At 46.5% G+C, this 57,671-nt stretch carries 53 protein-coding genes, 5 tRNA genes and 1 riboswitch (2 of these 59 running past the window's edge); of the genes, 33 read left to right on the plus strand and 25 right to left on the minus strand.

What is annotated here, in order from left to right; all coding sequences use genetic code 11:
* The 4 genes from sixA to AC1RJL_RS17745 all read right to left on the minus strand — a co-directional run.
* On the minus strand, positions 1–382 hold the 5' portion of the coding sequence (sixA, locus tag AC1RJL_RS17730) for a phosphohistidine phosphatase SixA (RefSeq protein ID WP_492916450.1). The gene continues 95 nt to the left of window position 1, outside the view; the window shows 382 of its 477 coding nt (coding positions 1–382); the start codon lies at positions 380–382; its stop codon lies off the left edge, out of view.
* Positions 383–772 carry a DUF4389 domain-containing protein gene (locus AC1RJL_RS17735; RefSeq protein ID WP_492916452.1) on the minus strand — a complete coding sequence of 130 codons (390 nt, stop codon included), beginning with the start codon at positions 770–772 and terminating at the stop codon, positions 383–385.
* Positions 772–1,791, minus strand: a complete 1,020-nt coding sequence (locus AC1RJL_RS17740) for an NAD(P)H-dependent glycerol-3-phosphate dehydrogenase (protein ID WP_492916454.1) — start codon at positions 1,789–1,791, stop codon at positions 772–774. The genes AC1RJL_RS17735 and AC1RJL_RS17740 overlap by 1 nt, the downstream gene beginning before the upstream one ends.
* Before the next feature lie 507 nt (positions 1,792–2,298).
* Complete coding sequence (locus tag AC1RJL_RS17745; protein ID WP_492916457.1) at positions 2,299–2,799, minus strand: flavin reductase family protein; 501 nt, start codon at positions 2,797–2,799, stop codon at positions 2,299–2,301.
* A 399-nt stretch (positions 2,800–3,198) separates the two neighbouring features.
* Here AC1RJL_RS17745 and AC1RJL_RS17750 point away from each other — a divergent pair.
* From AC1RJL_RS17750 to AC1RJL_RS17760, 3 genes are all read left to right on the plus strand, one after another.
* Positions 3,199–3,275: transfer RNA gene (locus AC1RJL_RS17750), tRNA-Pro, on the plus strand.
* Positions 3,276–3,311: 36 nt separating this feature from the next.
* Positions 3,312–3,388: transfer RNA gene (locus AC1RJL_RS17755), tRNA-Arg, on the plus strand.
* 94 nt (positions 3,389–3,482) lie between these two features.
* Positions 3,483–3,558, plus strand: a tRNA-His gene (locus AC1RJL_RS17760).
* A 30-nt stretch (positions 3,559–3,588) separates the two neighbouring features.
* Here the strand turns inward: AC1RJL_RS17760 and AC1RJL_RS17765 are convergent.
* Positions 3,589–3,717, minus strand: a complete 129-nt coding sequence (locus AC1RJL_RS17765; protein WP_492916459.1) for a hypothetical protein — start codon at positions 3,715–3,717, stop codon at positions 3,589–3,591.
* Positions 3,718–4,111: 394 nt separating this feature from the next.
* Here AC1RJL_RS17765 and AC1RJL_RS17770 point away from each other — a divergent pair, with 394 nt between their 5' ends.
* The 11 genes from AC1RJL_RS17770 (at position 4,112) to AC1RJL_RS17820 (ending at position 11,814) form a co-directional block, all read left to right on the plus strand.
* Complete coding sequence (locus AC1RJL_RS17770; RefSeq protein WP_492916461.1) at positions 4,112–4,360, plus strand: type II toxin-antitoxin system Phd/YefM family antitoxin; 249 nt, start codon at positions 4,112–4,114, stop codon at positions 4,358–4,360.
* Entirely contained in the window at positions 4,350–4,634 is a 285-nt protein-coding gene (locus AC1RJL_RS17775; RefSeq protein WP_492916612.1) for a type II toxin-antitoxin system RelE family toxin, read from the plus strand. The genes AC1RJL_RS17770 and AC1RJL_RS17775 overlap by 11 nt, the downstream gene beginning before the upstream one ends.
* Before the next feature lie 782 nt (positions 4,635–5,416).
* Positions 5,417–6,262: a bifunctional methylenetetrahydrofolate dehydrogenase/methenyltetrahydrofolate cyclohydrolase FolD gene (gene folD, locus AC1RJL_RS17780; protein ID WP_492916463.1), complete on the plus strand. Its 846-nt coding sequence runs from the start codon at positions 5,417–5,419 to the stop codon at positions 6,260–6,262.
* 83 nt (positions 6,263–6,345) lie between these two features.
* Entirely contained in the window at positions 6,346–6,660 is a 315-nt protein-coding gene (locus AC1RJL_RS17785) for a hypothetical protein (RefSeq protein WP_492916465.1), read from the plus strand.
* A gap of 94 nt (positions 6,661–6,754) precedes the next feature.
* Positions 6,755–7,516 (plus strand): tRNA pseudouridine(65) synthase TruC, encoded by a 762-nt coding sequence (gene truC / locus AC1RJL_RS17790; RefSeq protein ID WP_492916467.1) that lies wholly within the window; start codon positions 6,755–6,757, stop codon positions 7,514–7,516.
* The gene (gene rsuA, locus AC1RJL_RS17795) at positions 7,516–8,211 is read left to right on the plus strand and encodes a 16S rRNA pseudouridine(516) synthase RsuA (RefSeq protein ID WP_492916469.1); all 696 of its coding nucleotides are present in this window, start codon (positions 7,516–7,518) and stop codon (positions 8,209–8,211) included. Before truC ends, rsuA begins: the two co-directional genes overlap by 1 nt.
* Positions 8,208–9,275: a class I SAM-dependent methyltransferase gene (locus AC1RJL_RS17800; RefSeq protein ID WP_492916471.1), complete on the plus strand. Its 1,068-nt coding sequence runs from the start codon at positions 8,208–8,210 to the stop codon at positions 9,273–9,275. The genes rsuA and AC1RJL_RS17800 overlap by 4 nt, the downstream gene beginning before the upstream one ends.
* Positions 9,276–9,481: 206 nt before the next feature.
* Positions 9,482–9,557, plus strand: a tRNA-Asn gene (locus AC1RJL_RS17805).
* 118 nt (positions 9,558–9,675) lie between these two features.
* On the plus strand, positions 9,676–9,957 hold the full coding sequence (gene ppnP, locus AC1RJL_RS17810; RefSeq protein ID WP_492916473.1) for a pyrimidine/purine nucleoside phosphorylase: 282 nt from the start codon (positions 9,676–9,678) through the stop codon (positions 9,955–9,957).
* 198 nt (positions 9,958–10,155) lie between these two features.
* Positions 10,156–11,646 (plus strand): tryptophan halogenase family protein, encoded by a 1,491-nt coding sequence (locus AC1RJL_RS17815; protein ID WP_492916475.1) that lies wholly within the window; start codon positions 10,156–10,158, stop codon positions 11,644–11,646.
* Between the two features lie 92 nt (positions 11,647–11,738).
* A tRNA-Asn gene (locus AC1RJL_RS17820) sits at positions 11,739–11,814 on the plus strand.
* Between the two features lie 62 nt (positions 11,815–11,876).
* Here AC1RJL_RS17820 and AC1RJL_RS17825 read toward each other — a convergent pair.
* The gene (locus tag AC1RJL_RS17825) at positions 11,877–12,575 is read right to left on the minus strand and encodes a TIGR01621 family pseudouridine synthase (protein ID WP_492916477.1); all 699 of its coding nucleotides are present in this window, start codon (positions 12,573–12,575) and stop codon (positions 11,877–11,879) included.
* Positions 12,576–12,976: 401 nt separating this feature from the next.
* Between AC1RJL_RS17825 and AC1RJL_RS17830 the strand changes: the two genes are divergently transcribed.
* The 7 genes from AC1RJL_RS17830 (at position 12,977) to rhlE (ending at position 21,669) form a co-directional block, all read left to right on the plus strand.
* Complete coding sequence (locus AC1RJL_RS17830) at positions 12,977–13,594, plus strand: acyltransferase (protein ID WP_492916479.1); 618 nt, start codon at positions 12,977–12,979, stop codon at positions 13,592–13,594.
* An 88-nt stretch (positions 13,595–13,682) separates the two neighbouring features.
* The gene (locus AC1RJL_RS17835) at positions 13,683–14,705 is read left to right on the plus strand and encodes an extracellular solute-binding protein (RefSeq protein WP_492916481.1); all 1,023 of its coding nucleotides are present in this window, start codon (positions 13,683–13,685) and stop codon (positions 14,703–14,705) included.
* A 2-nt stretch (positions 14,706–14,707) separates the two neighbouring features.
* Positions 14,708–16,456: a diguanylate cyclase domain-containing protein gene (locus tag AC1RJL_RS17840; protein ID WP_492916483.1), complete on the plus strand. Its 1,749-nt coding sequence runs from the start codon at positions 14,708–14,710 to the stop codon at positions 16,454–16,456.
* Between the two features lie 14 nt (positions 16,457–16,470).
* Positions 16,471–18,012, plus strand: a complete 1,542-nt coding sequence (locus AC1RJL_RS17845) for an FMN-binding glutamate synthase family protein (protein WP_492916485.1) — start codon at positions 16,471–16,473, stop codon at positions 18,010–18,012.
* A gap of 25 nt (positions 18,013–18,037) precedes the next feature.
* Complete coding sequence (locus AC1RJL_RS17850) at positions 18,038–18,583, plus strand: DUF3806 domain-containing protein (protein ID WP_492916487.1); 546 nt, start codon at positions 18,038–18,040, stop codon at positions 18,581–18,583.
* Between the two features lie 184 nt (positions 18,584–18,767).
* On the plus strand, positions 18,768–20,003 hold the full coding sequence (locus tag AC1RJL_RS17855) for a multidrug effflux MFS transporter (RefSeq protein ID WP_492916489.1): 1,236 nt from the start codon (positions 18,768–18,770) through the stop codon (positions 20,001–20,003).
* A 256-nt stretch (positions 20,004–20,259) separates the two neighbouring features.
* A complete protein-coding gene (gene rhlE / locus AC1RJL_RS17860) occupies positions 20,260–21,669 on the plus strand; it encodes an ATP-dependent RNA helicase RhlE (RefSeq protein ID WP_492916491.1) in 1,410 nt (469 codons plus the stop codon).
* Positions 21,670–21,743: 74 nt separating this feature from the next.
* Here the strand turns inward: rhlE and AC1RJL_RS17865 are convergent, their stop codons facing one another.
* From AC1RJL_RS17865 to adk, 5 genes are all read right to left on the minus strand, one after another.
* Entirely contained in the window at positions 21,744–22,754 is a 1,011-nt protein-coding gene (locus AC1RJL_RS17865; protein WP_492916493.1) for a tryptophan--tRNA ligase, read from the minus strand.
* A 142-nt stretch (positions 22,755–22,896) separates the two neighbouring features.
* On the minus strand, positions 22,897–23,925 hold the full coding sequence (locus tag AC1RJL_RS17870) for a cyclic nucleotide-binding domain-containing protein (RefSeq protein ID WP_492916495.1): 1,029 nt from the start codon (positions 23,923–23,925) through the stop codon (positions 22,897–22,899).
* Between the two features lie 284 nt (positions 23,926–24,209).
* Entirely contained in the window at positions 24,210–25,544 is a 1,335-nt protein-coding gene (locus tag AC1RJL_RS17875; RefSeq protein WP_492916497.1) for a M18 family aminopeptidase, read from the minus strand.
* A gap of 16 nt (positions 25,545–25,560) precedes the next feature.
* Entirely contained in the window at positions 25,561–26,286 is a 726-nt protein-coding gene (gene tsaB / locus AC1RJL_RS17880; RefSeq protein ID WP_492916499.1) for a tRNA (adenosine(37)-N6)-threonylcarbamoyltransferase complex dimerization subunit type 1 TsaB, read from the minus strand.
* Positions 26,287–26,379: 93 nt separating this feature from the next.
* Positions 26,380–27,033 carry an adenylate kinase gene (adk, locus tag AC1RJL_RS17885; RefSeq protein ID WP_492916501.1) on the minus strand — a complete coding sequence of 218 codons (654 nt, stop codon included), beginning with the start codon at positions 27,031–27,033 and terminating at the stop codon, positions 26,380–26,382.
* Between the two features lie 285 nt (positions 27,034–27,318).
* Here adk and AC1RJL_RS17890 point away from each other — a divergent pair, with 285 nt between their 5' ends.
* Positions 27,319–27,789 carry an Lrp/AsnC family transcriptional regulator gene (locus tag AC1RJL_RS17890; RefSeq protein WP_492916503.1) on the plus strand — a complete coding sequence of 157 codons (471 nt, stop codon included), beginning with the start codon at positions 27,319–27,321 and terminating at the stop codon, positions 27,787–27,789.
* 74 nt (positions 27,790–27,863) lie between these two features.
* Here AC1RJL_RS17890 and AC1RJL_RS17895 read toward each other — a convergent pair whose 3' ends face one another.
* The 3 genes from AC1RJL_RS17895 to AC1RJL_RS17905 all read right to left on the minus strand — a co-directional run bounded on the left by AC1RJL_RS17895 (position 27,864) and on the right by AC1RJL_RS17905 (position 32,875).
* Positions 27,864–29,504: a methyl-accepting chemotaxis protein gene (locus tag AC1RJL_RS17895; protein WP_492916506.1), complete on the minus strand. Its 1,641-nt coding sequence runs from the start codon at positions 29,502–29,504 to the stop codon at positions 27,864–27,866.
* Positions 29,505–29,636: 132 nt separating this feature from the next.
* Positions 29,637–31,100 carry an NAD-dependent succinate-semialdehyde dehydrogenase gene (locus tag AC1RJL_RS17900; protein ID WP_492916508.1) on the minus strand — a complete coding sequence of 488 codons (1,464 nt, stop codon included), beginning with the start codon at positions 31,098–31,100 and terminating at the stop codon, positions 29,637–29,639.
* Positions 31,101–31,147: 47 nt separating this feature from the next.
* The gene (locus AC1RJL_RS17905; protein WP_492916511.1) at positions 31,148–32,875 is read right to left on the minus strand and encodes a potassium/proton antiporter; all 1,728 of its coding nucleotides are present in this window, start codon (positions 32,873–32,875) and stop codon (positions 31,148–31,150) included.
* A gap of 203 nt (positions 32,876–33,078) precedes the next feature.
* On the opposite strand from AC1RJL_RS17905, the gene AC1RJL_RS17910 reads away from it, so the two are divergent.
* Both AC1RJL_RS17910 and AC1RJL_RS17915 read left to right on the plus strand, forming a co-directional pair.
* On the plus strand, positions 33,079–35,076 hold the full coding sequence (locus tag AC1RJL_RS17910; protein WP_492916512.1) for a VacB/RNase II family 3'-5' exoribonuclease: 1,998 nt from the start codon (positions 33,079–33,081) through the stop codon (positions 35,074–35,076).
* Between the two features lie 35 nt (positions 35,077–35,111).
* Positions 35,112–35,579, plus strand: a complete 468-nt coding sequence (locus tag AC1RJL_RS17915) for an EVE domain-containing protein (RefSeq protein ID WP_492916514.1) — start codon at positions 35,112–35,114, stop codon at positions 35,577–35,579.
* A gap of 103 nt (positions 35,580–35,682) precedes the next feature.
* On the opposite strand, the gene AC1RJL_RS17920 is transcribed toward AC1RJL_RS17915, so the two are convergent.
* On the minus strand, positions 35,683–36,723 hold the full coding sequence (locus tag AC1RJL_RS17920) for a succinylglutamate desuccinylase/aspartoacylase family protein (protein WP_492916516.1): 1,041 nt from the start codon (positions 36,721–36,723) through the stop codon (positions 35,683–35,685).
* A gap of 31 nt (positions 36,724–36,754) precedes the next feature.
* Here AC1RJL_RS17920 and AC1RJL_RS17925 point away from each other — a divergent pair, with 31 nt between their 5' ends.
* Entirely contained in the window at positions 36,755–37,156 is a 402-nt protein-coding gene (locus AC1RJL_RS17925) for a hypothetical protein (RefSeq protein WP_492916518.1), read from the plus strand.
* Between the two features lie 215 nt (positions 37,157–37,371).
* Here the strand turns inward: AC1RJL_RS17925 and guaA are convergent, their stop codons facing one another.
* Both guaA and guaB read right to left on the minus strand, forming a co-directional pair.
* A complete protein-coding gene (gene guaA, locus AC1RJL_RS17930) occupies positions 37,372–38,949 on the minus strand; it encodes a glutamine-hydrolyzing GMP synthase (RefSeq protein ID WP_492916521.1) in 1,578 nt (525 codons plus the stop codon).
* A gap of 118 nt (positions 38,950–39,067) precedes the next feature.
* Positions 39,068–40,546, minus strand: coding sequence for an IMP dehydrogenase (guaB, locus tag AC1RJL_RS17935; RefSeq protein ID WP_492916523.1), 1,479 nt, complete (start codon positions 40,544–40,546; stop codon positions 39,068–39,070).
* A gap of 145 nt (positions 40,547–40,691) precedes the next feature.
* On the opposite strand from guaB, the gene xseA reads away from it, so the two are divergent.
* The 4 genes from xseA to AC1RJL_RS17955 all read left to right on the plus strand — a co-directional run bounded on the left by xseA (position 40,692) and on the right by AC1RJL_RS17955 (position 44,369).
* Positions 40,692–42,047, plus strand: coding sequence for an exodeoxyribonuclease VII large subunit (gene xseA, locus AC1RJL_RS17940; RefSeq protein ID WP_492916525.1), 1,356 nt, complete (start codon positions 40,692–40,694; stop codon positions 42,045–42,047).
* Between the two features lie 44 nt (positions 42,048–42,091).
* Positions 42,092–42,209: riboswitch (TPP riboswitch) on the plus strand.
* Positions 42,210–42,250: 41 nt separating this feature from the next.
* Complete coding sequence (locus AC1RJL_RS17945) at positions 42,251–43,351, plus strand: FAD-dependent oxidoreductase (RefSeq protein ID WP_492916527.1); 1,101 nt, start codon at positions 42,251–42,253, stop codon at positions 43,349–43,351.
* A gap of 6 nt (positions 43,352–43,357) precedes the next feature.
* Positions 43,358–43,564 (plus strand): sulfur carrier protein ThiS, encoded by a 207-nt coding sequence (gene thiS, locus AC1RJL_RS17950; RefSeq protein ID WP_492916529.1) that lies wholly within the window; start codon positions 43,358–43,360, stop codon positions 43,562–43,564.
* Position 43,565: 1 nt separating this feature from the next.
* A complete protein-coding gene (locus AC1RJL_RS17955) occupies positions 43,566–44,369 on the plus strand; it encodes a thiazole synthase (RefSeq protein WP_492916531.1) in 804 nt (267 codons plus the stop codon).
* A gap of 16 nt (positions 44,370–44,385) precedes the next feature.
* Here AC1RJL_RS17955 and AC1RJL_RS17960 read toward each other — a convergent pair whose 3' ends face one another.
* Positions 44,386–45,768 carry an HD-GYP domain-containing protein gene (locus tag AC1RJL_RS17960; RefSeq protein ID WP_492916533.1) on the minus strand — a complete coding sequence of 461 codons (1,383 nt, stop codon included), beginning with the start codon at positions 45,766–45,768 and terminating at the stop codon, positions 44,386–44,388.
* Positions 45,769–45,822: 54 nt separating this feature from the next.
* The gene (locus tag AC1RJL_RS17965) at positions 45,823–46,716 is read right to left on the minus strand and encodes an AEC family transporter (RefSeq protein ID WP_492916535.1); all 894 of its coding nucleotides are present in this window, start codon (positions 46,714–46,716) and stop codon (positions 45,823–45,825) included.
* Between the two features lie 326 nt (positions 46,717–47,042).
* Here AC1RJL_RS17965 and AC1RJL_RS17970 point away from each other — a divergent pair, with 326 nt between their 5' ends.
* The 4 genes from AC1RJL_RS17970 to AC1RJL_RS17985 all read left to right on the plus strand — a co-directional run bounded on the left by AC1RJL_RS17970 (position 47,043) and on the right by AC1RJL_RS17985 (position 51,338).
* Positions 47,043–47,234 (plus strand): hypothetical protein, encoded by a 192-nt coding sequence (locus tag AC1RJL_RS17970; RefSeq protein ID WP_492916537.1) that lies wholly within the window; start codon positions 47,043–47,045, stop codon positions 47,232–47,234.
* Positions 47,235–47,431: 197 nt separating this feature from the next.
* Positions 47,432–48,334, plus strand: coding sequence for an SDR family oxidoreductase (locus tag AC1RJL_RS17975; RefSeq protein ID WP_492916539.1), 903 nt, complete (start codon positions 47,432–47,434; stop codon positions 48,332–48,334).
* A 123-nt stretch (positions 48,335–48,457) separates the two neighbouring features.
* The gene (locus AC1RJL_RS17980) at positions 48,458–50,902 is read left to right on the plus strand and encodes a catalase (RefSeq protein WP_492916541.1); all 2,445 of its coding nucleotides are present in this window, start codon (positions 48,458–48,460) and stop codon (positions 50,900–50,902) included.
* 106 nt (positions 50,903–51,008) lie between these two features.
* Positions 51,009–51,338, plus strand: a complete 330-nt coding sequence (locus AC1RJL_RS17985) for a DUF2934 domain-containing protein (RefSeq protein WP_492916543.1) — start codon at positions 51,009–51,011, stop codon at positions 51,336–51,338.
* Here AC1RJL_RS17985 and AC1RJL_RS17990 read toward each other — a convergent pair.
* From AC1RJL_RS17990 to AC1RJL_RS18015, 6 genes are all read right to left on the minus strand, one after another.
* On the minus strand, positions 51,335–52,045 hold the full coding sequence (locus AC1RJL_RS17990) for a polysaccharide deacetylase family protein (RefSeq protein ID WP_492916545.1): 711 nt from the start codon (positions 52,043–52,045) through the stop codon (positions 51,335–51,337). The genes AC1RJL_RS17985 and AC1RJL_RS17990 overlap by 4 nt on opposite strands.
* Entirely contained in the window at positions 52,020–52,598 is a 579-nt protein-coding gene (locus tag AC1RJL_RS17995) for a YkoP family protein (RefSeq protein WP_492916547.1), read from the minus strand. The genes AC1RJL_RS17990 and AC1RJL_RS17995 overlap by 26 nt, the downstream gene beginning before the upstream one ends.
* A complete protein-coding gene (locus AC1RJL_RS18000) occupies positions 52,595–53,944 on the minus strand; it encodes an MGDG synthase family glycosyltransferase (protein WP_492916549.1) in 1,350 nt (449 codons plus the stop codon). Before AC1RJL_RS18000 ends, AC1RJL_RS17995 begins: the two co-directional genes overlap by 4 nt.
* A gap of 194 nt (positions 53,945–54,138) precedes the next feature.
* On the minus strand, positions 54,139–55,119 hold the full coding sequence (locus AC1RJL_RS18005) for a Csu type fimbrial protein (protein WP_492916551.1): 981 nt from the start codon (positions 55,117–55,119) through the stop codon (positions 54,139–54,141).
* Positions 55,116–57,413: a fimbria/pilus outer membrane usher protein gene (locus AC1RJL_RS18010; RefSeq protein ID WP_492916553.1), complete on the minus strand. Its 2,298-nt coding sequence runs from the start codon at positions 57,411–57,413 to the stop codon at positions 55,116–55,118. Before AC1RJL_RS18010 ends, AC1RJL_RS18005 begins: the two co-directional genes overlap by 4 nt.
* Positions 57,400–57,671 carry the final stretch of a fimbrial biogenesis chaperone gene (locus AC1RJL_RS18015; RefSeq protein WP_492916555.1) on the minus strand. 496 nt of this gene lie beyond the right edge of the window, so the window shows 272 of its 768 coding nt (coding positions 497–768); the start codon falls outside the window, past its right edge; its stop codon occupies positions 57,400–57,402. Before AC1RJL_RS18015 ends, AC1RJL_RS18010 begins: the two co-directional genes overlap by 14 nt.

Raw genomic sequence — 57,671 nt, forward strand, 5'->3', positions numbered from 1 at the left:
CGTTCGGTTTGTTGCACAATTTATTGACCAACAAACCCACTAACGGTTGATGACTCACCAACAAAATTGATTGATTGGAAGCTTGCAACTGTTTTGTATTGAGTGCCTCCAACCACTCCATTAGTGCAAGCGGATTGGCCTCTGGCACAAGGAGATCGGTTGTCTGGATGCTTAGCTGCGGAAAATAACCTGCGGCAATTATTGCGGTTTGTTGTGCACGAACCAATGGGCTCGCCCAGATCGCGGAGACCGAAGCCATATCAGCCACACGGGCCTGCACAACTTTATCGGTATCACTCCGCCCTTTACTGGTAAGTTGACGCGCATCATCCGTCGTTATTTGCGCTTCAGCTTGCCCATGCCGCAAAATAAAAATTGTCATTTAATTTGCAGCTTCATCTGGAGTATCAGTTACGCGATTAGCAGACTCTCTCACTGCAGATTCTTTTGCTGCTGCCTCTTTTGCGACTGGCGCTTCTTGCGCAGATACGCCGGTGTCGGCTGGCCAGTCAGCAAATGGAAATGGTTTTTCTTCGCTGCTGTAGCATAAAAATTTTAAAACATCGTAGATATAAGTGGACAGCGAATGACCGAAGCGGCGCAAATGCTGATTGTCTTCACCGGTAATCAACGAAAAGAAAAATTGCACAATAACCAATATCCACATAACCAAACTGGCAAGCTGCAACACTGCGGCAAATAGCAGCATAAAAATCAACCGCAACCAATGCTTACTGGATGTGAGATTGGATTTTAATTGTTCATTGTCCATTAGTTACCCCTTAAATATTCAACATCATCAGCTTGTTCACCCACCATCAAACCACGCGCTACATCAGCAATCGCCTTTTGTTGGAAGAGAACGGCGTAAAGTCCCGAAACCAATGGCATATACACTTGCAGTTCATCGGCTTTCTGTTTCACTTGGCGCAGCGTATTAACACCTTCAGCTACTTGTCCCAAAGAGGCAACAATATCATCGAGTTTTTTACCCTGCCCCAAGGCGAAGCCTACACGATAATTGCGACTTAAATCCGAAGTACAAGTCAGAATTAAATCACCGACCCCCGCCAAACCTAAAAATGTCATGGGATTAGCGCCCATCATTTGCGCAAAACGCCCCATTTCCGCAAGGCTCCGCGTCAACAACATTGCTTGAGTGTTGTGCCCTGCGCCCAATGCCGCCGCCATCCCGCAAATAATGGCATAGATATTTTTCAATGCTCCGCCCAACTCTACACCATAACGATCATGATTAGCGTACACGCGGAAAGTGGAAGACTTGAGTGTTTGTTGCACACAAGAAATAACTGCTTCGCTCTCACTGGCGATAACAGTGCCTGTCTGTTGTTGCTGCACAATTTCTTTGGCGAAATTAGGCCCACTCAAAACACCTATCGGATGCCCTGGCAATTCCTGCTCAAGGATTTGGCTCATCAACGTAAACCCTTCCGGCTCGATGCCTTTAGCAGTGCTAACTACCATAGTGCCACCACCCAGCAAGGGCTTAAGCTGCCGGGTAACGGTGCGAAAGGAATGGCTGGGAATAGATACGAACACCAAATCGGCATCGGTAACGGCTTGGGACAAGTCTGCCGTAATGATTAATTGCTCATGCAGCATATAACCGGGAAGGTAGCGGGTATTTTGGCGCTCAGATTGGCACACTTCGGCCTGCTCTGTGCTTCGCATCCACAGGTAGGTTTGATGATTGTTACAAGAGATGATATTGGCAATTGCCGTACCAAAACTACCACCACCCAGCACGGCAACCTTCAATCGTTTATTCATAAATAAATCCAGTGGTTTGACCAGGAAAAAATCAATAGAAATCGTCACTTGTTACGATTAAAAAGATACAAAGCACACAAACTGTAACTTTTTTGCACAAAAACCTTCATCAAATTTTTGTCCACATTTTCTGTGGATAACTTAGTGGATAGTTTTTGGGAAACCTTCTCAAAGGCCTATAAAATCTATACCAACAACAAATTGATTAAATTTTAATCAATTGAAAAATATCCTTATATTTCATAATGTTACATAAAAAAACCAGATCAAAAGCTCATTTTTTCACGTTTTTGATCAAGCCATGAGCGGGTTGGGCATTTAAGCACAGAAGGTGTGCATAAAGAGTTAGTAGTCATTAACCTTAAAGGCCTTATAGAAACGAAATATTCATATTGCAAGGCAAATTTTGATTAATTGTCTGCATCATTGCTGAACTATTACATTTACTGCGGCTACGCCTTGAATATCGAAATGTATGAAGGATAAATCATGCAGTAATAAAGACCTTTACTGGCGCGCAAATGCGCCATAGCTACCGTCAGCATAAAGCAAAGGATCTACATCTGCGCCATTCAAAATCACTTTATGAATCGCGCCTATGACAATTTTATGGGTGCCATAAGTGGTGACATGATCGGTTTGACAGATAAATACTGCTTGAGCATCCCCAAGCACCGGCAAGCCGGTATCGTCCTCTTCCCAATTTCCTATCTCAAAGCGATTTCTATTAGGTTCCCGCCCCGCACAAATATTAGAAACATTTTGATGGTCAACCGAAAGTACATTAATCGCAAACTGACTACCCGGCGTCGCCAAATGTGCTTGCTGCGACACTAATTGATTGATACATACCAATAACGAAGCAGGAGAATCAGATACCGAAGTCACTGAAGAAACAGTCATTGCAAAGCGCTGATTGCCCGGTAAGGTTGTAGAAAGCACACAGACACCAGACGCCAAACGACGCATTCCCAACTTCATCGAAACAGCTAAATTATTGTTTTGCATAAAATCTCCCAAACGGATAGTTGCTTATTCTGACTAGCTGATGACCGACACACAAGTCTCAACAAAGACTTAGCTACTGTTTTGACAGCAGCTTGTCAGGGTCGCATAAATCCAGCTAAGGGAGGCAATAGGCAAAACTCAATAGCGCGACGAGCAAAAGGCTATAATCCAGCTTTGATCGCTGAAATTAAAACGCAAATGCACAATTGATTGCTTTTCGTGCGATAAACAAAGTCACAATTCAATGCTTTACAGATGTTCTGAACACAGCTTGCACAAGCTGATTAGAATTTAACTGAGTGAGCTAAATATTTTATTTTGTTGTATTTTTTTCGTTGACGAGCCTAAGCCTCACCGTTATTATGCGCACCACTTGAAACGCAGTCAGTTTTAAGTCGTCGGAGTGTAGCGCAGCCCGGTAGCGCGTCTGTTTTGGGAGCAGAATGTCGGGGGTTCGAATCCCTCCACTCCGACCATCTTTTTATCGAACCTGCGAAGGTTTGTTCCAGCATGTGCCCGTAGCTCAGCTGGATAGAGCACCCGCCTTCTAAGCGGGTGGTCGCAGGTTCGAATCCTGCCGGGCGCGCCATTTGGGCAATTGTTATCTCGCCCTACTCTCTCTGGTATGTTCAATTAGGGATTCCATCCCGCACATATGGATGTGTTATTTTTGTTTTGCTACGGTGGCTGTAGCTCAGTTGGTAGAGCCCTGGATTGTGATTCCAGTGGTCGTGGGTTCGAGCCCCATCAGCCACCCCAATCCCTCCCAAGAAAAAATCCCCTTTAAAATCAAACATCTATAACACTCTTAACGGTTGCTAAATTCCTATTTTTATCTCTAATTTTTTTAAAATATTTCCAAAAGTCGCCACGAAACTTTGCCGCTTTTGAAAAATATTTTCTGAACTGTAATTTCACATTCACTTCCATTCATTTCAAACGTTGAATTGCTTATTTATCACTCAATGCAGCACTCATGCGGCCTGCCTTCAAAACCTCATTTCACAAATTCATTTTTTTACAGAAGCCGCAGGTCGGGAGGAGTGAATTTTCCGGATGCAGCACGTCATTGCCTCCAAAAATGATGCCGGTCGCTTGATCGCAGTGAATTATTGGATGAGCTTTCTAAGCCTGAGACAGCCTTATTCAAAAAAGACTGTTAAAAAGCACTTTATTTGGTGCCATATTAAGCATCAGGTTAGTTTGTAACTACCACGACGCTGGAGATGAACCACGTCACCACCTTGAAGATGGCAACGCTATACGTGATCCACGTTCTCACCTTAAGATGGCATTAGCCTTATAGGAATGTATGTTGAATCAACTGGCAGATGCTTCTATTAGCGTCACTGATCTTAAAAAGAACCCTATGGGAGTGCTGGAAGCTGGCTCACCGGTTGCAGTACTGCACCACAATAAACCTGCTTACTACTGTGTGCCTAGTAATGTTTGGGAAGCCATCATCGAGCAGTTGGAAGACATGGAATTAAAAGCATTGGTAGAGAAACGCGAGTCACGCCCTGGGAGAACATTCACCAGGGTAAATATCGATAACTTATGAGTTAGTTTTTGACGATGAAGCTTTAAAAGAATGGAAAAAATTGCAGCCACAAATACGTGAGCAATTTAAAACGAAGCTGAAGGAACAGCTGAAAAATCTCAAAGTGCCTAAAGACAAGTTATCCGGCATGAAGGATGTATACAAAATTAAATTGCGTTCAGCTGGGTATCGCCTCGCCTACCGCATTAACAACAAGAAAATTGAAATTGTTGTGATTGCTGTAGGTAAACGTGAGAACAACGCAATTTATGACGCCCTCACTAAACGGGTTTAAAATTAAGAAGGCAGTGTAAGCTACCTTCTTTATCTGGTAACTTTTTATCTTTAACTCTTAATGTACCAGCTAAACCGCCCTTGCTATAAAGCTGTCGGATGAATAAATGAATCTCTTCATCAATCAAGTTAACTCTATTCAATCCAACAATCACAGAGTCCCGAGTAAATAGATTGTTTACATTTAGTTTTAATGTTTAATTTTTGGTATTAGTAAATCTCAGGTTAAAAGTCGCGCCGCCATTTGTTTTTTGCAGCGCTCAATGCTCGGCCATTTTTTAGTTGCTGCGACCTGATTTTTTAGTGCTCCTTGCTGCAACAACAACGTATCAGTATTCAGCTTTAATTCCTTCCGCGGCTGCAAATACCCCGCCACTAACCATATGCAAGCAATATCGTACGGGCAAGAAAGTAGCCCCACTTGTTGGGAAACATCTCCCCAAACGCTGTCCGCTTAAAAAAGACCACAGCCAACAATCACAAACCAAATCAAAGTAACAACCACAGCCCCTAAAGTCGTCACTGAATCTGGGGGACAAGCAGAAGAGCAAGACCTAAACAATTGATTTAATTGAATATTGGTAAACGCCTAGTAAGGCCGCACAATGATTTCAGTACCCCTCTGAAATTAATTTCAAAGCTCAAACCTTTAATATGCCCTTCTAAGATCAGTTTTTCCGCTCATCAATCTTAATTCCCTTGGCGACTCCTGCCCGCTGTGGGAAAATGCGCAACCTCAGATTTAGCCCCATTTATCATTTACTACACAGGTAATTAGCGCCCATGTCCGCACTTGTATTGGATGGCAAAGCCCTTGCCGAAAAAACTGAACAGGAACTCTCTGCTCGTGTCGCCGCATTAAAAGCACGCAGCAACGGCCAAACCCCTATCCTGGCAACCATACTTGTCGGTGATGATCCAGCATCGGCAACCTATGTAAAAATGAAAGGTAATGCCTGTACCCGTATTGGTATGGAATCGTTAAAAGTGGAACTGCCTTCATCTACAACGACGGATGAACTGCTGGCAAAAATCCACGAGTTAAATAACAACCCGAATGTGCACGGCATTTTGTTGCAGCATCCGGTTCCACATCAAATTGATGAGCGCTTGTGCTTTGATGCAATCAGTGCAGAGAAAGATGTTGATGGCGTGACCTGTTTAGGTTTTGGCCGTATGAGCATGGGGGAGGAAGCTTATGGTTGCGCCACACCAAAAGGTATTATGCGCCTGCTCGAAAGTTACGGAATTGAACTGGCCGGCAAGCACGCCGTGGTAGTTGGCCGCAGCCCTATCCTGGGCAAACCAATGGCACTGATGCTGCTCAATGCCAACGCCACAGTTACTATTTGCCACTCCCGCACACAAAATTTGCCGTCATTAATCAAGCAAGCCGATATTCTTGTCGGTGCCGTTGGCAAACCGGAATTCATCAAAGCAGAATGGATTAAAGACGGTGCTGTGGTAGTTGATGCCGGCTATCATCCCGGTGGGGTAGGTGATATCGAGTTAAAACCCTTGGTTAATCGTGTTGCCGCCTACACACCTGTTCCCGGTGGGGTCGGCCCAATGACAATTAATACCTTGATCTACCAAACAGTAGACTCAGGCGAAAAGAAAATCGGTTAATTATTTAAAATTTCTGTTTTTTTGTTGTCACTGTTTTGATAAAACTGTTCGTATCGCAATTTAACTTAGGGAGTAAAGATCAAATGCGTAATTTTCTCTTATTGAGTAGTTTGTTGGCGGTGAGTGTTTCTGTCACTGCAAATGATACAATTAAATATATCTGCAAGATGAATAATGCCGAGCGTATTATCGAAGTAGCTTATAAGTCTACCGACAAATCAGCGCCCTGCACTGTGAGTTATACTAAAGATGGCACTACACAGACGCTGTGGAGTTATGAAAGCACCGAGAGTCAATGTGAAGCGAAGGCAGCAGAATTTGCCGAGAAACAAAGCAGCTGGGGATGGACCTGTAGCAACGAAGCAAGTGACACACAAACACCAAAGAACGCTGAATAATTTAACCTTATTACTATACCGTTTTTGCGTTCCAATAAAAGCAGGCACTCGCCTGCTTTTATTTTTATAGTTCACCACTTTATAAGTTAAGCTGATGACGGAATTACTGCCCATTATTTATCGCGATGAATATATGGTTGCCATCAATAAACCCGGCGGCCTATTGGTTCATCGCAGTGAAATTGATCGCCATGAAACGCGCTTCGCGGTGCAGTTATTACGCGACCAAATTGGCCGGCCTGTTTATCCCATTCATCGCTTGGATAAACCGACTTCAGGGGTATTGGTGTTTGCTCTTTCATCAGGTATCGCCCGACATCTGGGTGATATTTTTACTCGTCATGAATTAAACAAAACCTATGTGGCGTTGGTGCGTGGTTTTTCTCCCAACCAAGGAGTAATTAATCATTCGCTCGTTGAAGAATTGGATAGGTACACCGATAAAAAAGCGCGCTTCGATAAACCGGCACAACCTGCCGTTACTGAATTTAAAACGCTGGCACAGATCGAATTACCCTTTAGCATTGATAAATATCCCTGTACACGTTACTCACTCGTACAATGCAATCCACACACCGGACGTAAACACCAAATTCGTCGCCACCTGAAGCATATCAGTCATCCAATCATTGGCGATGCAAAGCATGGCAAAGGCAACCACAACCGATTTTTCCAGGAAAAATTTGGCTGCACCGGTTTGATGTTAGCGGCGACTGAGCTGGAACTTATCCATCCTGTCACCAAACAAACACTGACTTTAGTAGCACCACTTGCTGCCAGATTTATCCACATTATTCAGCAGTTTGACTGGGGTAACGCCCTGCCCCAACATTGGCTAACCGTTCAGGATTTCTAATGCGTCTCGATAAATTTCTCAGCCACTATAGCGATTATTCGCGCTCACTTGTTCAACAAGCCATCAAAGCAGGCAGGGTGATCGTTAATGATGTCGTTGCAAAAAAAGGTGATCAAAAATTATTGGGCGATGAAATTATTATGCTTGATGGAGCACGCATCGAAGCATTACAAACCCGCTATTTAATGTTGCACAAACCAATGGGATATGTGTGCGCTAATAGCGATAGCGAGCACCCTGTCATCGTCGATTTAATTCGCTTGCCGCGCTGGCAGGAATTACAAATTGTCGGGCGACTGGATTTAGACACCACAGGTTTAGTGCTGCTTACCGATGATGGCCAATGGAATCATCGCATCACGTCACCGCGCAGCGAATGTCCAAAAACGTATCGTGTTACCACCGCCAGCCCGATTACAACTGAAACTGCTGCGCTCTTTGCGACTGGCGTACAATTACATGGCGAAAAGATGCCAACGCGCCCGGCGCATCTGGAATTAATTTCCAGCCATGAGGCACTTTTGCAAATCCATGAAGGCAAATATCATCAGGTAAAACGCATGTTTGCTGCTGCGGGCAATTTGGTAGTGGGATTGCATCGCGAGAGCATTGGTGACATTCAATTAGATCCTGCATTAGCACCCGGTGAGTATCGCGCATTAACAACTGATGAAATAAAGAGCGTAGCACCATGACTGATTTGCCCCTTCACTGGATCACCCAACAGCTTAGCAATATTCCGGCGGACACTGGCAAACGTTATCTTTGGTGCACCGATGAAAATGCATTAAATATGCTCCCCGCGGCGTTGCATCAACAGCAATTATTAGTATTAACCAATCGTTGGGATGTTGCCGAACAAGCAAAAGCGCGCGGTTTCAATACCGAATTCAATGACTTTGATTGCGGCGGAATCGAGGACAATAGCCTCGACAAAATTTTTTACCGTGTATCCAAAGAAAAGCCGGTGGTACATCACCTGCTCAATCAAGCGTGGCGCTGCTTAAAGCCCGGCGGGCAATTATCCATTGCCGGATATAAAAACGAAGGTACAAAAACCTATATCGAAAAAATTGCCAAGCTATTGGGTAGCGGAAAAAATATCGAAAAAAATGGCCCGGTTTATTCATCTGAATTGAGCAAATATACAGAATATGATGCCGGGCAATTATTGGATGATAGCGACTATAACTACCAGCGCCCGATTGCACTCGATTCACAACTAAAATTACTCAGCAAACCCGGTCTGTTTGGCTGGAATAAAGTGGATTCAGGTAGCGCTTTACTCATTGAGGAACTTGAAAAGCAATTTGACTCGACGAACGCGCCTACGTCATGTCTGGATCTAGGCTGTGGCTACGGCTATCTGACTATTGCCGCCGCCAGCCTTGCGAGCTGCAAAAGCATCCAGCGCTGGACAATGACTGACAACAACGCTGCCGCACTTGCAGTAGCCAAACAAAACTTGCTGCATAACCAGCTAACTGGCAATGTTATCGCAGCCGATGCGGGAAAAGGCATATCAATCAAGGTGGATTTAGTGTTGTGTAACCCGCCCTTCCACCAGGGATTTGGCATTGATGGCGACCTGACTGATAAATTTCTTGCAAGTGCCAAGTGCCTGCTGACACCTCAAGGTACTGCCATTTTTGTGGTAAATCAGTTTATCCCACTGGAACGCAAGGCCGCCCCACTGTTCACGCACGTCAACCTGCTGGTCAATAACGGCAGCTTTAAGGTCATTCAACTGGGGCTTTGAGCTTAGCACTGATGAAAAAACAACCTGCTCAATACGCCAATCCAATCCATTTTGGATAGCGAAAACACAGCTTGCAGGATTAATAAACAGCCTTGAATTTATTGATATTTTTTTGCAAGAAAAGTTACTGAAAACAGGCAAAAACGGTTGACCAACCAAAACTGCCTCTATATCATGCGCACCACTTCCACAGAGGAAGTCACCGTTCCGCCTTAGCTCAGTCGGTAGAGCAAATGACTGTTAATCATTGGGTCGCTGGTTCGAGTCCAGCAGGCGGAGCCAGAATTAAAAACGAAAGGTCGCATTTATGCGGCCTTTTTTGTGCCCGTGTTATTCGTATTTATATCCTTGTGCCTCCAACGGCATTTTTATCCACTACCCACCTTGAGCGGAGCATCCCATGTTTAAAGTTAATGAATACTTTGGTGGCGCAGTTAAATCTATTGCATTCCAAACTGAAACCCTGCCAGCAACTATTGGCGTAATGGCGAAAGGCGAATATGAATTCGGTACCAGCCAAAAGGAATACATGACCGTAGTAAGTGGCAGCCTGACGGTAGTACTGCCAGGTAACGACAAAGCGGAAACCTTTGCTGCCGGCCAAACGTTTATCGTTGAAGCCAACCAGCGTTTTAAAGTATCCGCCGACGTAGAAACATCTTACCTGTGTAAATACGAATAGCAGTTTGTTAGGCGAGTTATATCTTATCGAAAAAGCAAACCTATACAGTCAAAAATAAAGGCGCTTCGGCGCCTTTATTTTTTTATCTATATACAAAACACACGCTACCTAGTGCAAACTGGTGCTGAACTTCAGCAGTGCACCCTAATAAGTATTTTCCCGGATTTTAACCATCACTATCTGCCAGGTATGCAGCCAATGAATAAGCCAATAAAAAAAGTTGTTATTGTGGGTGGTGGAACAGCAGGCTGGATGACCGCATCTCTGCTGAAAAAAGTACTGGGGACGATTGTTAATATTGAACTCGTCGAATCTGAAGAAATTGGTCGTATTGGAGTTGGCGAAGCGACAATCCCCCCTATTCGCCATGTGAATGAAGTGTTGGGTATTGATGAAACGGATTTTCTGCGCGAAACAAAAGCAACGATCAAACTTGCAATTAAATTCGATAATTGGCACAGGCAAGGCGAAAGTTATTTTCATACTTTCGGTGCCGCAGGAAAGCCTATCGCATTTTGTCACTTTCATCACTTATGGTTACGTGCAAAACAACTGGGCGACACGTCCAGCATATGGGATTACGATCTCAATTATCTGTGTGCAACTGAAAACAAATTTGCCCCGATTATCGCGAAAGATCCGGTTCTGGATATGCTCTACGCCTATCACTTTGATGCTTCGCTGTATGCGGCCTTTTTACGCAAATTCAGCGAAAAATTGGGGGTGGTGCGTACTGAGGGGTTAATTAATAGCATCAGTATTCATCCGGATAGCGGCTATGTCGAAAGTCTCACGCTGAAAAATGGCATCACTGTTGCGGGCGATTTGTTTATCGATTGCTCAGGGATGCGCGCCTTGTTAATCCAACAACAATTAGGTACTGGCTACGAGGATTGGAGTCATTGGCTACCCTGTGATCGCGCTGTTGCTGTTCCCTCCGAACGCTTCGCCCAAACCTTACCCTACACCCGTGCTATTGCACATGCAGCCGGCTGGCAATGGCGAATTCCATTACAACATCGCAATGGTAATGGCTTGGTTTATAACAGCAATTATTATTCAGAGGATGAAGCAACCCATTTGCTACTTTCCAATATTGAGACCGAGGCGTTGGGCGAACCTAACCTTATCCAGTTTAAAACCGGGCGACGATTAAAACAGTGGAACCGTAATGTCATTGCGATTGGATTATCGAGTGGTTTTCTTGAGCCGCTTGAATCTACCAGTATTCATTTGATTCAATCAGCAATTGTACGATTAATAAAACTCTTCCCTCACGAGGGTATTGCACCTGCCAATGTTGTTACCTACAACCATCAATCCCAAAAAGAATTTGAAAAAATCCGTGATTTTATTATTCTTCACTATCATGCGAATAAACGCGATGATAGCCGCTTCTGGCGTGATCTTGGAACGATGGAAGTCCCTGCTAGTTTGACGCACAAAATAAATGCGTTCCGCGAAACCGGTACATTGTCTCGTGAACCAGATGATCTGTTTCACGATGCCTCCTGGTTGCAAGTTTTATTGGGACAAGGTGTTACACCACAAGACTATCATCCTCTGGTCAACAGTCTTTCTGAGGAACAGCTAAAGGAAATGCTCATCAATATTAAAAAAATCAAACAGAGTCCACTGTCGCAATTACCTATGCATGATGATTTTTTGACTAAAGTTTGTGGAAGTTAATGGAAACCGATAGTCCGTTAATACATCAAAATAGTTGACCATTATTTTTCGTCTCTATATTATGCGCGCCTCTTCATTATGAAAAGCACAATTCCGCCTTAGCTCAGTCGGTAGAGCAAATGACTGTTAATCATTGGGTCGCTGGTTCGAGTCCAGCAGGCGGAGCCAAAATTTAAAACAAACAGGCCGCATTTAGTGCGGCCTGTTTGTTTGCGTAAATCCAGCTATTTTTAACTTTTTCCTGAAATAACTGGCCAGGGCAAAAGCCAAGGCTCTCTCCACCCTACCATCGCCGCATCAAACAACTCATCGACAAAAAAATCACCTTCACGCGGCAACCCGGTAAATCGATATTGTTTGCCATCCAACCGGAAAGCAAGACTGAACGCGTGCAAATAAGTGCGATCGCATGTTTCACTCGCAACTGAATCGCCGTAGAGACCATCGCCTAAAATAGGTGCGCCGATACTTTTTAATGCCACCCGAATTTGATGGGTCTTGCCCGTATGTGGCTTAACAATAAACAAGCGCCTTCCCGCGGTAATAGTTTTGCTAAAAAATTGTGTGCTAGCGGGATTTTCCTGTGCAGTGAGAAGTTTCCATGCGCCGCGCCGCGAGGGCGCCATATCGCCTTTTATCAAACCTTGTTTTTTAGTCGGTTTTTTTGCGCTTATGGCAAGATAATATTTTTCTACTTCGCGCATGCGAAATGCATCATTTAACTGGCGATTAATAACGGCTGTTTTTGCCATCACCAATAAACCGGACGTCACTTTATCCAAACGATGCACTGGAAATAATTTATCCAATTGCTCATGTTGGCGAAGCGTTTCAAATAGGCCCGGTTCACCGGACTCACTGTGAAAACTGGTATTCGGCTTTTTATAAATTACAATAAATCCCGAGTTATTTTCTACAATGTCGTACATAAAAATTGCCCACATAAAGATGCGACGCAGGGTATCAGCAGTAGATCAACTCATCTATAGAAACAACCACTTTCTGCCATAAGATTATTTTGGCTATAAAAATGCGGGACTTGTTACTTTAAAAACTAATGTAACTCTAGCAACAAAAACAGGCGGCGCTATAATCAGTTCAGGTGTCCGCTTCGGTTGTCGTAATGACGGGTTTACCCTAAGAGCGCTCATGTCAGTGCTCCATGTTTTGAGTTGTGCCCAGCTTTTACCCAAGGTAGAAGCGCCAGAGGCCAAGCAAACAAACCAATCACCAACAACCGGCGGACACTTTTTTATTGCCGCAATTTCTTGTTTCCGTCCCGCCCTCTATAATCCCGTCCTTAATTATCAATGCTGAACTTTTACAATCCATGGGTGATTCACAAAATACAGAACGCTATCGTCAACAACATAAGCTGCGCCTCAGCTATATGCCCTGGCTTTATGACCGGCTGAAACCGGTTCAGCGGGAATGGGCGCAGGCATGGCAAGACGAATGGCAAGCGTATTTGTGTGCAATGGAGACAGTGGAGATTGGTAAAAACTGTTTTATTGCACCTGAAGCGCGCTTATTTGCCGAACCAGGTCGCCCTATCATTATCGGCGATAACACTTATATCGCCGCCGACTGCGTGCTGCATGGCCCACTAACCATTGGACGGAATGTTTCCATCAATCATCACGTTAGCCTTGATGGCGGGCGCAAAGGCATTGTTATTGGCGATAGCACGCGCATTGCAGCCTATTCCTATGCTTACGCGTTCAACCATGGAATGGAGACTGACCAGCTGATTAAAGACCAACCCGTCACCTCAAGTGGGATTCAAATCGGTAGTGATGTGTGGATTGGCGCCAACACCGGTATAGTGGACGGCGTAACCATTGGCGACCATGCCATAGTAGGTATGGGGAGTATAGTGACTCGCACTGTTGCTGCCCATGCCAAGGTCGCAGGCAACCCTGCTCGTCCTATCGGCAACCGAACCTAGGGCAGATCAAGGTCATCGTATAAACTCATCCGCCACTTTGCTGGTACTAAGCTAAAATCAATTGACCTCAGGATATCCAGGTTCAGCGATGCGTTATTACCTAGCCAATTTCTTCCTTTTGCTGACCATTCTCTTCATTCCCCCTGCCTGGGCCAAGCCACACATGAAAATACTGGCGTGGGAAGGCTACGCCGATGCCGATTTGGTGCACGAATTCGAAAAGCGCTATCAGGTCGATATCAAAGTTACTTTTGTTTACTCAGATGATGAACTTTGGAGCAAAGTAACCGAATCTAATAATGAGGGTTATGACCTGATCGCCGTCAATACCGCTGAATTACAACGTTATATTGCCAAAGGGCTTGTACGCCCTATCGAAACCCGCAATATTCCCAATCTGGAACATCAACTTCCGCAGTTTAAACAACGGGATGAGATTCCAGGCCTGGTTAAGAATGAGCAAACCTATGCGATCCCCTATACCTATTCAGAGATGGGGCTTATTTATAATCGCAAACTGGTTCACCAACCGCCGCAAACTATCAATGCCCTGTGGAACCCTGCCTATGCGGGCAAGGTGCTTGCGTTTAACACCAGCAATCACAATTTTACCCTGGCAGCACTTGGTCTGGGCATGAAAACACCATTCAACCAATCGCCGGAGCAACTGCAACAGTCCGCCCGTCGGCTGGTCGAATTACGCCGCAATTTGCTCACCTTTTATTCTTCGCCCCAAGAGGCCGTTAAATTATTTAAAACCCAGGAAATTGCGCTGATTTTTGCCAATTACGGTAACCAACAATTAAAAGCGTTAGTCGACGTAGGAGCGGATGTTGGTTACACCATGCCGCAGGACGGCACTCTCGCCTGGCTGGATTGTTGGGCTGTTGGGCATAGCGCTGGCCCGCTTGCCGAGCAATGGATTAATTTTATGTTGGAAGAAAAAGCCAGCCTCCGCCTGACCAATGCGCAAGGTTTGGCAAATACCATACAGGAATCGACTGCCCACCAGAATGCCAATCTCATCTGGCTCGAGCCGATTGAAAATGCTGATGCCCGTGCAAGCTTGTGGGATCGAATTATTTCTGGCGATGTCATGGAAAGGTTTTAGTTATGGGTTCAAGGATTGTTATCAAGCTCGCCATTTGGATTGCCGTGTTGAGTATTTTAAGTGCGGGCATCAGCGTATATTTTACTTACACTCACGGGCGGGCGCTGTTGATTCAATCAGCCAAAGATAAATTGGCTACAGCCACCCAAGTGCTCGCCAACCGCTATTCTTTTTTTATTGCCGACATCACTAAAGATCTTCTTTTTATCTCGCAGCTGCCCGCTATTAATGAAATTGCGTCCAGCCAAACTTCACAGATCGCACAACATCGGAAGCGATTGGCAACTGCACTCGCAGGATTTCTCAGATCCCACGAAGAATACAATCAAGTTCGCTTCATTAGCGCGCGCGATCATGGACGCGAGCTGGTACGTCTCGATAAATCACAAAACTCCGTGCACATCGTTGAAGGCATTGCACTGCAAGAAAAAGCGCACTATTCCTATGTTTACAATACCCTGCAACTGAAAGCTGGCAGTGTATTTGTATCCGGAATACGCCTGAATAAAGAGCGCGGCTTGCTCGATGGTTACGGAAAACCCAGCGTGATAGTCGCCACTCCGGTTTATAGCGCAGACAATAGTGTATTCGGAGTTATTGTGATCAATGTCGATCTGGAAAAAATGTTCTCATTAATTGAGACTGATGTTCCCGAAGGAATCGATGTTGTAGCTACAAATTCGGCAGGCGATTACATACTTCACCCCGATCTGGAAAAAACTTTTGGTTTTGATAAAGGTATGCGCATTATGATGCAAGATGATATGCCTATATCCCAGCGCATTTTTTCCGGTGAATCATCCCGATTGGTTGCCGAAGTGCCCGATCTGCTTGCCCCTGAAAAACAAGCAGTCATTTCCCTAACCAAAGTTCCTTTCGCCATGGAATCGGACGAAAAATATATTGTGTTAGGATTGGTGAGCAATCTTGATGCAGTACTGGCCGACAGCCGCAAGCTGGGCATTACCAGCCTGCAAATATCCGTTACCTTCGGAATTTTATTTGTACTCTTATCGCTGATGCTCGCACGGAAAATAACCACACCATTACAACGCATGGCTACTACTTTTGCGCGCTTTAAACAAGGCGATCCCGTACCTGAACTCAGCACTAATCGCGAAGATGAATTGGGGTTGCTCGCGCGTAACTTTTCGATCATGGCTAAAAAATTAAACGCGCAATTACACGAACTTAATAGCCAGCGCCAATATCTTCACAAGGTTGCGCACCATGATGCGCTCACCGGTTTACCGAACCGGATTTTATTAGAGGACCGCATTGAACAAGCATTGATTAGCGCACGGCGCGATAAAGTAGAAATTGCAGTTATGTTGGTAGATCTGGATGGATTTAAGCCAATAAATGATAAATACGGCCACGATATCGGCGATAAATTATTGCAAGAATGCGCTGCACGTATGCTCACCTGCATTCGCGAGACAGATACGGCTGCGCGTTACGGTGGCGATGAATTTATGATCATTATTTCTGCCAGAGACCTGCAATTGCGCGGTATGAGTGCGCGCCATCTCAGCCGCCAGGTTGCTGAGAAAATTCGCAATGCACTCAACCAGGGCTTTAAAATTGAAAACTTCTTGCTGAATATTTCCTGCAGTATCGGTATTGCACTCTATCCACAAGATGGTGATGAGAAAAATACTTTAATCAAACATGCTGACCTTGCCATGTATTACGCAAAATCAACAGGCAGGAACAACGTAAAATTATACACTGACATACAAATTGATTAGGACTCTTTAGCACTATGATTGATTTGCACTGGGCGTTAACACTGCTGACCTGGCTTGAGGTCATGTTTATTATGCTGGTTGGTCTGGCCTTATTGGCAGTAGTGATTATGTATATCACCGATATTACCCAAAGCACCCATACCATCCGCAAAAACTATCCGGTTCTCGGCCGCTTCCGTTATTTTTTTGAACATTTGGGTGAATTTTTCCGGCAATATTTTTTTGCGCATGATCGCGAAGAGATGCCCTTTAATCGTGCAGATCGCTCATGGGTATATCGCGCGGCTAAAGATGTAGACAGTAATGTCGGCTTCGGCTCGACACTCAACCTTAATGAACCGGGTACATTGATTTTTCTAAATGCCGCATTTCCGATAATGGAAAGTGACGCGTTGATTCCATCGCCAGTAATACTTGGCCCGTTTTGCAAAACGCCTTATACCACCCGTTCCATTTTTAATATTTCCGGTATGAGTTACGGGGCAATTTCGAGTCCTGCAATCCTCGCATTATCGCGCGGTGCCGCCAAAGCGGGCTGCTGGCTCAATACCGGTGAAGGTGGTTTGTCTCCTTATCATCTTGACGGTGGCTGCGACCTGGTATTCCAGATCGGCACAGCTAAATACGGCGTACGTGATTTGGAGGGTAATTTAAGTGATGCACGCTTGCTTGAATTGGCAGCCAAGCCGCAAATTAAAATGTTTGAGATAAAGTTGAGCCAAGGCGCAAAGCCGGGCAAAGGCGGAATATTACCCGCCGAAAAAGTATCGGCAGAAGTCGCATTCATTCGCGGTATTACCGAGGGCCAAGCTTCTATTAGCCCGAATGGTCATACTGATATCCGTTCAGTGGTTGATCTATTGAAAATGATCAATCATATCCGCAACCTCACCGGCAAACCGGTTGGTTTCAAAGCAGTGTTAGGCGAGAAAAAATGGTTGGTTGATTTGATAAATGAAATTCGTGTGCAGGGTATCGAATCTGCACCGGATTTTATTACGCTCGATAGTGCTGATGGTGGCAGCGGCGCGGCGCCACAACCACTGATGGATCACGTTGGCCTACCGATAAAAGAAAGCTTGCCATGGCTAACTGCACTGTTAAATGAAGCCGGGTTAAAAGAGCGCATCAAAATTATCGCAGCCGGCAAATTAGTGACTCCACATATGGTTGCCTGGGCCTTGGCCAGTGGAGCAGATTTTGTAACCAGCGCGCGTGGTTTTATGTTTGCACTTGGCTGTATCCAGGCATTGCAATGTCATAAAAATACTTGCCCAACCGGTATTACTACCCACAATACAAAATTACAAAAAGGACTCGATCCTGCAGATAAAGCAGAGCGGGTTTCATCTTATCAAGGCAACATTACCAAAAGTGTGGGGATGATCGCGCATTCCTGTGGTGTAGCTGAACCACGCCAACTAAAGAGTGATCATATCAATATCGTTAATGCTGATGGATTTTCTGTGCCGCTGGATGAAATTAATCCACAACCACTGATTTTTACATCACCGGAGATTTCTGTTCCCGGCAATGAATCCCTTGCGAAAAATTAATCCGGTACTTCATGATCCAGTAGCAATGAAAAACTTACGTACTTCTTTAATCGCTATAATTTTGCTCGCCTGCGCTACTCCTGCTGCATTTGCACAGTCGTCCTCCAGGAGTGTCAGCATCAGTGATTTAGGATGGATCGATAAAAACCAAATGGAGCAAGATGTCTCCAAACTCAATGAATTAACACTGACCAAAATAGGCATGCCGATTCGGCGTGACCTTGGCGATTTGAATACATTGCAGAAGTTGCTTGATCAGCATCTGATCCCCAGGGATGATTACAAAATGCAACAAGCAATGGGCATAGTGTTGGGTAATGTGATGCAGGCAGATTTTCCCGATACTCTTGCATGGAAAATCTATGAAGATAATATTGGACGCAGCCGTGCGCTCTGTGTAAAAGAAACCAGCCACTGCTTGTTTCCAATTACTATGTTATCCCGCCGTATCGAACTGGGAAGCAAACCGGATGTTAAAAAAGTCTACACTGATGCTATTGCACTGATGGAAAGATATTTGCCGCAGTTGCCTTATGGCGGAGGAATGCGCTATCGGTTGCCACGCCCATAGACAATTCAAATCATCACTTCTACCCAATATTTATAGGTACCCCTGTCGATTTTCTTCTTTCCTGTTCGACTAGCAGTTGCCACTGCACAAAATTTACTGGCATGTACTTACTGACATACGCCAACACCATCATTTGGGTATGATAGCGTCTATGCGGAAATGCCTTATTAACGGAAATATTCTTATGTCTGATTACTCTACACATCCTACGGCCTCGCGCATTTCCGCAAAGGAATTTACGCTGCTGGTCGCTTTACTGATGTCCATAGTAGCAATGTCAATTGACGCATTGTTGCCTGCTCTGGGCTTTATCAGTAAAGAGATTACTCTCGAGCACGCCAATCAGGCGCAATACATTATTAGCGCATTATTCCTGGGAATGGCGATTGGTCAATTGGTGTGCGGGCCTCTATCAGATGCAACCGGACGCAAAAAAATTCTCTACGCCGGTATCCTTTTATTTTTGTGCGGCAGCGTGATCTGTTTTTTTGCACAGGACATTAATACCTTGCTGGTTGGCCGCTTTATCCAGGGCCTTGGCGTTGCCGGCCCCTACGTTTCCGCCATTTCTATCGTGCGCGACAAATATGCAGGTAACGAAATGGCACGCGTCATGTCGCTGGTGATGATGATTTTTATTATGGTGCCTGCCCTTGCCCCGAGTATTGGGCAAGCTGTATTGCTCGTAAGTTCATGGCGTTATATTTTTGTGCTCTACATTGCTTACGCGTTAATTATCGGGGTATGGATTTTCTGGCGACTGGAAGAAACCTTGCCAAAAGAATATCGAATACCATTCAGCACACGCGGTTTTATTGATGGTTTTAAGGAGGTTATCAGCAATTACACCACCATGTGTTACACCCTTTGTATGGGTTTATTTTTTGGCAGCTTCCTTGGTTACCTGAACTCATCACAACAAATTTTTCAGGATTTATTTCAAACCGGAAAACTATTCACCGTGTATTTCGGCTTGCTCGCCCTCGTCTTTGGTGTAGCATCAATGGTGAACGCACGCTTCGTACAAAAATGGGGAATGGATTTTTTATGTAACCGTGCCGTTCTGGGAATCATTATCAGCTCCGCAATTTTTCTTGTGGTGCAAATGTTAATGCCTGCGAATCTCTGGGTATTTTTGGCTTATGCATCAGTACTGTTTTTTTGTTTCGGTTTAGTTTTTGGTAATGTAAATGCAATGGCAATGGAACCTATGGGTCATGTCGCCGGTATTGCATCCGCCATTATCGGTGCAACTTCATCGATTATGTCGATGTTGATCGGCACTGCTATTGGCCAGTTGTATAACGATACCTTGATACCTGTCACCAGCGGCTTTTTGGTATTGGGCACTATTGCATTCGTTATTTTGCATCTCGCGCGCAACAAAAAGGCATCGCTCGACCAAGTAACTGCCGATTAATTTCACCACGCCAAGTTCATCACACTGTAAACCCATCACACAGTCGCCTTTCAGCAGATGCTGAAAGGCGCAGACCCAGTGCTTTTACTTAACAAAAAGTAACTGGCATATTTTGCACTAACTGCGTACCATGCGCGCCGACACCCTTAAGGTCAGTGTCGCCCTCCTCTGCTGTCAAACACCCAAGCGTGTTTGCCACATCTCAGCTCGCCAGACCTTGCCCGCCACGCGGGAGGCCGAGCAACAGGAAAACATTATGTCTTTTGAAACTCTCGGTCTGCGGGCCGATATTCTGCGTGCTATTGCCGATCAGGGCTACAGCACGCCTACTCCTATTCAATTACAAGCCATTCCCGCCGTGTTAAAAGGCGGAGATATTCTAGCCGGTGCCCAAACAGGTACCGGAAAAACTGCCGGTTTCACTCTGCCATTGCTGGAAAAATTAAGTAACGCTCCGGCTCCACAAGTGGGTAGCCGCCGCCCGGTGCGCGCACTGATTTTGACTCCAACCCGCGAACTCGCAGCGCAAGTATTTGAAAGCGTGCGCGATTACGGCAAGTATTTACCCTTGCGCTCGACCGTCGTTTTTGGCGGTGTAAGTATTAATCCGCAAATGATGAAATTGCGTGGTGGTGTCGATATCCTGGTTGCCACTCCCGGTCGCTTGCTCGACCTGGTAAACCAAAATGCGGTAAGCCTGCGCAATATCGAAATATTGGTGCTGGATGAAGCCGACCGCATGCTCGACATGGGCTTTATCCATGACATCAAAAAAGTATTGGCCTTGCTGCCGAAACAGCGCCAAAACTTACTGTTCTCCGCCACATTTTCTGATGAGATCAAAGCGCTCGCCGATAAATTGCTTAATCAACCAACATTGATTGAAGTTGCACGCCGCAATACCGCATCCGAGCGCGTGACCCAATGTGTCCATCCGGTAGATCGCAATCGCAAGCGCGAACTTTTATCGCACCTGATTAACAAAGGTGATTGGCAACAAGTATTAATTTTTACCCGCACCAAACACGGCGCCAACAAATTAACTGAACAATTACAAGACGATGGCATAAGTGCTGCTGCAATTCATGGCAACAAAAGCCAGGGGGCGCGCACCAAAGCATTGGAAGATTTTAAACGCGGTGCGATTCGCGCATTGGTTGCAACGGATATTGCTGCGCGTGGAATTGATATCGACCAATTGCCCCACGTTGTCAATTATGAATTACCCAATGTGCCGGAAGATTATGTCCATCGTATCGGCCGTACCGGTCGTGCAGACGCTGAAGGTATTGCAGTTTCATTAGTGTGCGTGGATGAAATTAAATTCTTGCGCGACATTGAAAAGCTGATCAAGCGCGACATTGGCAAAGAAGTTATCGCCGGTTACGAGCCAGATCCAAATGTTAAACCTGAACCTATTGTACTAGGTCGTCGCATGACGATTGGTGCAGGTACAGGCGCGGGTAAAAACGGCGGTGGTAGATCCGCAGCCAAGAAGCCGGCACTGGGACAAAAACCGAAAAATGGCAGTGGCGCAAAGCCACAGGGCAAAGAAGGAGCGCACCGCAAAGGCCAATCGCAAGGCGGTGCAAAACCACCCATTAACAGCAATCGCGCTAATGCAGGAAAACCGCAACAAGCTCGCCGGCCACAAGCGGCAAGCTAGTTTTTCAGGATAAGCTCAAATAAAAAATCCCTGCGATCTCAACGATGGCAGGGATTTTTTCAACTACAAAGACTTTATTTTATTTTGCGAATCCCAACCGCTTCACGCACTTTTTCTAATAGGGGCTGACTGTACGCCCGCGCTTTTGCAGCGCCTTTTTGCAACACTTCTTCGATATGCGCCGGATTAGCAAGCAGGGATTCATATTTCTCCCGCGCTTCGCCAAGTTGCCCATTAATCAATTCAAACAGCTGACGCTTTGCTTCGCCCCAACCGATGCCATCGGCAAATTGCTGGCGCATTTCTGCAGTCTGCTCTGCAGTCGCGAAGGCTTGCCAGATTTGGAATACTGGCGAGGTATCCGGATCTTTTGCCTGGCCTGGCTCCAATAAGTTGGTAAGGATTTTATTAATCGATTTTTTCAGCTGTTTTTCCGGCAAAAATAATGGAATGGTATTACCGTAGCTTTTACTCATTTTACGGCCATCCAAACCTTGCAATATCGCATTTACATTGTCATCCACTTGCGCTTCCGGCAGGACAAAATGTTCGCCGTAATGGTGGTTGAAACGCGCTGCTATGTCGCGAGCCATTTCGATATGCTGGATCTGATCACGACCAACCGGAACCTTATTGGCGTTAAACATTAAAATATCGGCCGCCATCAAAATCGGGTAAGAGTACAACCCCATGGTGATGCCATAATCGGTATCTTCACCCGCTTCCAGGTTGGCATCTACCGATGCTTTATACGCATGGGCGCGGTTCATCAAACCTTTCGCAGCATTGCAGGTGAGGACCCAGCAAAGCTCTGGAATTTCCGGCACATCGGATTGGCGATAAAAAATAGCATTGTCAGTATCCAAACCCAACGCTAACCAGGTCGCAGCAATTTCGCGGGTAGATTGATGAACCAAATCCGGGTCTTGGCATTTAATCAATGCGTGAAAATCTGCCAAGAAATAAAAGGATTGCACGTTCGCACTTTGGCTCGCCTGAATGGCGGGACGAATGGCGCCAACATAGTTGCCAAGATGGGGAGTACCTGTGGTGGTAATGCCGGTTAAAACACGTTGTTTGGTCATGATGCCCTATCTGTAATCGATGGATAGCGGAAAAATCAGGGCGCCATCATACAGGCAAGCGACAAGAATTTGCAGCTTGCACTTTATTAACCTGACAGTGAATTGGTACTGCGGGCAAATACCGGTCCTGACAATGACAGGATTATAAACCCGAATAATAATTAGCTGAGTCGCGCAAAATACAGCTCTCAAATCCAGCCTGAGTCAGGAGGTGTGAGGCCACATCACAGCGACGACCGGAATCATCAGTGACCACATAGGTGATTGCATCATCAAGATTTTTAAGATGGTTGCGTAATTGGTTGAGCGGAATATTGCGGCTATCCGGTACCGCTTGCACACGCCGCTCCAAGGGTAAACGCACATCGAGAATTTGATAGGCAGGCATATCGGCCGTGCGCGCCTTAAGCTCCTCGGCCGTTACGTATTTCAACACAGGCTCCTGCAGCAACTCGCGAAAATCCTCTTTGTCCAAACGCATCACTTTGCCGGGAGTAATCATTTTTATGGTCGCGTTGCGCGTGGTATCACCGACTAAGGCCTCTTCGCCAAAATAATGTCCGGGACGCAATGCCGCGAGGATTTTGCCAGCGGGATCCATCACCATGGCGCTGCCGGATTCCAGCACATAGAAATAATCTCCGCGTTCGCCCTGCTTGATAACGACTTCATCGGCCTGCACTTTTTGCGCTTTGAACCGGATAAACAGTTGGCGGATATTAGCGGGAGGCAAGCGACTGAACAGCGGGGATTGCAGTAGCGACGACATCCAATCGCTGTCGTCGTGCAAACTAATGCCGGAAGTGTCCACTTCTTCGTCGCTCGACTCGCTCCAGGCCAGCACCAGGTCGAGAAAATCGCTATCGACAGACAAAAGCGTCACATCGGATTTGGCGACTGCGGATACTTGCGTCGGTTGGGTAATGTTCAATGGCGAGCGGCGCGATTCGCTGGCGGGGTTGATGGTACTTACTTGAAAGCCGGAATCAATTAGATCGACGGTGCCGCTAACCAGATACACCTTCTCTGGAAATGGGCGGCCGCGCTTGAAAATGATTGCGCCTTTGGTAATTTCCCGCAGGTTCGCTTTTTCGGCAACTTGCACCAGATATTCGTGATTAAGGGTATTAAAAGGCGCAAAAGACGCTAATACATCAAGGCTAATCGCCATTTTTCAGCTCCACTTACTCTACACACGGCCGCTAACGCTAATCGCAATAGACTGATTTGATTACCGAACGATAAAAAGACTTTTATTAGGAAAAGATGGCCGATTATAAACAGTCGATACTGTGAGGGGGTGAGCTTGTCGCCAGTATTAGCGGTTGGTCACAGCTGGATTGCGAGCGGTTGCACTTTCGTCAGGAAAATCCAACCGCTCAGCTAAAAACACTTGCTCAAAATACGCGCACACCCATGGTCGCGCAAATACCAATTAGTAGTTGCGGACGCCACTTAGCCGCGAGATATAAGCGCAATAGGTGATTTTGAGTAATTAAAGAATTCAACCGCCGCTTTGTAGAGATACCAGCCATCGCGTACGCCCGCCAATTCGCGGATAGAATGCATGGCAAATGTCGGCGAACCCACATCAATAGTTTTGATCCCCACTTCGGACGCCACAATCGGGCCAATCGTACTGCCGCACCCCATATCAGTCCGTGCTACAAACACCTGTACAGGCACTTCGGCTTTCTCACACAACAAACGGAAAAACGCACTGGTTTCGCTGGTTGTAGCATAACGCTGATTGGCATTGACCTTGATAACCGGGCCGCGATTTAGCAAAGGACCATGATTTTCATCATGCTTGTCCATAAAGTTGGGATGAATTCCGTGGGCATTGTCGGCCGATATCATCATTGAGCGCTCGATTACCCGTACCCGGGTATCGACGTCAGGGACTAACCGCTCAAGGAACTGTTGCAACATCGGCCCTTTAGCGCCGCAGCAAGAAGTGCTCCCCACTTCTTCATGATCAGTGCAAATCAGCAAGCTTGAAACCTCATTATCAGCCTCAAGTAGCGCTTGTAAGCCAATGAAACAGCTCAATAAATTATCCAGTCGTGCGCTGGAAATGAAATCTTGTTCGAGCCCAATTAATGCGGGGGGCTGGGTATCATAGAGACTGATTTCGTAATCCAATACCTGCTTGATCGCTAATTGGGGCTGCTGTCGCTGCAACTCGGCATGCAGCAGCCCACGAAAGTCAGGCAGCGGCGTATCATCGGTTGGCAACTGCAACACCAAAGGCACTATGTCTTTCTGGGCATTGATAGTGCGGAGATTATTGGCCTCGCGATCCAAATGGATCGCCAAGCTGGGCACAACAGCGATGGGACGCTCAAAATCCACCAAGGTACTGGCGATTTGATCGGACTGATCGCGATAAGTAACCCGACCTGCCATGGATAAATCGCGGTCATACCAAGGTGCCAACAAAGCGCCGCCGTAAACTTCCACGCCCAACTGAAAATAACCGCGACGATTTAACTCAGCACGCGGTTTTACCTTTAAACAGGGGCTATCAGTATGCGTACCTAACATGCGTATTCCACTATCCAACAGGGATTTGCCATAGACGAAAGCAATAATCGACGAATCGTTGCGCGTTACCAAATAGCGCTTACCCGGCTCAAGCTCCCAACTATCCCCTTCATAAAGTGGAATAAATCCTTTGCCTAGCAACATCGCAGCAATATTTTCAGTGGCGTGAAATGGTGTGGGCGATGCGTGCAGGAATTCAAGCAAACCGGTGTTGAAATCAACCATGGAGCTGGAGGCAGTCATAATAACGTCACCAAATTCAAGTTTCAGAAGTTCCCAAATCGGGATTACGAATGCGCTGGCGCTTTTGCCAGGAGATGGTATCGCGCAAATATACCGGCTCCGCATCAAGCACATCAATTGCGCCACCAGCAAACCAGACTTTTGCCGCAATCAACGCCATTTCTTCGGCTTGTGGCTGGATATCCACCACTGTAGTACCTGCTGCGAGCTGCTGCATTGCCGGATAATGCCAACCGGAACCAATCGCAATAAATTGCCCGCCCAATTGCTGGATAGGATCTTGCATTGATAGCAATTCGGGCTTCATCACACTTTCAGCGCAAAGCGCCAGTATCGAATCACCATCGCGAGCGAATAACCCCGAATAAACCTCATCCATACGCGCATCCAGCGCTGCCAATACCGGAAGGTTCACATCTGGATTAGCGCGATAATACGCCAGCGCCATAGACTCAAGCGTGGATATGGGAATAACCGGAAGTTGGGCGCCGAACGCCAAACCCTGAACGATTCCCATACAGATCCGTAAACCGGTAAAAGAGCCTGGTCCGCGGCCAAATGCAATAGCATCCAGCTCACGCAAGGTGAGATTATGGCTTTGCAAGAGTTCATCCACCATCGGCAATAATCGTTGGGTGTGGCTTTTGGCTGCCAGCTCAAACCGGGCACTTAATTGCCCGTGCACATTGAGTGCAACCGAACAGGCATCTGTGGAGGAATCCAGGGCGAGAATCAAACTCATAAAACTACACAATAAAAGTAATGAGAGGGAAAAGGGAAACACCAGACAAAAAAATAGGCTCCGTAGAGCCTATTTTTGCTGTATCGCACTGAATCAGCCCAATACAGTCAGCAGTTGTTGGCGAATTGAATCGACACTGCCGATACCGCTAATACGGGTATATTTAGGCACTTTAACTTTAGCTGACGCCGCCAGCCCCTGATAGAACCCTACCAACGGCTCGGTTTGCTCATGATAAACACCAAGACGTTTGCGCACTGTCTCCTCGGTATCATCAGGACGTTGAATCAACGGCTCACCGGTCAAATCATCATGATCAGCCACTTTAGGTGCGTTGTGAATCACATGATAAACGCGGCCAGAAGCTTCATGCACGCGACGGCCACTTAAACGCGAAACAATTTCTTCGTCCGGAACAAAGATCTCAATTACATGATCGATATCAACGCCGGCATCCAACATCGCTTGTGCTTGTGGGATAGTGCGCGGAAAACCATCAAACAAAAAGCCATTAGTGCAATCACTGGAAGCAATACGCTCTTTTACCAGAGAAATAATCAGGTCATCCGGCACCAAACCACCAGACGCCATAATATCTTTGGCCTGCAAGCCTAAAGAAGTTCCCGCTTTAACAGCAGCACGCAACATATCGCCAGTCGATATTTGCGGGATACCAAACTTCTCCATAATCAGTTGCGCTTGCGTACCTTTACCGGCACCTGGCGCGCCCAACAATATCACTCTCATCTCGGATTGCTCCTCAGCATTATTTTTATCGGGTCAAGTGGGGAGTCCCCTTGTCCTCGAACACGGCACAAAATGCCAACAAAGGAGGCGTACGATACACGCCCATGAGTCCAATCACAATATGCGGGTTGAGCACCGTCCTGAAAAAGCGGCAGAAGGTTGTGGTTTTTAATATATAAGCCAGATAAATAGGGTTTTACAGTTAGATGCATCCTCAATTTATTGTCATAGGAAAATTTTCATCCTAGAATAGCCCCTCGTAACCCAGCCATTCAGGACAGTCCCATGCCCAAGTCAGTCGAGCTCGATGAGTATGATCGAAAAATCTTGCGCGCCCTTCAGGAAAATGCTGATTATTCTATGGCCGATCTCGGCAATATGATCGGCCTTTCACATACTCCCTGCTGGCGACGCCTCAAGCGCTTGGAAGTGGAAGGTGTGATTCGCGGGAAAGTGACCTTGCTCGATCCCAAACTGCTTAACTTGGGCGTGACAGTTCATGCTTATATCACTATTAAAAATCACGATGCCCCATCACTTGAGGCATTTGAAGAAATGGTGCAGGCAATTCCGGAAGTCGTTGAGTGTTATTCAACCAGTGGCGAAAAAGATTATGTTTTACGCGTAGTAGTAGAAAGCGTTGAGCATTACGAGCGGCTGATGAAACAAACACTGATCCATTTACCAAACATTGGATCAATCAATTCTGCATTTGCACTAAAACAAGTAAAATTCACCACACAATTGCCAATCTAATCGTGCAGCCGCAATTTTTGTTGCAATAAAAAACCGGGGATAAATGCCCGGTTTTTTATTTCTAAAAATTAAACTCACACTTTGAATTGCATCAGGAGTTGACGCAGTTGAATAGATAATTCATTCAAACGTTGACTTTCTACCGCTGTTTTTGACGCACCCTCTGCAGTATTCATGGCTAATGAATTAATCTGCACCAGATTTTTATCAATTTCCGATGTAACCGAGCTTTGCTCTTCCGCAGCAGTAGCAATTTGCAAAGTCATATCTGAAATTTGTTTTACTGCAGTACCAATTCCAGTCAATGACTGCCCTGCTTCAGTTGCCGAGCTTACCGCTTCGGTTGTCATGGTCGAGCTACTGCCCATTGCATCTACAGCATGTTGCACACCTTGTTGCAATTTACTTAACATGCCCTGAATGTCTTCAGTCGATTTTTGCGTGCGGCTCGCGAGTGTGCGCACTTCATCTGCAACTACTGCAAAACCACGCCCTTGTTCACCGGCACGTGCCGCTTCGATAGCAGCGTTTAGTGCTAATAAATTGGTTTGCTCCGCAACACCGCGAATGACATCAATAACAGAAGTGACATTTTTCGCTTCACTTTCCAGGCGCAACATAAATTCTGCTGTTTCGCTGATACGAACAGCCAAACTTTGCACACGCTCAACAGCAAGATGGATGCGCTCCTGGCCGCGATCAGTAATCGACGTTGCTTCTTTAGTGTTTTGCGCGGTGTCACTGGTATTACGCGCAACTTCTTGAATCGCCATAGTCAATTCATTCACCGCCGTTACCACCATGGTAATTGCATGGCATTGATCATCGGCAGCACGCTGGCTGTTGCTGGACACCACCAATAAGGACTCGGCCGCTTTGGAAACTTCGGCAGCATTTATTAATACGCTACCAATAATTCGCTGGAGCTTTTCGATAAAATTATTGACATACGTTGCCAACTCACCGAGTTCATCCTTGGTATTCACTGGCAAACGCAATGTCAAATCACCATCACCTTCAGCAATATTTTGAATACGATGACTGATTTGACGAACTTGATTCGCAACCAACATTGGCAGGAAATACGCAGCCAACAAACTCACCAACGTTCCAATTACCACCAGTGCGAGTAACTGCGCCGAACTGGTTGACTGATTTTCATCAATTACGACGGTAAATTGATCGACATGCTCGAGACGTTTTTCTTGCAGCTCATCAATATAAGTACGTAAATGTTCAAACGCTTTGGATGCACTACCGTAGGATTTTTCTTGTGCAAGTGCACGGCTCGCATCATCGGATAAACGTGCCGCATTAATCACTTCAGCCGCCTGAATTTTCCAGGCATTGTAACGGCGAGTGAATTCTTCACGCTCACCGGGTGTTGAGGTGTTGGAAATGTCGAGGGATTGATAGACGCGGTCTTGCGCTTGCTTGGCATTCTCACTTTGTTCAGTAAATAAATTCTGGTGCACTGAACTATCTAATTGAAGCAATGCGCGCTCAGCCAGCATCGCTTGATAAAGATCACGATCAGCCTGAATGAGCAATTGAATTTCGGGTAAATTGACTTTGGCGATAGTAGTGGCATTACCGCCGAGCACTTTACTGGTGCTGATGGCATGTATGCCCATGTACAACACCAAGGCAACCAACAGCAATAACGGAAGGGTGAGTTTCCAACGCAAACTTAATGCTTGATACCAGCCAAACATGGCAAACCTCATCATTAATTTTTTGAAAATATCAGATCACTGATATTTTCAAGTCTAGTAACGATTCGGAAATTTGCTATAAAAATGGGCTTTTAACCTGGAAGAACCAAGGCAACGCACACAAACAGGATATTAAAACTGCTCGCACAGATATTTGATATTTACATAATCATCAATCCCGTAAAGCGAACCCTCCCTACCCCAGCCAGATTGTTTTATTCCTCCGAAAGGCGCCATTTCGTTTGATATCAAACCGGTATTGATTCCAAGCATTCCTGTCTCAATCACATCTGAAAGCTGTTTTATCCGCTTAGCCGAACGGGTATAACAATAACTCGCCAAACCGAATTCGCTGCTATTGATCAACGCAATTACTTCTTCATCCGTATCAAAAGCAACCAAACCCACAACAGGCCCAAAAATTTCCTGCTGATTTAATTTTGCATCGCGAGCAACATCCAGTAATAAAGTCGGTGGATAAAAATGCCCTTGCCCGGTTACCTCCTTATTTAATTCTGTTTGATATCCAATACGCGCGCCTTTTGCTAACGCATCATCAACCAGTGCTTGCACTTTATCTACAGCATTTTTAGAAATAAGCGGGCCGATGGTAATTTCCGAATCAATCCCATTTCCTACTGCTAACTGTTTCATCGCTGCAATCAGTTTCTCGCTAAATTGCGTATAAATCGAACGATGAATATAAAAGCGATTGGCGCAGACACAGGTTTGTCCTGCATTACGGAATTTGGATGCGATAGCACCTGTGACAGCCGCATCCAAATCCGCATCATCAAATACAATAAACGGCGCATTACCGCCCAATTCAAGCGTGATACGTTTTACGTCATTAGCGCATTGCCGGATCAGTTGTTTACCAACCGCCGTTGAACCAGTGAATGATAACTTGCGCACAACAGGATTAGCGGTCAATTCACCGCCAATCGCAGCCGAATCCTTGCCGGGAAGGATATTAATAATCCCGGGAGGAATGCCGGCTTCTTGTGCCAATACAGCCAAAGCCAATGCCGATAAAGGAGTTTCAGAAGCCGGCTTTGCGACAACTGCACAACCGGCAGCAAGTGCGGGCGCAAGTTTGCGCGCAAGCATGGCGCAAGGAAAATTCCAGGGTGTAATTGCCGCTACAACGCCAACAGGTTGCTTGATAACAAGGATTCGCTGATTTTGATTTACTGGCGCAATAATATCGCCATAAATACGCTTCGCCTCTTCGGCAAACCATTCGATATAACTCGCACCATAAACAATCTCTGCACGAGCCTCCGCGAGTGGTTTACCCTGCTCCAGCGTGAGGATCTGTGCAAGTTCATCCTGATGCTGTAAAACCAAATCAAACCAGCAGCGTAAAATATGGCTGCGTTCTTTCGCTGTCTTTTGGGCCCAGAGTGATTGTGCTTTTGCTGCCGCTGCAATTGCCCGTCGGGTTTCGGTCGCACCAGCATCAGCTACAGAGGCGATAAGTTCGCCGGTTGCGGGATTGGTTACCGGGAAGGTCTGGCGGGAATCTGCTTCGCACCAGATACCATTAATAAATGCGTGAGTACGCACCAAAGGAAAATTGTTCAAGTTCGCCATAAACGATCGCTCCATCATTTAAGCGGCTCCTATTTAGCCGCTTGTGTTCAAGCCACCTTTTTAGCAGTCGACTTCACCCCGATTTTGCGAACAGTATTGCCATCGACTTCTGCAATCGTCCACATCATACCGCTCCATTCGGCGTGGTCGCCTACCACAGGTTTGCCACCAACCATATGCGCAATCAACTCGCCCAATGTCTTATGCTCTCCAAGGTCGGTCATATCTAATGAATAGAGCATCGCCAAATCACCTAGTTCAGCATCCCCCTGAATAATAAAGTCGCCGAAGAAGCTTAAATCCAATGTGCGTTTCGGTGCTTCACTGAACAATTTCCCCAGCGCGGGCAAATCGTGTTCGTGGCCGATCACACACAGAATATCGCCGGCCATCAGGCGCGTACTGCCGGATGGATGGAGCATTTCTTTCTTGCGAAATAGCGCAGCGATGCGGGTATTTTCCGGCATATGCAGTTCGCGCAAGGCGGCACCAATACACCACTTTTCGACACCCAACTTATAAATGAATAATTCCCACTGGCTGGTGATATGAATTTCCAGACCAGCGCGCGATATAGGCGAAGGTATTTCCGGCACCACAACATTGGCTTTTTTGGCCGCGTAGGAGAGCGTAGTCCCTTGCAGCAGCATCGAAACCAGTACAATAAAAAAGGCGATGTTGAAAAAGAGCTGGGCATTGGGCAATCCCGCCATAAGCGGAAACACCGCCAAAATGACCGGCACTGCGCCACGTAATCCAACCCACGATAGAAATGTCCTCTCACGCAAATTAAAGCTGCGGAAAGGCAATAACCCAATAAAAATAGACAGCGGCCGCGCAAACAGAATCATCCATAGCGACAAGGCCAGCGCTGGTATCGCGATGGGCAACAACTGGCTCGGCACCAACAATAAGCCCAACACCAGAAACATCCCGATCTGGCTCAACCAGGCAAGTCCGTCAAACATATGCAAAATGCCGTGGCGATTGCGAATCGGCTGGTTTCCCAGCAAAAGGCCGCATACGTACACAGTGAGAATCCCACTGCCGTGCAGAACACCGGCGACGCCATACAGCAAAATGCCCCCGCTAACCGCCAGCAACGGATATAAACCATCCGATATAGCTAACCGATTAATCAGTTGCAACAACAACCAGCCGCCGCCCAATCCGAGTGCGATACCAATACTGAATTCGTGGATGAATTTGGTCAGGACGCTCCAGCTAAAACTGCTTTCCCCCGCCGCGATCATCGCAATCAAGGTAACGGTAAGAAACATCGCCATAGGGTCGTTACTCCCCGCCTCTATCTCCAGCGTCGAACTTACCCGCTCATTGAGACCTTTGCCGTTCAGGAGATTAAACACAACGGCGGCATCGGTAGAGCCAACAATAGCGCCAATCAAAAGACCTTCCATTAATGACAGATCAAATAACCAAGCCGCCGCAATGCCGGTTAATCCAGACGTTATCAACACTCCTATCGTCGCCAATGACACCGCCGGCCAAAGCGCAACGCGGAAAGTGGCAACGCGTGTGCGCATACCGCCGTCCAGGAGAATCACCGCGAGCGCAAGATTGCTCACTAAGTAAGCAATTGAATAATCGGTGAACACAATTCCACCAGGGCCATCGACTCCTGCAACCATTCCCACGGCGAGGAAAATCACCAGAATAGGAACGCCCACCCGCGTCGAAAGCGAGCTCAGCAAAATACTGGCGGCGACCAAAACTGCCCCGATAAGCAGAACGTGATTAATTGAGACAGCGTCCAAAAAAAATAGCCCTTATGCAGAAATTCAATAAAAACACCTGTTAATCAGGAACGATTGTAGACCTTTGGCGCCCAAGACTGTCAGATTTATCAATGAGTAAAGCCCATTTCAAGAAAATAAATAGCTGCCCCAGATTTGCGCAACATGCCAAACAATTCCAGCTATAATCCGCGCCATAATCCTTACTCTATAAGATGTACTTCATGCTCAATAAAGATGCTCTGCAACAACTCGCTCAGTTAAAGTCCGCTATCGCCGTTACCAAAGATATCGTCCAAGGCTCGGTACGCAGTACTACCAAACGCTTTGGCTTTCTTATTCTTGACGATGGTCGGGAGGCGTTTATCGATCCGGAGCAAATGATACGTGTGCTGCCTGATGATCGGGTAGAAGCAGAAATCAACACCAACAGCAAAGGCCAATTTGAAGCAAAACTGATCAAATTGATTAAGCCAGGCTTAAAAGAATTTGTCGGTCGCTATGTTAATAAAGGCAATACTGATTTTGTCGAGCCGGATGTAAACAATTTTAACCGCTGGTTATTTATTCCCCCGCAAGAGCGTAAAGGATACAAGGTTGGCGATTTAATCCACTGCGAAATTTCTCGTCATCCTTTTAATAGCGAAGGCAAAACCCAGGTTCATATACTTAACCGTATCGGCACTACAGAAGAACCCGGCGTAGAAAGCCGTTACAGCATTGCCAAATTTCAAATTCCGTTTGAATGGCAACCGGTAACACAAAGCCAGGCCAGCAGTATCAATTGGTCGCCGCTCACATTTGACAACAACGAGCTGGATTTAACCCATCTCCCATTCGTCACTATTGATTCCGAAAATACGCGCGATATGGATGATGCGATTTATATCGCACCGAATGATAACGGCTGGGAATTAATTACTGCGATTGCCGACCCAAGCAAACACATCAGTTTCGATAGTCCGCTTGAGCAATCTGCGCGCACGCGCGCCAGCACACTCTATTTACTCGGCCAAACTGTCACTATGTTGCCGGTAGATTTATCCCACGATACCTACTCACTGGTGCCCGAGCAAAAACGCCCGACGTTAATTTGCCGCATGCAAATTTTACGCGACGGCACTATCAGTACATACGAATTTGCCGAAGCACAAATTCGTTCGCACTACAAATTAAGCTACCAGGGCGTATTCGATGCATTGATGAGCACCGGCGAATCGCCTCTCGCAGCGCCTGCTTACATTCACGACATGCTGGTGGAATTACGATCATTTGCGCAAGCCCGTACGCAATATCGCTACACTAATGCCTTAGTGATGGAAGAGCGCCCCGATTATTCTTTTGTACTGAATGACCAAAAGAAAATTGATCATATTGAAAAACGCGAGCGTAACATTGCGCACCGCATGATCGAAGAAGCGATGCTGGTCACCAACCTTTGTGCCGGCGATTTATTCTTACAGCACCCGGGTTACGGTATCTTTTCAAGTCATATTGGCTTCCGGCCTGAGCGTATCAACGATGCTATCGCGCTCATTCAGGAGGATCGCCCGGATTTAACTGTGGGTGATTTAACCCAACTCGACAGCTTTCAAAAATTGTTCAGTGAGCTGCGTTCGAACCCAGGCAATCATCCCAACAGCGCAACCTTGCATTCACTGTTGCAACGCATGTTGCAAGCAGGCTCACTGACATTTGATCCTATCCCGCATTTTGGTTTGGGCTTCAAAGCCTACGCGATGGTGACCTCGCCTATCCGTCGCTATAACGATTTGTTCAACCACCTCGCCATCAAGCGAATTCTGCGCGGCTTACCGGCAGAAAAGGTCGGCGACAAAAAACAATTTACCGAGCAATTACAAAATCAACTCAACACCGGCCGCCAAGCCTGCCGCTATACTGAAGCATGGCTGGGTTGCCAATATGCAAACCAACACATTGGTAGCGTACACCCTGCCAGTATTGGATTGGTTAATTCGTTTGGTATCGGCGTGAAACTGGACGACTGGGGTCTTGAAGGCTATGCCCTGCTCGCCGCCAAAGAAAGTGAAGTGAAAGCGCAATTTGATTCCCGTCGCCTGAGCCTCACTATTGAAGGCAACACCTACAAACTTGATGAAAAAGTATTTGTGCTAATCAAAGACGTGGACATTGATAAACGCAAAATTAATTTGGAATTGGTCAGTGCAGAAACCGCACAGCGTGTGAGTGCATGGCTCTAATTTCTCTGCGCTAGCAGATGATTCAGGAGTAAGTGATGGCAAAAAATTACTGGTTATTTAAAGCGGAACCACATATCTACGGTATCGATCACCTTGCCGCCGCACCACAAAAAATCGGCCGCTGGGATGGCATCCGCAACTACCAAGCCCGTAATTTTTTGCGCGACCAGGTCGCCCTGAATGATGAAGTCTTCATCTACCACAGCAGCTGCAAAAACGTCGGCATAGTCGGCACCGCCAAAGTCGTAAAAACTGCCTACCCCGACCCCACCCAATTCAATCCTGAAAGTGATTACTACGATCCAAAATCTACGCAAGAAAACCCTCGCTGGGTTTCGGTGGATATCCAACTCACGAAAGTATTCCCCCGATTGATTCCGTTAGTTGAAATCAAAGCACAACCACAATTGGCAAATATGGTGTTGGTGAAACAGAGTCGCCTGTCTACACAGCCGGTGACGCCAGAAGAGTGGAAAACCATACATTCATTACTTTTAGCTTGAAACACTTTGAATATGTAGACATAAAAGCTGCACCTTACTCAGTTGGACAGGTTGTCCAACTTTTGGGGTGCAGTTCAAATTGCTGGCTTTTTATTTTATTTATCTACTCATCCGCCATACGATCTTGCGCTTTGCTTACACCAGTTTCCGGTTCATCTATTTCATCAGTTGAATCAACACCGGAATCATCACCGTCTTCCTCATCTTCTTCCGGTACATTCTGATTGATTTGGCTTTCTTCGATCAGGATGGCTTCCGGTGTTTGAATACCGATGTGGTAAGCGGCAAAACCGGGGAGTACAACTTGATCCAATGCCATGCCGATTATTCTGCCGGTGTATGGCGATCTAATTGTTGTGCGTGCGTTGGTAATGGGGTCGGTTACGGTGCCGAGTACGTCATCTTCTTTTACACGCTGACCGAGAGTGGCTTTGCTAAATAAAATTCCGCTTTGGTTGGCGCGTACCCATGCGGAGCGATAATAAACAGGGGCAATACGATTCCAACGTTTTTGCTTGCCGTACATGCCGGTTTTGGCGAGCAGAGTGTTAATTGCATTAACACCTTCTACTACCACTTCACTTTGCATTGCCATTGGCTCCCCGGCTTCCAATGTAACTGCAGGGATACCTGCACGCACAGCAGCAGTGCGCAAGGAATTGGGATTACCACGACCATTAAGCACGGCGATCACACCAAAGTTTTGCGCAAGCTTTGCGACATTTTCATCGGATAAGTCGGCGCGCAGTTGCGGCAAGTTTGTGCGATGGAATGAACCGGTATGAAGATCCACCAGTGAATCGCAATGCATAATTATTTTGGTAAAAAACGAATAGGCTAAACGCGATGCAGAGCTACCGTGTGTATTGCCAGGAAAATAACGATTCCAATCGCGGCGGTCGGGCAAATAGCGCGAGTTACGACGGAAACCCATGATATTGGCAACAGGCACACCAATAATCGTACCCGACAGTTTTGAAGGATCGATATCGAATATCACCCGGCGAATCATTTCAATTCCATTTAATTCATCGCCATGAACTGCACCGGTTAAACACAGTGTTTTCCCTGGATTTGCGCCATGCACAACCAGAATTGGAGTTTCTTCACTAAAACCACCCACTGCCGTTTCCGAACTCCACATAAGGCGCACAGATGAGTTGGGTTTTACTTCGGTGTCTAAAATAAATTTTGATACCGCAAATGGCGGTGGCTGCGCCACCACCGTTGCTGCCGTATTGATTGATGAAGCGGCGGATGATACCGGTACTGAACTCGCAACTGCTTCGACAGAACTTGCAGCAAAAGATGATTCAGTTGCACCAACGCTGGCAGCATCAGCAGAACTAACTGCATGCACAATTGATGAGGATTCCAGCGCGACAGTTTGTTTTGCGACATCACTTGCTGCAGATGATGAGGACTTTGCTGGTGGCGGTGTTTTGGCCACTGACGATTTGCCCGCAGATGATGACGCTACTGCTACAGATGAACGGGAAAGTGGATTGATGGCTAAATCGACGTTGCCCAGTTTAATAGCAGCGAGCGATGACGATATTTTTGTCTGGATAGGCTGAGCCTGTGCGAACATAGGCAAGGTCGCAACTGTTAAAACGGTAAAAGCGATAATGGCTGGATAAGCGTGCAAATTTTTTATTATTCGCTTCACTGTTATTGTTTGCGGCATAGAGTCAATTTCTCGCTACGGAGCCTGCGTTTTTCAAAATTGTAGTCAATTATCGGATACATTTATCGTTGAATACACATCCTTGTGTAGTAAATCGCCCTGCAATTACTCCCATTCAATCGTTGCTGGCGGCTTGCTCGATACATCGTAGCAAACGCGCGACACACCGGAGATTTCGTTAATAATCCGGCCAGACACTTTTTCCAACAGGTCGTACGGCAAATGCGCCCAACGCGCAGTCATAAAGTCGATGGTTTCCACTGCGCGCAGTGAAATCACCCACTCGTAACGACGACCATCGCCCACCACACCAACCGACTTCACCGGCAAGAACACGGCAAAAGCTTGCGAGGTTTTGTGATACCAACCGGATGCATGCAGCTCTTCCAAAAAGATAGCATCAGCCTCACGCAAAATGTCGGCGTATTCTTTTTTCACTTCACCGAGGATGCGTACACCCAAGCCCGGACCGGGGAACGGATGGCGGTAAACCATATCATACGGCAAGCCCAACTCCAGACCGATTTTGCGCACTTCGTCTTTAAACAGCTCGCGCAGTGGCTCAACTAACTTAAACGCCATATCGTCTGGCAAACCGCCCACATTATGGTGCGATTTGATCACGTGCGCTTTGCCCGTTTTAGCCGCGGCAGATTCAATCACATCGGGATAAATCGTGCCTTGCGCCAGCCACTTAACATCTTTGAGCTTAGTCGCTTCTGTATCAAATACATCGATAAAGGTACCACCGATGATTTTGCGCTTTTTCTCTGGATCGTTTTCGCCTTTCAATTTATTTAAAAATTGATCTTGCGCATCAGCTCGGATAACTTTTACGCCCATGTTTTTGGCGAACATATCCATTACCTGATCGCCTTCGCTTTTGCGTAATAAACCGTTATCGACAAATACGCAGGTAAGCTGATCGCCGATCGCTTTGTGCAGCAATGCAGCCACTACCGAAGAATCTACACCGCCGGAAAGACCAAGCAATACTTTGTCGGTACCAACTTGTTCGCGCACTTTTTTAATTGCATCTTCAACTATGTTGGCGGGAGTCCACAGTGGTTCGCAGCCGCAAATGTTTAGAATAAAATGTTCGTAAATACGTTGGCCCTGCAGCGTGTGGGTCACTTCAGGATGAAATTGTACGCCATAGAATTTTTTGGCTTCGTTGTACATACCAGCAATCGGGCATGATGGTGTTGACGCAAGGATTTCAAAACCGGCGGGCATTTTAGTCACTTTATCGCCATGACTCATCCACACATCCAGCAGCGCACTACCGTCGGAATCAATATGGTCTTTGATATCTTTGAAAATCGCGCTTTCGCCTAACACTTTAACTTGTGCATAACCGAACTCACGGACATTGGAACCTTCCACCGCCCCACCCATTTGCTCGGCCATGGTTTGCATGCCGTAACAAATACCAAATACGGGAACGCCAAGCGTAAACACAACTTCCGGCGCGCGTGGCGAATTTAATTCATGCACAGATTCAGGACCACCTGCGAGAATAATTCCTTTCGGATTGTACGCGCGAATTTCCTCTTCGCTCATATCCCAAGCACGGATTTCAGAGAAGACACCGATCTCGCGCACACGGCGGGCAATCAATTGGGTGTACTGAGAACCGAAATCGAGGATAAGGATTCGCTGTGCGTGAATATCGTGAGACATGCTGATTCCTGTTCAAAAAATTAAAAATAAAAACGAAAAATGGTAAACAAAATGAATTGGGTTTAAACGAAAAACTCGGGCATAGCCCGAGTTTTTTTAACGCCCGACATCACAATGTCTAGCGGCCACCACCAACAGGATAGTTGGGTGCTTCTTTGGTAATCTGAACATCGTGCACGTGGCTTTCGCCCATACCTGCTGACGTAACACGTACAAACTCAGGCTGGGTACGCATCGCTTCCAAATCAGCGCAACCGGTGTAGCCCATTGCTGAGCGCACACCGCCCATCATTTGGTGAACGATTGCAGTCAATGAACCCTTGTAGGGAACGCGACCTTCAATACCTTCCGGAACGAGCTTCTCAGCACCCTGGCTGGCATCCTGGAAATAACGGTCACTGGAACCGGAGGTTTGCGCCATCGCACCCAATGACCCCATGCCGCGATACGCTTTGTAAGTACGGCCCTGGAACAATTCAACTTCACCCGGCGCCTCTTCAGTGCCGGCAAACATAGAACCCATCATTACCGCATGCGCGCCGGCAACAATAGCTTTTGCGATATCGCCAGAGTAGCGGATGCCGCCATCTGCAATCGCCGGTACGCCTGTACCTTTCAATGCCGCAACCACATTGGCAATAGCCGAAATTTGCGGAACACCTACACCACTAACGATACGGGTTGTACAAATAGAACCTGGGCCGATACCGACTTTTACTGCATCCGCACCCGCTTCAACCAATGCGAGCGCAGCAGCGCCGGTAGCAATATTACCGCCTATGACTTGTACTTCGGGATATTTAGTTTTTATCGCACGTACGCGATCCAATACATTTTTGGAATGGCCATGCGCGGTATCTACTACTAACACATCGACACCCGCTTCAACCAAGGCATCAACACGGGCATCAGTATCACGGCTGGTACCAACACTCGCACCAACACGCAAACGACCTTCGGGGTCTTTACAAGCGGTGGGATATTTTTCGGCTTTGTTCATGTCTTTAACGGTAATCAAACCCGTCAGTTCGAATGAGTCGTTAACAACCAATACTTTTTCGATGCGGTGTTTGTGCAGCAGATTGCGCACTTCTTCGGCGGTAAAACCTTCCTTCACCGTTACAAGCTGCTCTTTTGGAGTCATGATGCTGGAAACGCTGGCATCAAGATTGGTTTCAAAACGCACATCGCGGCCAGTCACAATACCGACCAAATCGCCGTTGCTCAGCACCGGCACACCGGAAATGTTGTTTTTGCGAGTCAGCGCAATCAGATCGCGGATGGTGGCGCTGGAGTCGATGGTAATAGGGTCTTTCACCACACCGGCTTCGAATTTCTTCACTGCACGCACTTCGGCAGCTTGCTGCTCTATCGTCATGCTTTTGTGGATGATACCGATACCACCTTCCTGGGCGATGGCAATGGCCAGGCGCGCTTCGGTAACGGTATCCATAGCGGCGGAGATTAGCGGGATATTCAATTGAATCTTGCGCGTCAACCGGGTTTTCAGGGACACGTCCTTGGGGGTCACATCGGAATAACCGGGCACCAGCAGAACATCGTCAAACGTGAGGGCTTCTTCAGCAATCCGCAACATACCAACCAACCTCAAACCAAGGGGAAAAAGAAGCACGAAATTATAGCGACTTGGAGGTCTCGGGTAAACCAGAAACCACAATATCTAGTGTCCAGATGCAAGGCCAAGGCTATCCGCTCGGCTTATCATCCCCTAGAATGCCCCCATGACTACCGATCTGTTCACCCAAGCATCCACCCGCGAAATCTTCAGTGTCAGCCAGCTCAATCGACAGGCGCGGCAACTACTGGAGACTCACTTGCCCCTACTATGGGTAGAGGGCGAGCTCTCCAATGTATCAATCCCTTCTTCCGGCCATTGGTATTTCACCCTCAAAGATGATCAAGCCCAAGTGCGCTGCTGTATGTTCCGCAACCGTAATATGCTGGTCCGCTTCAAGCCGCAACAGGGCCAACACGTCTTATTGCGTGCAAGGGTCAGCCTTTACGAAGGACGCGGCGATTACCAGATTATCGCCGAACACATGGAAGAAGCCGGCAGCGGCGCACTCCAACGCGCGTTTGATGAACTCAAACACAAACTGTCGCAAGAAGGACTGTTTAATGAGGCGCACAAAAAAGCTTTGCCTCGCCTTCCCCGACATATCGGCGTTATCACTTCGCCAACCGGTGCGGCAATCCACGATGTATTAAGCGTATTGGCGCGTCGTTTTGCCGGAATTCCGGTGACAGTCATTCCGGTCGCGGTACAAGGTAAGGAATCGGCTCCGCAAATCGTCAAGGCGATTGACCTCGCCAATCGCTCCGGATTGTTTGATGTGTTGCTACTCACCCGCGGCGGTGGATCAATGGAAGACCTATGGTCATTTAACGAAGAGATCGTCGCCCGCGCAATCTTTAACAGCGAGTTGCCGATTGTCAGCGCCGTTGGTCACGAGGTGGATTTCACCATTGCCGATTTTGTTGCCGATCTGCGCGCCCCTACCCCATCAGCTGCCGCTGAAATATTGGTGCCGGATGGCGATGATTGGTTGGATAAATTTATCGGCTTTGAAGTATTGCTTGAAGAGGCCATGCTGCGCCGACTCCAGCACTGGCAGCGGCACTTGCACAACCTGCGTCAACGTTTGCGCCATCCGCGTGAGCGCCTGGAACAGCAATCACAGCGGCTCGATAATCTCGAATTGCGATTAAAAAACCATATCAGGCACTTGCTGAACGACTTTAAAAATCGCATTCGCCAATTGGAGATTCGCCAGCAAGCGCATCATCCGCAAGTGCGGCTGCAGCAACTTAATGAGCGGGTTGCGGCATATCACCAACGCCTGCAAAGCGCACAATACCGGCTGATCGAACGTAAACAACAAGCGCTTGGCGAGGCTGCGCGCATGCTCAATACCTTGAGTCCGTTGAATACGCTCGATCGCGGTTATGCGCTGATTACCGATGCGCAGACCCAAAAAGTCATTACCCGCAGCGACCAGGTATCGCCCGGCGCAGCCGTTAATGCACGGGTGGCGCAAGGGGAATTTATCTGCCGGGTTGAGTCTGTTACCAAATAGCAGACGAATGATTGCGAACTTGCCAGGTGGCCAGTATATTGGCCGCTTTCTTGTCGGGGCGCCTTGGCAGTCGATGACTGTACGGGGGCTGAGATGGGCTCGGCCCAACCCGTAGAACCTGAACAGGCTAATACCTGCGGAGGGAACAAGGTGCTTATAGCTATGGCTATTCCCTGCCCTCCGCCTCAAATTTCCGAGGCAATGTGATCAACAAGCTTCCCACAACAATTGCTATCGCCGGTGCCGGCTTGCTCGGGCGTCTGCTCGCTTGGCAGTTACAAAAAGCGGATATTCAAGTCACCTTGTTTGAATCCGGAAGCTTTACGCCATGCCCCCCTCAAACCAATCGTGCAGCCGCATTTACTGCGGCCGGCATGGTAGCGCCGCTCAGTGAAGCCGTTGTCTCTGATAAAGGTGTTTATCGAATGGGCATATTTGCGCTGCAACAATGGCCCGACTGGTTCACACAATTACCGGCCACTAAAACACCGCTATTTTTTAACAATGGCAGTCTTGTTGTCGCCCACCAGCAAGATAGCAGCGAGCTGGAACAATTCGAGCGCGAGCTAGGATTTGTATTGCCCGGCTGCAAAGGCTATCAACATGTAAATCAAGACGAGATTCACCAACTCGAACCCGATCTGCACTCCAATTTCCATACCGGGTTATTCTTGCGCGAAGAAGGTCATGTAAATAACCGTGAATTTTTGCGCTTGATTGGCGATGAACTGCTTAAACTCGGCACCACGATTCACGAATTCACACCTGTTGAAGTATTTCCCGGAAAAATTGTTACTGAAGATAGTGAACAGCATTTTGATTTAGTTATTGATTGCCGTGGATTGGGCGCTAAAAAACAGCTGCGCAATTTGCGTGGCGTACGCGGTGAAACCTTGCATGTCGAGACTAAAGAAATTCATTTGCAACGCCCTGTACGCCTGATGCATCCGCGCTACCAATTGTATGTGGTGCCCAAACCCGATCATCGTTTTATTATTGGTGCCACCCAAATCGAAAGCGAAGACCGTTCGCCCATGACCTTGCAATCGTCACTGGAGCTCAGCAGCGCGCTCTACACATTGTCGCCCGCATTTGCGGAAGCGCGCATCATTGAAATGGATACCAATTTGCGTCCGGCGTTTATGGATAATTTACCCAGTGTGAGCATTGAAGATGGCCTGATCAGTGCCAATGGATTATTCCGTCACGGCTACTTACTCGCACCCGCTGTAGTTGAAAATATACTCGCGCATATATTCAACAAACCGGAACCGCTTTTTTCAGCGCTACTGAATCGGCATTAAAAACTTATGACTATTAAACTGAGTGTAAACAACGAAAGTAAATCGCTGGCAGACAACACGTTGCTTGGCGATGCTTTGCAACAATGGGGTTATGGCGATAGCAAAATCGCTGTGGCCATTAATGGCGAATTTGTTCCGCGCTCAACTTATATTGAACGCGAATTATTGAATGGCGATCAGATCGATATCGTCAAACCGGTTGGCGGAGGTTGATATGAGCTACCACAAACCGGAAAAAGATTTCACCCTCTACGGCGAAACTTTTTCCAGCCGTTTTTTGCTGGGCACCGCGCTCTATGCATCACCACAATTAATGCGCGATGCGATTATTCAATCGCGCTGCGAAATTGTCACACTTGGCCTGCGCCGCCAAAACCCGGCCAATCGCGACGGCGATGCAATTTGGCAATATATCCAGGAAAGTGGCTGCCGTTTGCTGCCCAATACCGCTGGTTGCAAATCCGTTAAAGAAGCGGTGACACTCGCCGAAATGTCACGTGAAATTTTTGCTACCGATTGGATCAAACTGGAAGTGGTTGGTGATGATTACAATTTGCAACCAGATCCGTTTGGCTTGGTTGAAGCCTCGGAAATCCTGATAAAAAAAGGTTTTAAAGTACTGCCTTATTGCACCGACGATTTAATTCTGTGTAAACGCCTGCTTGATGTCGGCTGTGAAGTACTTATGCCTTGGGGCGCGCCCATCGGTACAGGCCAGGGTTTATTAAATCGCTACAGTTTACGTACGCTACGCGAACGTATTAAAAATGTGCCGATGATTATTGACGCTGGCCTTGGAGCGCCATCGCAAGCAGCTGAAGCGATGGAAATGGGTTTTGACGGAATTTTATTGAATACTGCCGTTGCCAAAGCGCACAATCCGCCGTTGATGGCAGAGGCCTTTGGTGATGCAATTGATGCAGGACGAAAAGCGTATAAAGCAGGATTGATGCAAAAACGCCAAACTGCCAATCCCAGTACACCGACTATCGGTCAACCATTCTGGCATCAGCAATAAAGTAAACGCAAAAAGATCAGGAATGCGGCGTGTTGCGATATTCAATATAGCCGCTGATTTTTGCAAAACCATCCTGCAAGCGCCTGTTAATTTTCGGATCTTTACCCTCACCCGCGGCAATATACATTTGCATCATTCGGCTGAGGCGATGCAAATGGAAACTCATTTCCTGTTGTACCAGTGATGCATCTGCAACCATCTGGCTGATCGCAACGCCCTGCTCGTCCGCCATAGATTCAAGCGACTCGCGCAAATCGTCTTTAAACAACATGCTGCCCTTAAACGTTGTAGCGATATGCAAGACCACATTTTGCAACGCATGCAATTTCCTATCGCCATGGGTATAACCGACTGAGGTCAGACAATCGCGCAATTGCGAAAACCAATTTTGTAAATGCAGGTTTTGTTGCAACATACGCTCGGCAAATTCAGGGACGCCACTGCCGCTAACAAGATCAGGCAATGGCAATTCGCTGCGCAGAATCATAGTGGTAACGATATCGCAACTGCGATACAAGTAAGCCGCACGGTTCATTTCCAACACCGGAATAACATCGCGCCACCGACGCCCCTGCGCCTTAAAGTGATTAAAGTAGATACCGACAATCGCATCGGCAACAGCGAGAATCTGCCCCGGGATTGACAGCTCACTTTCCACTTTCGCCAACGGATAACCGGTGCCATCGCAGCGTTCGTGATGCTCGCTCACAGCAACAATTACGGGCGCCGGTAACCCGGGAACATCGACCAAAATCGTCGTGGATATTTCAACATGGCTTTGTACATGCGCCCATTCATCGGCCGTCAGTTCATCGCTCTTATTAAGAATATCGGGGCGCAAATGCAACATGCCAATATCATGGGTAATCGCCGCCCAAAAAACATTGCTGGCATCTTCAATAGGCAAACGCATTTCCTGCGCGATATACAATGACCACAAGCTTACACACAAGGTGCGCTGATAAAGGTCACTCATCTGCGCAGCCATTATCGTCAAAAACTGTTGCACCAATGGTAGTTCCGACAGGATCGCGCATACCGGTTTGAGTGAACTTAAGGGATGCTTACGCTCAGCAAGCGATTGAAAATATTCAGTGGAGCGAATGGTATCAAGGAGATGTTGCAGCAAATCGTCAGCGGATATCAGCGTTTCAATGTGAACCGAATTTGCCAGGGGACGAACGAGAGTTTTGTCTTTTAATGGTGTGATATTGTGTTGGTTGAGCAATGTCGATGTCGATAGAAGCAACTCGCCATCGAGACCATATATATCCTCGATAGTGTGAACAGGGTTATTTACCGACAATAATGCAAGGTAATCCGCATAGGCATCTAACTGTAATGGATTCCATACAGATACATTTTTATCCCTCACGAATGACTGTTGATCACGCGACATACATAAAACCATCCGTGCAATTGGTGTTTAACCAAACAATATTTTTATAGGTTATTAGATAAACAATCGCCACAACCAAACGCTAATCAAACCGATCAGCAAACTATATCCCACCAATGACGAAGCAAAACGTGGTGCCAGATTATGAGTCATTGCCAACACCCCGGCCGAAATCATTGCCGGCATCGCGGCTTCCAATATCACCACCTGTGCAACCAATCCATCAATGTCAAACAACCAAACTCCATAATAGGCGATGGCCGGTGTCACCAACAGGATGTAAACCAACCCCAATGCAAGTGGTGATAAATACTCGGGACTTAATGTAAGCCGCCACTGCAAGCCTACCGCCACCATGACAACTGGAACAAGTGTAGATGAAATTCGCACTAATGCGGCCGACAACCACTCCGGATATACAAACATGCTGGTAGCAAGCGCCAGTAGCAATGCAATAAAGGGTGGGAAGATCACAATACTGCGTAGGATTTTTACCGCCGACGTTGAGCCCGACGAGTAGTAGCAAGCCACAATAACCCCGTAGGTATTTAGCGCAACAAACGTCCCCAGCTGATCGTAAAGAATTGCGTAGGGAATTGCCTCACTACCAAGGTGAGCCTCAATCAGCGGAATCCCCACGAAACCGGTATTGCCCAAGGGAATCAATAGCATTAGCGCACCGCTTATTTCACGGGACCAGCGCATGGCTCGCGCCGTAATCCAGGTCAGCAATGCACTGAGCACCATGAGCAGCCATGCCGCGACGACGGGAATAAGGGCCTTATGGTTAAAAGTCAGCTTGGGGATCTCCACCAATACCAATGCCGGCAAGGCGACATAAATAACGTAAAGATTAAGCGTGGCAGCAGCATTTTCTGGAAAACGTTTGCTTTCCCGTAACAACAGGCCAATGGCCAGGGCTATAACAACAACGGCGATATTCGACATAAAGAATCTACTAGGCAGCGCGCTAATTTCTTACGGCGCTAAAAAACAATAAATTGATCGCCTAATTATTAAAAATAATAATTAAAATTCCGCGATTTGATGGCTCGCAACTATAGCGGAAACAATCATAAGATCAAATAAAAAGCGCTTAATCAGAATCTGCAATTGACACTACTATCCTCGCCATTGTGCGCCATCACACCGAGCTATTGGTTCTCGTCCCGTATTCTTTACTTTCACAATCGACCATTAATATGCTTGTAAACATCAATGTCGATGTGGGTTATTCTTGCTGCAATTTTTGCACTATTAAAAAGGTGAAAGCTATGGGTGAATTTACTCCCGATCCATTTTGGATTATTGGATTTATTGTGTTAATTCTTATTGCCGTTGTTATTGCCTTGGTACACAACAAAGCAGCCAAAGTTGACAGAGTGAATCGTTCGGAACGCGATACTATTGCAGACAGCGTTTCTATTTCACCTTCACCAAGCGAAAAAAAGAAGCGAATTGACTAATATAATATCGCCGTCTGAACACATTTGATTTCCCATTAATATTCCACACCGTATTGTTGATGTCCCTATTTTGCATAATGCAAGTTCTCCCGCCACTTAATCCCCATAATTCCACCCAACGTTATTCAACGCACAGAGTCTGCCCTTAGGGGAGAACATGCTTTCCTCCACTACTATTTTTAAGCGGGAGAAAGATAATGCAAACTTTCGATCAATACGCCATGCAAGATCCACGAACCCAGTACCCGAAAGCACAAGCCAAACCAGATGATCAACAACCTGAGCCGGGACTGGATGCCATTTTAAAGCCACAGGCAGATCATGGTGAAGAAAGTTACTGCGGTGCAAAACGGTTAGTAGGCAGAAAAGCACTCATCACCGGCGGCGACTCAGGGATCGGTCGCGCGATTGCATTGGCGTTTGCACGCGAAGGCGCTGATGTTGTGATTAACTATTTACCTAGCGAAGAAGTTGATGGGCAAAAAACATTGAGTCTAGTTAAGGATGCTGGACAAAAAGCCGTAGCTATTCCCGGCGATATCACCGACGAAAATTTCTGCAAAACGCTCGTGCAACAAACTGTTGATGAATTAGGTTCAATTGACATTCTGATTAACAATGCAGGCAAACAACAATTTGTTGAAGAATTGGATGATCTGTCGACTGAGCAATTCACCAAAACTTTTGCTACCAACGTGTTTGCCATGTTTTGGATTAGCAAGGCCGCTGTTCCTCATATGCCTGCTGGCGCAAGCATAATCAATACAACATCCATTCAATCCTATCAACCATCACCGGGCTTATTGGACTACGCGTCTACTAAAGGTGCGATCACTGCATTCACCAAAAGCCTGGCAAAAATGTTAATTAAAAAAGGAATTCGGGTGAATGCGGTTGCGCCCGGCCCGATATGGACACCATTACAACAAAGCGGTGGGCAGCCTGGTGAAAAACTTGAGCATTTTGGTGACAAAGTACCACTCGGACGTGCAGGCCAGCCAGCTGAAGTTGCACCGGCTTTCGTATTCCTGGCTTCACAGGAGTCGAGTTATATCACCGCTGAAGTCATCGGAGTTACTGGTGGCGCGCATTTACCTTAATCCAAAAAATGCTTGCCCGGAGAAATTAATTTACTCCATAGAGCATCCCTATTTTATTGACGCTGTACTGCAACACGCAAAGTAAAAAATTTAACCATATTCGCAACCTGTTAGGGCCTTACTATGAGCAGCACATCAAAGAACGGTACATCGAAAAAGGGTACATCAAAAACAAACGACGATCTTGCTGGCGCAGGTTCTGTACTGAGCACAGTTTCTGGTCCATCCACAGACACTCCGCCAAAAAGTCTTGGATCCAGTAATCCGGTTAAGCAACGTTTGTTGGAAAAAACTGTTGCAAGCCAGCAAATGGTAGGTGACATACCATTTAATGAAAACAAACCTGATGAGTACGGCGATGCATCGCGATTGCCAGAAACAGGGGTGACAGTCGAGCCGGAATCGCCAGCTGCAACCGGAAGCACATCGTCAGAAATTATTGATTCTGCCAAAACCGGCGATGGACACCCAAAGTTGGGAGAAAATCCTACAGTAGCTGCGCTCGATAGAGTGAGAGTCGATAGTAGCAATCAACCGCTGACGACCAATCAGGGCGTGCTCATTGCCGATAACCAACACTCATTAAAAATAGGTTTGCGCGGCCCTACGGCGCTAGAAGATTTTATCTTGCGCGAAAAAATAACCCACTTCGACCACGAACGTATTCCGGAACGCGTTGTTCATGCACGGGGCTCGGCTGCGCACGGTTATTTTGAATCCTATAAAGACCTGAGTGATATCACCGCCGCTGCGCCTTTCAGGACAGCAGGAAAACGTACTCCGGTTTTTGTGCGATTTTCAACGGTTGCCGGTGAGCGTGGTTCCGCAGATTCGGTGCGAGATGTACGCGGTTTTGCAGTGAAGTTTTATTCCGATGAAGGTAATTGGGATCTGGTCGGTAATAATATTCCTGTTTTTTTTATTCAGGATGCAATGAAATTTCCAGATTTGGTTCACGCGGTAAAAGCCGAGCCACATCATGGAATGCCACAGGCCTCAAGTGCCCATGATACCTTCTGGGATTTTGTGTCACTGATGCCGGAGTCAACTCATATGCTCCTGTGGCAAATGTCAGATCGGGCAATTCCACGTAGCTATCGCACCATGCAAGGCTTCGGCGTACATACGTTCCGTTTAGTAAATGCCGCAGGAGAATCCGTCTTTTGTAAATTCCATTGGACACCATTGGCTGGCACACATTCTTTAGTGTGGGATGAAGCCGCGAAAATTATCGGCGCGGATCCCGATTTCCATCGTCGTGATTTATGGGAAGCAATTGAAGGTGGCGCATTCCCGGAATATGAATTGGGCTTGCAAATATTTTCCGAGCAAACAGCTAGCGAATTCCCTTTTGATGTGCTTGATCCTACCAAAATTGTTCCTGAAGAGTTGGTACCTATTACACCTGTTGGTAAAATGACATTGAACCGCAACCCGGATAATTTTTTTGCAGAGACGGAACAAGTCGCTTTTTGTACTGCACACGTTATACCGGGTATTGATTTCTCAAATGATCCATTATTGCAGGGTCGGATACATTCCTATGTCGATACTCAAATTAGTCGTTTAGGCGGCGCCAACTTCCATGAAATCCCGATTAATTCGCCAATCGTAGAGGTTCACAATAACCAACGTGACGGAATGCATCGTCAGTCGATCAATCGCGGACGAGTAAGTTACGAACCAAATTCACTCGCGGGCGGTTGCCCATTTCAGGCAGGAATGTCGGGCTATAAAAGTTATCCAGAACCAATCGCTGAGGATAAAGTGCGCGGTAACCCGGAATTATTTTCGGATCATTATTCCCAAGCGCGATTATTTTGGGAGAGTCAATCAAGTGTGGAACAAACACATATTATCAACGCATTTCGCTTTGAATTGACGCGCGTGCAAACACCAGCAATTCGCAAACGTGTTGTGTCTCTATTGGTCAATGTCAATGCAAAATTAGCAACAGGTGTTGCCGAAGGATTGGGTATTGAAGTTCCACCACCGATGCCGCTTGCATCCAATTTAACACCACCTACTTATTCGCCATCACCTGCCCTTTCTTTATTGTTTCGCCCAGGATCAACCGGCATAGGCACACGCCGTGTTGCAATCATTATCAATGAAGACAGCGATGAGAATGTAATCAGCGACCTATATGAAGATTTGATTAACGAAGGAGCCGTACCGCGGTTAGTCGGTGCACGCCTTGGAAAAATAGTCGCTGCCGGTGGTAAAGTTCTCGATATTGAAATAACACTTGAAGCAGGTCCATCCGTACTCTACGACGGTGTTATTATTATTCAGAACGATTTACCAAATCAGCCTCTGCAAGAAAATGCCGACGCACTGGATTTTGTCCGGCAGCAATATCGTCATTGCAAACCTATTTACGCTATTGGCGGTGGTGCGCAAGTGTTAACGATTGCGGATATTCCTTTGACGTTGCCTGATGGCACTGCTGATCCAGCAATAGTGATTGATCAACAGGATGTACTACCGGAATCTCTTTCGCAATTTAAAAATGCACTGGCAGGACACCGCTCTTTTGCACGCGAAACACCTGTTCCGAGAGTGTAATCTTTATTTAAATAATAATTTTTAGTTGATGATCTATATGCGGCCAGGGATTGGCCGAACGAAAAAAGCTCCAATTTCTTTTGGGTATAGATAGGGGAGAATTGTAATGAAACTGTCTAAATTTTTATTAATTTCCAGCGTGGTAACAGGATTAGTACTATTAAGTCGCACTCTTTTTTTCAGCCCAGCTCGACGCACTACCGGATATACGGACGTGGATGACGCATCGCTTGATGAGAACAGCATCCGCGATCTCGCACAACAAATCTGGGAAAGCGAGGGCAAGCCAGAGGGACAAGCAGCGCGGCATTGGGCGATGGCGACCGAATTATTAAAGTTGAGTTTGTCGGAGGAAGCTTATTCGAATACGCGGCACAGGAATGAATCTTCCACGCATGATCCCTATTCGTACACTGATAAAACAAGCATTCATTAATTATCAGGAAAAGTAAATTCATCGAGAGTGGTGGTAACCAGGGATCTCTCATTGAGAGAGCGAAGAAAAACCGGCAAACATTGTAGCGTTATTTCTGGGTGATTATGCTCGCGTTTACCATCATGCATTAAAACGATATCACCGACTTTTATTTGATCCAATCGTTGCGTTATTCCTGCATACGTCCCCATTAGCCCCCAATCAATAATGCTGTGGTTCCATAATATAGTTGCCATGTGTTCAGCATGTGCTTGTTCACGCATTGCATTGCGTAAACGTCCGAATGGTGGGCGAAACCAGCGTGGAGCTGCACCGGTAATATTTTCTATAACTGCCGTAGTGCGAGCCACTTCCTGCTTTGCGCGCCCGGAAGTAATAGCCCAGGGATGACAATGACTATAGGTATGGTTACCGATAGTGTGACCGGCTGTTGCCATTTGTTTGATTAAATCCGGATATTGTTCTGCAGCCTCGCCCATTACAAAAAAAGTAGCTTTTGCATCGTAATCAGCCAAAAGGTTCAGGATTTTTTGCGTATAGACTGGATCTGGACCATCGTCAAATGTCAGGCAGACCGCACAATTTTGCGGCACGGCGGCTTTGCTAATACTATTAAAATCGGCAATGGAATGAATTGGCGCCGGCAAAGGCGTCCGGTCAGAAAACCACGGAATCAATGCCTTACTTTTGCTCAGGGATAAGCTCATTGGTTGATGGCTCCGCAGAGAAATATTTAAGTAAATTTTGGCGTGTTAACCAATAAGCATGTGGTTGGATACGATTATTCTCAAGCGCAGATACATGCGGAAAAAAAACACGCAGTAATACTTTAAAATAAAATTTTCGTACCAGAGTGAGCGCAGAATCTGGCAGACGCTCAATCAGGAAGCCCAGTTTTTCCCCATGGGGAGGCAACCAACTTACACCATGAAATACTTTTACATGCCTGAGTTGGTCATGGGTGCCAATGTTATCGGCCAGATGCTTAAATGAAGACAAAAGTAATTTTCGAAAGCGCAATGCATTGCGAATATAATGCTGCGGGTTTGAAGACGATCCGATAAAACACTCGCGATTAAAATGCAGAATAGCCAAATGATCGCCAGGCTCCACCCATGTCCCGTCATTCATCACCCGCCGCTCGCCGGCGAATGTTTCGAAGGAGAAACTTAACAGCTCGTTAAATTTTTCCACTCCATGCCTGCGCCGCCAGGAAGCATCGTACCAACACATAAATCGATAGAATAATGTGTTTTTCATAGCGCACCTGTATTTGCCTGCTCCAAATAGACTGCCTCTCTCTGCTGCAGAATATTTTCCAATTCTGCAACAACTGCCATGGCAGCATCCGCACGGCCCAGTTGATAGGCATTTCGTTTCATATTGCGCAGCAGTTCGGGATTGCTGAATAGTTCATCCAGCACAGCGGGTAGTTGGGGTAAATCCACGCGCAGCCCCGCCTTTTTTGCTTGCAAAAATTGAACATTATGTGCTTCTTGTCCACCTAGACAACAAGTAGCAATAAAAGGTCTTCCGCACGCAAGTGTTTCACTGACAGTTAAACCTCCCGGCTTACCAATCACCACATCTGCAGCACAGATTAAATAACTAATATCCTTACACCATCCATATAAACGAAAGCGATTTTGATAATGCTTCGACAGCTGACGCAGTGCGTCCACATCCGCCGGGTTTGCACCACCGGTAACCAGCACCTGATAATTGTGGCGCTCATCATTCAACAATTGTTTCACCGCTTCCACCACACCGATGCTGCATTGGCCGCCGGTAATTAATACTGTCGGATGTTGTTCAAGGCCGAGATGTACACGCGCCTGTGTTTGAGTGGGAATATTGGAAAACGCCGGTACTAATGGAATCCCTGTTACTTTAATCCGATTTGCTGCAACCCCCTGTTTGCGTAAAGACTCGGCAACCTCTTCGTGGCTGACACAATATAAACTTGTTGTATCGCGCACCCATACCCCATGCACACCGTAGTCCGTTAATACACCTATGACCGGCTGCGTAATCAAGCCTTTTTGAATTGAGCGTGATAGCAATGCATTAGGGTACATTTGGGTAGCAATCAAGACATCTGGCTCATACTCGTTGACGAATTTTCTTAATCGTGTTGCCATGATGTTATAGATCAACCCCAGCAGCCCTTGGGTTAGCAGACGTCCAGCGGGAATTTTATTGCGATTGCAAATACTGTTGATCAGCGTATTGAATAACGCGCTATCGAGATTTTTGTGGAATACCGGAAGCGAGAAACGGGAGCGCTCAAACACCTCGGGAAAAGAGCGGTGCTGTTGCTCATCAAGAAATTCCACCAAATTTTTATCTGCAGGAATCTTGCCTGCAAGCTGGCGATAGAAATTTTTATCGAGATCATAGAGTTTCTGATAAAGCTCAGGCTGCTCCGCTGTCATGCGCAAATAGCCGTCCTGGATTGCGGCACTCACCTTCTCATCAATAAGACTGGTTATATTCAGATACCGGGTTTCGATATTGGGATGACTGTATTGGAGCACCTGTTCTATTGCTTCTGCAGCACGGGTATGGCCATAACCTGGACTGGAGGTAAGAAATAAACACTTCATGACTTTTCCTTTTCCAACAACAACTAAGATCCGATGAGTAGCAACGGATATCGTTAAATTGAAATGGGAGATTACGGGGCTATCAGGCATGACTCGGTACGCCAACCAACATAAGTGAAAACAGGAAATGGGTAAGATTGAGCTGACACGGATGAATTGATGCAGATTGAAATAACAGGCAGCGCAATCGAATCCTAGTACTCAATTACCATGCGTACACTATCGGTATAAACACCGGCAATAGCTACCGATTGCCCACTGGTGATCCGGATAGGCAATATAATCGTTTCACTCGCACCTGTCCCTAAACGGTTTAACGGATTAGAGGAACTCACCTGTACAGAAGTGGAGCTTGGCTGGTAAATTTGGTATTTAATAGCTTGCCCGCCAACGCTAACCATATTGCGCGAACCTGATGCATAGTGGCTGCCATTGTCGGGATAAAATAAATAATCCTCACTATTAGTACAGCGCAAACTTGTTGAGAGTGTTGCTGTCGGCGCACTTTCCAGAAAACTAACCACACCGAAATCCACCACTGTAGGACTACTTATAAATTCGCAGCTTTTACTCACCGTCATTGTCATAGACATAGTGACTGTTGAATTCACCGGCGATGAACTAATGCAAATCCCCGGCAACCCTATGCCTGTACAAATAGAACCATCTACCAATAATGATTGCGTTCCAGTATATGTACCTGCACTGGGCCAGATTGCAGTGGTTGCCGTTTTAACATGGAGAGGAATGTTCACATTACCAGAGGTTAATACGCCCAAGGTTAATAACTGAAATCCTGATGGCCCCCCAATGCTTTGTCCCGATGCAGTAATAGCAGGTGTGTAAGTCGAATTGCTTCCCATCACGTAGGAAATAGAATCGATACCATTTGACATGGTAAGCGGCTGTTGCGCTGCGTAACGCAACCAGCTATTAGTGTTAAGCAGAGTTAGTGTCAAGCCACTTGAACAGGTGACCAAAAAACTGGCAGCTACCGAAGAACCATTAGGCGAAATATTTCCCAGTGGAACGCTTTGGGATGCATAAGTGCCGTAGCTAATAGTAGCCGGCGTAGTGGTAGCAGTGGCATTGCAAGCTGCCAAAACCTGAAGTGTAAAGCTCGATAAAAAAATACTGCACACAACCAACGAAAAAAAACAGCCAGATTTTTTCATTCGACAACCTCACTGGCTTGATGACAAATAACAACACCCAGGCGCGGCAATGACCCGGAGGTATCTGCAGGGGGATTAACATTCAATACACAATTTCCAGACTTCCAATAAAGTTCCAGTGGGGCCGACAAATCTTCGATATATACTTCACCATTCCAGCCAACGACATACTCCTGATTGCCGTCAGCCGTGTACAAAATACTACCCAACGGCAGTGGCTGCTGTTCCGAGATATGTGCCTCAATAATTACGGATTGAAAAAAATGCAGCGGGAACTGCAAATACACACCACCTTTACGACGAGGCACCACCATTTGTTCAATCGAACTAATTGAGGCATTTGCTGGCAACTGCGCCGGATCAATCGCTATACGGTTTTCCAGATAACTGCTTAAGTCGGGAACCAATAATTTTCCATCGTCATCAGTTTCCCCTACCAGTTGGTTGCCGATTAAAACCGGAACATCAGCCTGCCTCGCTTCAACTAACGCAAATGAATCAAGAATAGTTCTACTTGCATAAATACTATTATCCATTAGCACTAAAGCACCGGCAATTTCACCGGAAACCTGTGTTTGCCCACTATTGCGATAAACACTGGCCGAAGTTTCAGTAACGTCAGCACGCCAGTCAAGCGAAGCATAACTGTTCCTGTTGCTGCTATCGTCTAAGGCAGCACTCCATCCCAATCCACCTTCATAAGGCGCATTACGCATTGCTTGAATTTGTGAATGCCAACCGACATCAACATCGCGCAGGCTACCGATGCTTGCGTGCCCTTCGCGTCCAATCGGCATGCTTAAAGTAAGGCTAATAATGCTATCGCGATTACCACCGAGTTGACGATTGATATTGGAGAAAAGTGTGAGGCCCGAACGAAAGTAGCGACTCCAGGAAAAACTCATAAATTCACGTATGCCAGCGAACGGTTCACTCATACGAAAATAACCTAAATTAAATGATCCTAATTCATCGCCATAAATTGAAAACGCTACCTGCAATTGCGAATCGCGCATGACACCCTGATCAATCGAACCAAGATCATGGTAGTGTCCAGAACGTTTTAAATAACGAGAACTAAAACCAACCCATTTATTGTTGTATGAGTAGCCAATAGCATTTTGATAACCGTTGTTGTCGCGGTATTCACTTGATACATGAGAAAGCTCCACAACACCGTAATGGCTGGCGAGCAAAGTAAAACCCAAGCCACCCAGATTAAGCCCCTCACCGGTTTGAACAAGGATTTGTGGCGTAAGAAAAGAATTAACACCGTAGCGAAAACTGCCACTGGCTACCGGTTCGGCGGCGTAATTATCCGAACGTAAACCAAAGTCTTCGCGCCGAAATCCGAATGTCAGATCGTAATCCAACATACCAGGCGACAACAATTCGCTGGCCACATAAAAATTTACCGTTTGCCGTGCCTGCCGTCCTTGTAAATCAGTAGTAATAATATCGGCGATGCCGGCGCCGGAAATATGGGGCATAGTGTCAATTAAAAAAGGGCCTGGACTAACATTATCGCGCCAGCGCAATTGGTCATTGATAAGGACGTCTACGCTACCCGGTACTGCGGATTCGCCGTAAAACTCAGGCAAAGGATACGTAATAAGATTCGGATCCAATTCATAATCACGCGCAAAACGCATTCCGCCTATACGAATACTTCTACCCCAGGTCGGCGTTGCATTGATAACATCGCCCACTGTCACACTACGCAAATCACTTTCATGGTCTTTTTGGTAATAGGTATCAAAACGAATGTAATCCGAATCTATACCTTCGACAGATCTATCTTGCAACAAACCATTACTCATTAAGTAATAGCTGTGACTAAACCAATAAAGCTCATGCCATATAGATGTCTGGGTTCCTATCTGATCGTTTATTGCCACCAGGTTATAATTAACAAAAGCGCCTTTGTCGCGCCGCGAAGAATTCTCCCGAATACCTTTAGCATAAGTACTGAAAGACTGAAGTGGCAACATACTCCCTGGAACGCTAACAAATAATTGCTGCAAGGCTTCATCATAAGCAGCCGACACACCGGGTAACGAACTCAATAAAATGCGCGAATCCGTTGATGGTGCAAGCATCACACCTATGGAGCGAAAGTCAGCGGAAGAAACTTCCCAGTCATTACCTTTCCTAATTACTTCAATTAGTTGCCCGGTATTTTTATTATTAATAAATATTTCCAGATAGAGAACATCATCTGCTCTGGCAGTACCAATACAAACCGCAAGGACCAGATATATCCATAATGTCCTATGTGGATCATAGTGCTGCAATTTCCAGCTCCTGCCTATCCTGCTCGAAAACCAGTGTTATTTTTTTTTGCTGTACTTTACTTAAATGCTTTGCATCTATGGGCCAGGATTTAGTCGAACCAACAAGCACATACCCTAACAATCCCTCGCTTAAAATAATGGAGGATTCACCTTCAACATCCATTCTCACTTTACTAAGGCGGGCATTAAAACTTCCCCTATTAGTGATTTCGATAGCGGGTTGTGGTTGGGAAATTATCCGATATCGCAGGCCTTCTG

It is taken from the genome of Cellvibrio sp. GW822-FHT04B05 (genome assembly GCF_058800985.1).

Excerpts from the sequence above, each read along its gene's own strand:
- AC1RJL_RS17870 (WP_492916495.1), bottom strand. The coding sequence starts at position 23,925 with ATGGCGATTAGCCTTGATGTATTAGCGTCTTTTGCGCCTTTTAATACC.
- AC1RJL_RS17890 (WP_492916503.1), top strand. The coding sequence starts at position 27,319 with ATGCCCAAGTCAGTCGAGCTCGATGAGTATGATCGAAAAATCTTGCGC.
- AC1RJL_RS17970 (WP_492916537.1), top strand. The coding sequence starts at position 47,043 with ATGGGTGAATTTACTCCCGATCCATTTTGGATTATTGGATTTATTGTG.
- AC1RJL_RS17980 (WP_492916541.1), top strand. The coding sequence starts at position 48,458 with ATGAGCAGCACATCAAAGAACGGTACATCGAAAAAGGGTACATCAAAA.
- AC1RJL_RS17850 (WP_492916487.1), top strand. The coding sequence starts at position 18,038 with ATGAAAAACTTACGTACTTCTTTAATCGCTATAATTTTGCTCGCCTGC.
- AC1RJL_RS18000 (WP_492916549.1), bottom strand. The coding sequence starts at position 53,944 with ATGAAGTGTTTATTTCTTACCTCCAGTCCAGGTTATGGCCATACCCGT.
- AC1RJL_RS17960 (WP_492916533.1), bottom strand. The coding sequence starts at position 45,768 with ATGTCGCGTGATCAACAGTCATTCGTGAGGGATAAAAATGTATCTGTA.
- AC1RJL_RS17825 (WP_492916477.1), bottom strand. The coding sequence starts at position 12,575 with ATGTACGACATTGTAGAAAATAACTCGGGATTTATTGTAATTTATAAA.
- truC (WP_492916467.1), top strand. The coding sequence starts at position 6,755 with ATGACGGAATTACTGCCCATTATTTATCGCGATGAATATATGGTTGCC.
- guaA (WP_492916521.1), bottom strand. The coding sequence starts at position 38,949 with ATGTCTCACGATATTCACGCACAGCGAATCCTTATCCTCGATTTCGGT.
- AC1RJL_RS17855 (WP_492916489.1), top strand. The coding sequence starts at position 18,768 with ATGTCTGATTACTCTACACATCCTACGGCCTCGCGCATTTCCGCAAAG.
- AC1RJL_RS17835 (WP_492916481.1), top strand. The coding sequence starts at position 13,683 with ATGCGTTATTACCTAGCCAATTTCTTCCTTTTGCTGACCATTCTCTTC.
- AC1RJL_RS17910 (WP_492916512.1), top strand. The coding sequence starts at position 33,079 with ATGCTCAATAAAGATGCTCTGCAACAACTCGCTCAGTTAAAGTCCGCT.
- tsaB (WP_492916499.1), bottom strand. The coding sequence starts at position 26,286 with ATGAGTTTGATTCTCGCCCTGGATTCCTCCACAGATGCCTGTTCGGTT.
- ppnP (WP_492916473.1), top strand. The coding sequence starts at position 9,676 with ATGTTTAAAGTTAATGAATACTTTGGTGGCGCAGTTAAATCTATTGCA.
- AC1RJL_RS17920 (WP_492916516.1), bottom strand. The coding sequence starts at position 36,723 with ATGTGGAGTTCGGAAACGGCAGTGGGTGGTTTTAGTGAAGAAACTCCA.
- AC1RJL_RS17955 (WP_492916531.1), top strand. The coding sequence starts at position 43,566 with ATGAGCTACCACAAACCGGAAAAAGATTTCACCCTCTACGGCGAAACT.
- rhlE (WP_492916491.1), top strand. The coding sequence starts at position 20,260 with ATGTCTTTTGAAACTCTCGGTCTGCGGGCCGATATTCTGCGTGCTATT.
- guaB (WP_492916523.1), bottom strand. The coding sequence starts at position 40,546 with ATGTTGCGGATTGCTGAAGAAGCCCTCACGTTTGACGATGTTCTGCTG.
- AC1RJL_RS17900 (WP_492916508.1), bottom strand. The coding sequence starts at position 31,100 with ATGGCGAACTTGAACAATTTTCCTTTGGTGCGTACTCACGCATTTATT.
- AC1RJL_RS17815 (WP_492916475.1), top strand. The coding sequence starts at position 10,156 with ATGAATAAGCCAATAAAAAAAGTTGTTATTGTGGGTGGTGGAACAGCA.
- AC1RJL_RS17965 (WP_492916535.1), bottom strand. The coding sequence starts at position 46,716 with ATGTCGAATATCGCCGTTGTTGTTATAGCCCTGGCCATTGGCCTGTTG.
- xseA (WP_492916525.1), top strand. The coding sequence starts at position 40,692 with ATGACTACCGATCTGTTCACCCAAGCATCCACCCGCGAAATCTTCAGT.
- AC1RJL_RS17745 (WP_492916457.1), bottom strand. The coding sequence starts at position 2,799 with ATGCAAAACAATAATTTAGCTGTTTCGATGAAGTTGGGAATGCGTCGT.
- rsuA (WP_492916469.1), top strand. The coding sequence starts at position 7,516 with ATGCGTCTCGATAAATTTCTCAGCCACTATAGCGATTATTCGCGCTCA.
- AC1RJL_RS17840 (WP_492916483.1), top strand. The coding sequence starts at position 14,708 with ATGGGTTCAAGGATTGTTATCAAGCTCGCCATTTGGATTGCCGTGTTG.
- AC1RJL_RS17740 (WP_492916454.1), bottom strand. The coding sequence starts at position 1,791 with ATGAATAAACGATTGAAGGTTGCCGTGCTGGGTGGTGGTAGTTTTGGT.
- AC1RJL_RS17785 (WP_492916465.1), top strand. The coding sequence starts at position 6,346 with ATGCGTAATTTTCTCTTATTGAGTAGTTTGTTGGCGGTGAGTGTTTCT.
- AC1RJL_RS17735 (WP_492916452.1), bottom strand. The coding sequence starts at position 772 with ATGGACAATGAACAATTAAAATCCAATCTCACATCCAGTAAGCATTGG.
- AC1RJL_RS17770 (WP_492916461.1), top strand. The coding sequence starts at position 4,112 with ATGTTGAATCAACTGGCAGATGCTTCTATTAGCGTCACTGATCTTAAA.
- adk (WP_492916501.1), bottom strand. The coding sequence starts at position 27,033 with ATGAGAGTGATATTGTTGGGCGCGCCAGGTGCCGGTAAAGGTACGCAA.
- AC1RJL_RS17915 (WP_492916514.1), top strand. The coding sequence starts at position 35,112 with ATGGCAAAAAATTACTGGTTATTTAAAGCGGAACCACATATCTACGGT.
- AC1RJL_RS17985 (WP_492916543.1), top strand. The coding sequence starts at position 51,009 with ATGAAACTGTCTAAATTTTTATTAATTTCCAGCGTGGTAACAGGATTA.
- AC1RJL_RS18005 (WP_492916551.1), bottom strand. The coding sequence starts at position 55,119 with ATGAAAAAATCTGGCTGTTTTTTTTCGTTGGTTGTGTGCAGTATTTTT.
- AC1RJL_RS17830 (WP_492916479.1), top strand. The coding sequence starts at position 12,977 with ATGGGTGATTCACAAAATACAGAACGCTATCGTCAACAACATAAGCTG.
- thiS (WP_492916529.1), top strand. The coding sequence starts at position 43,358 with ATGACTATTAAACTGAGTGTAAACAACGAAAGTAAATCGCTGGCAGAC.
- AC1RJL_RS17800 (WP_492916471.1), top strand. The coding sequence starts at position 8,208 with ATGACTGATTTGCCCCTTCACTGGATCACCCAACAGCTTAGCAATATT.
- AC1RJL_RS17895 (WP_492916506.1), bottom strand. The coding sequence starts at position 29,504 with ATGTTTGGCTGGTATCAAGCATTAAGTTTGCGTTGGAAACTCACCCTT.
- AC1RJL_RS17875 (WP_492916497.1), bottom strand. The coding sequence starts at position 25,544 with ATGACTGCCTCCAGCTCCATGGTTGATTTCAACACCGGTTTGCTTGAA.
- AC1RJL_RS17995 (WP_492916547.1), bottom strand. The coding sequence starts at position 52,598 with ATGAAAAACACATTATTCTATCGATTTATGTGTTGGTACGATGCTTCC.
- AC1RJL_RS17845 (WP_492916485.1), top strand. The coding sequence starts at position 16,471 with ATGATTGATTTGCACTGGGCGTTAACACTGCTGACCTGGCTTGAGGTC.
- AC1RJL_RS17975 (WP_492916539.1), top strand. The coding sequence starts at position 47,432 with ATGCAAACTTTCGATCAATACGCCATGCAAGATCCACGAACCCAGTAC.
- folD (WP_492916463.1), top strand. The coding sequence starts at position 5,417 with ATGTCCGCACTTGTATTGGATGGCAAAGCCCTTGCCGAAAAAACTGAA.
- AC1RJL_RS17865 (WP_492916493.1), bottom strand. The coding sequence starts at position 22,754 with ATGACCAAACAACGTGTTTTAACCGGCATTACCACCACAGGTACTCCC.
- AC1RJL_RS17990 (WP_492916545.1), bottom strand. The coding sequence starts at position 52,045 with ATGAGCTTATCCCTGAGCAAAAGTAAGGCATTGATTCCGTGGTTTTCT.